Raw genomic sequence first — 56,401 nt, 5'->3', positions numbered from 1 at the left:
GGCTGTTCAGGTCGCCGTCGTAGAGGGCGACACCGACTCCCGTCGCCATGTCCGTACCCTGCTCGTTCATCAGCACGTCATCGCCGACTCCGTCCTGGGTGCCAGCGACCAGGTATCTGACCTTCACCCCACTGTCGCAATCCAGCTTGATGTTGAAGGTACGCGCCTTGCCGTCGCTCTCGGGAGTCCGCGAGCTATTGCTGAAATCGGTCTTGGCGACGGTTGGCAGGGGCACGTCGATGGAGACGGAACTGGCACCGCCGGCCAGCGCGCAGCTCGCGTTGGCGATCTGCGCGACAGTGACGGTCAATGTCGACACCTTCAGGTCGGCGTAGCTGACGCTGGACAGGCCAGTGATCGTCGAGCCGTTGGTGAGATCGATGGTCCCGGTCTTTGTCAGGAGCACCCGCCAGTTGGCGTATATGGGATGGGTATCAGCGGTTACGGTAGTGGACACGGCCCCCAGGTTGGCCACGTCGTCGGGGCAGACATAGACGTTCTGTCCTGTTGTCCTTCCACACCAGACCACCGTGATGCCGATGCCCCTGACGTTGGTCGCGTACACCGGGTAGCGATAACCCGTCAGCGACTCGTGGATGCCACCGCTGAGGCTGAGGGTGCCCGAGAGGGTGCCTGGCGTGGAGCACTTGAACGTGATTCCTCCGTACTCCTTCCAGCCGCTGTCGTAGAGGACCGTGCCGTTGCCGGCGCTGCGCAGGCTGCTCGGGATACTCAGTTGCGGCACCATCATGGTGGCCGGCACGAGGTTACTGCCCGTGTCCGGCACAAAGGTGCAGTTCGCCGCCAGCGCCGAATGCGCGCAAAGCAGAACAAGAAGCAGGATCAGGATTCGCATGACTGGGCCTCGTATGGTCAGCGGCCGGCGACCTGCTCCGGCCCGTTGGCGCGGGGCCAGCCGCACGAGGCGGCCACAGACCCAACGCACAAACCAGGGGCTGGATTAACGCCGGGGATGAGGGTTTGAGCGCCGCGTATTCTTCTGAACCCTCACACAACGAGGCATCAGACGAATCTCATAAGCCGGTTACCATGATCTGAAGCCTGCCGCGTCCGAGCCATGGTGAACGGCAGGCCTTCCGTTTGCCTGGAAAAGGCAGAGGAATCCGCGGACCTGTCAGGAAGTCGGGTGGAGGTTCGATGGTGGATTGGTGAAGCGTGATTCACCTTACTTGCTACGCTTGCATCCGACTCTACCTCTTCGTTAGGTGATCAGCTATGGACGAGGACGACCACGTGCGTGATGTGTATGCCTGCTATGGGCTGGCCATGTACTGGGCTCAGTGTGTGGAGCAGTCCATGTTCATCCACTTAATGTTTTTGGACTTCTTTCCCAAGAATGTGAAGAACTTTAAGGGCTCAGAAAAATGGGCTTCAGCTTTTGAAGCTTACGAAGAGAAAGAACTTGGCAAAACAATGGGGAAATTGCTTCAAAAGCTGAAGAATGAAGGGCAGCCTACAAATGAAGTATCGATACTACTTTCCACAGCTTTAGAGAAACGTAACTGGCTAGCGCATAGCTACTTTTCCCGGCGCTCCGTTGAGTTCATGCGCGAAGCAGGGCGAACAGAAATGATCGAAGAGTTACAAAACATGATCGATCTGTTTCGTGAGGTCACAGCCAAACTCGATACCATAACAATGCCAATTGCTCGCCGTTATGGGTACACCGAAGAAATGGAAGCGAAAGCCAGAGAGGAGTTGCTAGCGAAACTTAGCATGCAACAGTAGGGTGGGATTCGCTTTTTACTTCCACCATCGGCAGCCGTGTGGGGGCGATGGTGGATCGGTGAAGCGTGATCCACCCTACTTGCTTTAGGCTTGCCGCCGGTGACGCACCTCCGTGGCAACGACCTCCCATGACAAGCGCGCATGTTTGCGATTGCATCCTGGTGGGGCAGCGGCCACAGCGTCCATGTATGGAAATCCCAGCCCCTTAATTCGCGTGCTCGCTTTGCTGCCAAGGGCAACTATGAGTGCATGTGGCAGCACTTCAAGTTGAGGCTTCAAATAGTCCGTTGTGCATGTGCGCCAGACGATGCTCGGTACTTTCCCGCCTTCCTTTGCGGCGGAGCAAAGTACCGACTCTGTCAGCCACACCTTTCTCAGCTGCTTGTCGAAGTTGCCTCTGAGATCCGGAAAGCAGAGATCGAGGATCAGACGTACATTTCGGTGGAACTGGTCAGTGCCGTTCTTCATGCTTTGGTAGGTGTAGTCAAGGGTGGATTCGAATCCGCAGTGGGCCTCTCCGGAGTGAGGATCGCCCGGTTCGGAGAACACCAAGACTAGCTCTACCTCGGAGATCGCCCCTGTGGCACCAAGAAAACCCCGTGGAACGTGGCCTTTTTCGGGAGCCCAGCGCATGCAAGTGCACGCCCCTGAGAAATTGGGGCAGGGTGAATAGGCCGAGGTGATCGTCCGAGTGAGTTCGTCGCAAGGTTTCATTATGACCTCTCCGATTGCTGCCTGTTGTCGACTCGCGTAATTCTCTGTCTCTTTCGTTCACTGCACGGCGTGATTGATTGTCGTGGTGGTGATGGACAGGTCTATTCGTGCACAAATAAAAAAGCAGCTCTCGGGAGCTGCTTTTCGATCCTATTCCCCCTTTTTATGCTTGTGGGGTTTCAGGTCTGGATGATCCTTTTGCTTTTCGGGCGTGACTCTCTGCCTCTTGTCCGGAGTACCATCTTCGTTTGTTCTTTTAGGGCCAGGCTTGATACTCATGGTCGATTTCCTTTATCGCTTGGGTTGTTAAATCCTGCTTTGTAATTAGCCCAGCCCCTTACAACTGTCAAACAGGAAGCGGGCAAGGGTTGCGTAGTAATGGTGTAGGTATTCGGAGGTCAATATCCGACTTGGTCACGCTTCAGGAGTTAATCGGCCCTGAGATTTTAGACATCTACGAGATGTCTGCTTTTCGCTTGCTGCCGTTCGGAAGCGCCTGCTATGTGGCGGTGATGGCCACCCGCAGAGCATTAAGCAACGCATGTGTTGCACAGCAGCGAAAAACACCGTGCTTGACCGCTGCATACCTTCCTCCTAACCTCCCGTCGCCTCTGTGAAAGCGACAGGGGACGGGTTTGGCGACCCGGAACAATCATTCGCGCGACCTGCGCTGACAAGCCCTGTGCCGTAGTTCTACGGGCGCAGGGCTTTGCTATGGCGGGCCGCGCAGGGAGACCTTCGGGTCTGCCGGTTGATGATTGCCGGTTCGCCAACCTTGCGCGGCTCCGCCACCCCACCGTTTGGCGACGGTGAGGTGGCCTCCATACTCAATCATCAAGGTCTGCACTCATGGACGAGATTTACATCCCCACCGTTTTCCACCGCTACAACCGTTCCTTGCGCGGCGTTTTGATCGACAACCAGCCCTGGTTGGTCGCCCGTGAGCTGGGCTATCTGATCCGCGAGCGGGTCGAGTCTTATGTTCTGCGTCTGGACGATGATCTGTACCGCGAGGCGCGCCTGGTGACCGGCAGCGGCGAGGAGGTCGCGTTGCTGGTGAATGACTTTGGCGTTTTCCACGTGTTGCAGCGCTATCGCGATCCGGAGCATCGGGAGTTGCGCAGGTGGATCACCGGGACTGTGTTGCCGGTGTTGCGGGATCAGGCGTTGGGCAGGGCGGGCGGTCCGAGGCGGATGCAGGCGAAGGGGGAAGGGCGGCCGGTGGCGGTGCTGGATTGGCAGGGGGAGTTGTGGGTGCCGATGTGCGAGGTGCCGCGGTTGATGGTGGAGGAACGGCGCGGGCGGTGGTGGCGCAGGGAGTGATGGTGGGGGCGGTGTGAGGCGGGTTCGCGAGCAAGCTCGCTCCTACGAAGAGCACCCACGGGCAGGTCGGTGCGCGGGGTTGCCCTCACCCCAGCCCTCTCCCGGAGGGAGAGGGCTGGGGTGAGGGGATGGCGTCGGCCGGGAGGCTGGGCCGTCAGGTCAGAAGATGTAATCCGTGGTCAGGAAGCTGGAGTCGCGGTCGCGGATGATCTGGCTGATCAGTTCCTTGTTCGACTCGGTGAAGCGGGTGGCGACCAGGGTGCGGATGGAGAAGGTGCGCAGGGCGTCGTGCACGGAGAGGGTGCCTTCGGCGGAGTTCTTGCGGCCGTTGAAGGGGTAGCTGTCCGGGCCGCGCTGGCACTGGGCGTTGAGGTTGATGCGGCCGACCTGGTTGACGAAGGCGTCGACCAGCGGGCCGATCTGCGCGGGGTCGTTGCCGAACAGGCTGAGCTGCTGGCCGTAGTCGGACTGCAGCACGTAGGCGATCACCTGGTCCAGCTCGCGGTAGGGCACCACGGGCACCAGCGGGCCGAACTGTTCCTCGTGGTAGAGGCGCATGTCGGGGCTGACCGGGCTGAGCAGCGCGGGGTAGAAGAAGCTTTCGCGGCTCGCGCCGCCGCCGGGGTTGATGACCCGCGCGCCCTTGGCCAGCGCGTCCTGCAGCAGGCCGTTGAGGAAGTCGACCTTGCCCGGCTCGGGCAGCGGCGTCAGCGCCACGCCCGGTTCCCAGGGCATGCCGGGTTTGAGTTCGGCGAGCTTGGCACTGAACTTGTCGAGGAAGGGCTGCAGCACGTCTTCGTGGACGAAGAGGATTTTCAGCGCGGTGCAGCGCTGGCCGTTGAAGGAGAGGGCGCCGGTGATGGCTTCGCTGACGGCGTTGTCGAGGTCGACGCTGGGCAGGACGATGCCGGGGTTCTTGGCGTCGAGGCCGAGGGCGGCGCGCAGGCGGTGCGGGCGCGGGTGGAGCTTCTTCAGCTCGGCGGCGCCGGAGTGGGTGCCGATGAAGGCGAAGACGTCGACCTTGCCGCTGGCCATCAGTGCGCTGACGGTCTCGCGGCCGCGCCCGTAGATGACGTTGATGACGCCCGGCGGGAAGCTGTCGCGGAAGGCTTCGAGCAGCGGGCGGATCAGCAGCACGCCGAACTTGGCGGGCTTGAAGACCACGGTGTTGCCCATGATCAGCGCCGGGATCAGGGTGGTGAAGGTTTCGTTCAGCGGGTAGTTGTACGGGCCCATGCACAGCGCTACGCCCAGCGGCACGCGGCGGATCTGCCCGAGGGTGCCCTGTTCCAGCTCGAAGCGGCTGGAGCGGCGGTCCAGCGCCTTGAGCGCTTCGATGGTGTCGACGATGTAGTCGCAGGTGCGGTCGAACTCTTTTTCCGAGTCCTTGAGGTTCTTGCCGATCTCCCACATCAGCAGCTTGACCACGGCCGCGCGCTGTTCGCGCATGCGGGCGAGGAAGCGCTCGATGTGGGCGATGCGCTCGGCCACGCGCAGGTTGGGCCACAGGCCCTGGCCGTTGTCGTAGGCGGCCACGGCGGCGTCCAGCGCGGCGAGGGCGGCGTCGGCATCGAGCAGCGGCGTGCTGCCGAGGATGACCTGTTCAGCGCCCTGGTCGGTGGCGAGGAATACCGGGCTGTGCACCGGGGCGAGCGGGCCGTCCCAGCGGCGCAGTTCGCCGTTGACCAGGTATTCGCGCTGCTCGACAGGGGCGTCGGGGCGCCAGGTGTCGGGGATGTCGGTGAGGCGGGGGAACAGATGGTCGAGCTTGTTGTTGGCGGGCATGACTCATCCCTCGGGGTAGGTGGGCGGCTGATCTATGGGGCGTACCGTCTTTTGTCGTTATACGCCGGGTGTTGCGCTGTTCGGGTGAAGGTGGGCATTTGCCGGAGTGACGTGGGGCGGGGTGATGGGTATCGCTGCGCTCCACGCCATCCTGCGCTGGGCTCCGGTGGGCTGCTTTCGCAGTCAAGGGAGCTCGCAGGGTGCGAGATCAGGAGGACGGCGTGGGCTGCGGGGCCGGCGGGGGTTGCAGGAGTTCCTGCTGCTCGGCGTAGCGCGCGCGGATGTCGAAGTCGCGGGGCCAGGTGGGTTGGGCGGGGGCTTTCGGAGTTGCGGAGGAAGTCACGGGCGATACCTCGTTGCAGGAGTCCGGCGGCGAACGGCCTGGGGCGGCTCGCCGGGTGGTTTGGGGCTGGGCTTGATGGGTATCGCTGCGCTCCACCCATCCTACGAACGAAGCTCACTGGGGCTCCCGTAGGATGGCGTGGAGCACAGCGATACCCATCGCTCAATGCATCAGACGAACAGCGACAGCAGCAGGATGAAGAGCAGGCCGACCACCGAGAGGATGGTCTCCATGGCGGTCCAGGTCTTGAAGGTTTCCACCACGCTCATGTTGAAGTACTGCTTCACCAGCCAGAAGCCGGCGTCGTTGACGTGGGAGAGGATCAAGGAGCCGGCGCCGGTGGCCAGCACCAGCAGTTCGCGGTTGACCCCGGGGATCAGGTTGATCACCGGCACCACGATGCCCGCGCCGGTGATGGTGGCGACGGTGGCGGAACCGGTGGCGACGCGGATCACCGCGGCGACCAGCCAGGCCAGGAGGATCGGCGAAATCTGCGCCTGCACCGCCATGTGGCCGATCACGTCGCCCACGCCGCTGGCCACCAGCATCTGTTTGAAGCCGCCGCCGGCGCCGATGATCATCACGATGGCGGCGGTGGGCGCGAGGCTGTGGTCGAGCAGCTTGAGGATGGTCCGCGAGTCGAAGCCACGGGCATGGCCGAAGGTGTAGAGCGACAGCAGCAGGGCCAGGAGCAGGGCGGTGATCGGGTGGCCGATCATGTCCATCCAGGCGCGGATGACGTGGCCGTCGGCGAGCATGACGTCGGCGAAGGTCTTGAGCAGCATCAGGAACACCGGCAGCAGCACGGTGACCAGGGTGATGCCGAAGCTGGGCAGGTCGCTGGTCTCCGGCTCATGGGCGATCTGCGCGACCAGTTCTTCCGAGGGCTTGCCGGGAATGACCTTGGCGATCAGCGCGCCGAAGATCGGGCCGGCGATGGCGGCGGTGGGCAGGGCGACCAGCAGGCCGTAGAAGATGGTCTTGCCGATGTCCGCGCCGAACACGCCGATGGCCAGCAGCGGGCCCGGGTGCGGCGGCACCAGGCCGTGCACGGCGGAGAGGCCGGCGAGCAGCGGGATGCCGATCTTGATCAGCGACACGCCGCTGCGGCGGGCGACGATGAACACCAGCGGGATCAGCAGGATGAAGCCGATCTCGAAGAACAGCGGGATGCCCACCAGGAACGCGGCGAGCATCATCGCCCAGTGCACGCGCTCCTTGCCGAAGGCCTGGATCAGGGTGCGGGCGATCTGATCGGCGCCGCCGGACTCGGCCATCATCTTGCCGAGCATGGTGCCCAGGGCAAGGATGATGCCGACGAAGCCGAGCACGCCGCCGAAGCCGTCCTGGAAGGATTTGACGATGGTCGCCACGGGCATGCCGGAGGTCAGGCCGAGGAAGCCGGAGGCGATGATCAGGGCGACGAAGGGGTGGAGCCTGAGACGCGTGATGAGCAGAATCAGGCCGATGATGGTGACCACCGCATCCAGCAGCAGATAGGTGTCATGGGACATGCCGAGCATGGGGCTCTCCTGTTGTTGTCGTTTTGCCGGAGCGGCTTTTCTCTTGATGTAGAGAGAGGGATGGAAGTGAGATAGCGCTATCTTTGACGGGCAGACGCTATCGGCTCAGTCGTGGGAATGCTGGCGCCACCAGAGGTGCGCGGCTTCGGCCAGTTCTTCCAGCGGACGGGTGGCGTCCAGGCGCAGGGTCAGCGGCTCGCTGGTGGGTGGTTCCAGCGTGGCGAACTGGCTGTCGATCAGGCTCGCCGGCATGAAGTGGCCGGGGCGGGTGGCGACGCGCCGCGCGGCGGTTTCCGGGGTGAGTTCGAGGAACACCACGCCCAGGCCGGGCACGGCGCGGCGCAGGCGTTCGCGGTAGCTCAGCTTGAGCGCGGAGCAGGTGAGCACCGGGCGCTGGCCGGCGGCGATGGCTTTCTGCAGCTCGGCGGCGAGGGTGTCGAGCCAGCCGGCGCGGTCCTCGTCGGTCAGCGGGATGCCGGCGCTCATCTTCTGGATGTTGGCCTGCGGGTGGAAGGTGTCGCCCTCGATGGCGAACGCGCCGCTGCGCAGGCACAGGGCCTCGCTGACGCTGGACTTGCCGCATCCGGCGACACCCATGATGAGCACGGCATCGATGGAGGGAGTCATGCAGAGCCTCGGGGTTGAGACAGCGCTATCTTTGTGGGTCGAAACGAAAAGCATCGGCTGCCTCCGCTTTATTGTCATTCTAGTCGGTCTGTCTGGCGCTTACGGCAGTGGTGATCTGTCGGCGGGCGGGGACCGCTGGGGGCGGTTCCAGGCAATTGCCCTGGTCGCGAGACAGCGCTACCTTAGTGCCTCGTTTTTTGTTTGGCAAGCAGGCCGATGACCGTCCAGAAGAATGACAAGAAGAACGACAAAAACTCCCGAACCACCGGCAGACCCACTCTCGATGAAGTCGCGCGCCGCGCCGGCGTAAGCCCGATCACCGCTTCGCGGGCCCTGCGCGGGGTCAGCACGGTGGCCGAGGCGCTGGTGGAAAAGGTCCGCCAGGCCGCCGCCGAACTGGGCTACGTGGCCAACCCCGCCGCCCGCGCGCTGGCTTCCAAGCAGAGCCACAACATCGTGGTGCTGGTGCCCTCGCTGGCCAACCAGCTGTTCATCGAGACCCTCGAAGCCATCCATGCGGTGATGCACCCGCGCGGCCTGGAAGTGCTGATCGGCAACTACCACTACTCCCGCGACGAAGAAGAGAACCTGCTGCGCAACTACCTCGCCTACCAGCCGCGCGGCCTGCTGCTGACCGGCTTCGACCGCACCGAGAGCGCGCGGCGGATGATCGAGGCCAGCGGTGTGCCGGCGGTCTACATGATGGACCTGGACCCCGGCGCGGGGCTGCACTGCGTGGGCTTCTCGCAGATCCGTGCGGGCGAGGCGGCGGCCAGGCACCTGCTCGCCAGCGGGCGCAAGCGCCTGGCCTACATCGGCGCGCAGCTCGACCAGCGCACGCTGCTGCGCGGCGAGGGCTTCCGCCGCGCCTTGCAGCAGGCCGGCTGCTACGACCCGGCGCTGGAAATCCTGACGCCGCGTCCTTCCTCGGTCGGCCTGGGCGGTGAGCTGTTCCGCCAGCTGCTGGCCAGCCAGCCGCAGGTGGAAGGCATCTTCTTCGGCAACGACGACCTGGCCCAGGGCGCGCTGCTGGATGCCATGCGCCACGGCATCCGCATCCCCGAGCAGGTGGCGGTGCTGGGCTTCAACGACCTGCCCAGCTCGGAATTCATGGTGCCGCGCCTGTCGAGCATCCGCACGCCGCGCAAGGCCATCGGCTCATACGCGGCGGAGCGGTTGCTGGACCTGATCAACGACAGGCCGGTGAGTGAGCCGGTGATGGACCTGGGCTTCGAGCTGATGGCGCGGGAGAGCAGTTGAGGGCGGTGCGTCCATAACGGAGAGCGCCCTGCGGGCGCTTTTCGCGGACAAGGTCCGCTCCTACAACTCGGCTCCGCTGCGAGCTGCTTTTGTAGGAGCGGAGCTTCTCCGCGATGCTCTTGCTCTTCGTACGGTGTGTATGCGCCGCTTCGGCGTGCGCTGGGAGATTTGGTTTCGCCCCCTCGGGCGACCTACTTTGTCAAACGCCACAAAGTAGGCAAAGGTCTGTGCCCCGACATCCGGGTCTTCGCTTCGCTCAGACTGCCCTCCTTCCGGTATTGCTCCGAGGGTCGGCTTGCAAGGGCCATCCATGGCCCTTCAAGCCTCTCGCGGCATCCATGCCGCTCGCCCCTCTGCGCAATACCTCCACTCGGCCTCCTGACGGGACTCTGCGCGCGCCTGCGATTTCGGTGTGACAGGCAAAGCAGCGGCTGAAGGATTTGCACGCCATCCTACGAGGGCGCGTGCGCTTCAATGCGCCGGCAAAATCCGCCCGCGGCATTCGCCGAAGCCGATCGACGGGTAGCCGTCGCGGCGGCAGCGGGCGCGCAGGATGATTTCGTCGCCGTCTTCGAGGAAGCGGCGTTCCTCGCCGTTGCCCAGCACCAGCGCCTGTTTGCCGCCGCCGGTCAGCTCCAGCAGGCTGCCGAAGCTGTCCGGGGTTGCGCCGGAAAGGGTGCCGGAGCCGAACAGGTCGCCCGCTTGCAGGCGGCAGCCGTTGACGCTGTGGTGGGCGACCATCTGCGCCACCGTCCAGTACATGTTCAGCGTGTTGCTCAGGGCGATGCGTTCCGGGGCCTGGTGCTCGTGGCGCATGCGCGGGGTGAGCAGCAGCACTTCCAGTTCGATGTCCAGCGCGCCGTGCTGCTGGTCGGCCTCGTCGAAGAGGTAGGGCAGCGGCTGCGGGTCGCCTTCCGGGCGCTCCGGCTGGGCGGTGCGGAAGGGCTCCAGCGCCTCGGCGGTGACCACCCAGGGCGAGATGCTGGTGGCGAAGCTCTTCGACAGGAAGGGCCCAAGCGGCTGGTATTCCCAGGCCTGCACGTCGCGCGCGGACCAGTCGTTGAGCAGGCAGAAGCCGGCGATGTGGCCGGCGGCGCCGGAAATCGGGATGGCCTTGCCCTGTTCGTTGCCCTGGCCGATCCAGATGCCCAGCTCCAACTCCAGGTCCAGCCGCGCGCTGGGGCCGAACACCGGCGCGTCGAGCCCGGCCGGCAGGGTCTGGCCGTTGGGGCGGCGCACTTCGGTGCCGGAGGGCACGATGGTGGAGGCGCGGCCGTGGTAGCCGATGGGCACGTACTTGTAGTTGGGCAGCAGCGGGTTGTCCGGGCGGAACAGCTTGCCGACGTTCTGCGCGTGGTGGATGCCGACGTAGAAGTCGGTGTAGTCGCCGATCTTCGCCGGCAGGTGCAGGCGGCACGCGGCCTGGGGCTTGAGCAGGCGGGCGCCCAGGTGCTCCATGCGCTTCTGCTCGCTTGAGCCTTCGCTGAGCAGGCCGATCAGTGCGTCGCGCAGGGTGCGGCGGGCGGTGGCGCCGGCGGCGAAGAAGGCGTTGAGGCTGTCGCCGCTGGCCACCAGCGCGGCCTGGTGCGCCGCGCCGTGGAAGAGATTGGCTTCGCAGGCGGTCTTCAGGTCGAAGATGTAGTCGCCGATGGCGACGCCGCCGCGCGGCGAGTCGCCCGGCGGGCTGAACACGCCCAGGGGCAGGTTCTGCAGGGGGAAGTCCGGGTGGCCGTTGGCCGATTCGATCCAGCTTTGCGCGAGGTGGGATGCGCTCATTTCAGTGCTCCGGGGAAGGGTCGAAGGTCTTCTGCATGCCGCTCCAGCAGGCGTCGTAGTCGCGCTGCAGTTGCGGGCAGTCGAGGGCGAAGCGGCTGGGGCGCAGCACGCGGCCGGTCTCGAACATGAAGGCCATGGTGTGTTCGATCTTGTGCGGTTTCAGCTCGGCGGCGATCGCCTGGCGGGTGGTGGCGTTGTCCGGGCCGTGGGCGCTCATGCAGTTGTGCAGCGAGGCGCCGCCGGGGACGAAGCCCTCGGCCTTGGCGTCGTACACGCCCTGGATCAGGCCCATGAATTCGTTCATCAGGTTGCGGTGGAACCACGGCGGGCGGAAGGTGCTCTCGGCCACCATCCAGCGCGGCGGGAAGATCACGAAGTCCATGTTGGCCATGCCGTGGGTGTCGCTGGGCGAGGTCAGCACGGTGAAGATCGACGGGTCCGGATGGTCGTAGCTCACCGTGCCGAGGGTGTTGAAGCGGCGCAGGTCGTACTTGTAGGGCACGTTGTTGCCGTGCCAGGCGACCACGTCCAGCGGCGAGTGGTCGAGCTGGGTGGCCCAGAGTTCGCCGAGGAATTTCTGCACCAGCTGCACCGGGCCTTCGGCGTCTTCGTAGCGCGCCACCGGGGCGAGGAAGTCGCGCGGATTGGCCAGGCCGTTGCTGCCGATGGGCCCGAGGTCGGGCAGGCGCAGGGCGGCGCCGTGGTTCTCGGCGACGTAGCCGGCGGCTTCGGCTTCCTGCAGCTCGACGCGGAAACGCATGCCGCGCGGGATCACGGCGATCTCCAGCGGTTCCAGCTCCAGCACGCCCAGCTCGGTGACCAGGCGCAGGCGGCCGGCCTGGGGCACGATCAGCAGCTCGCCGTCGGCGTTGAAGAACACCCGGCGCATGGACATCGTGGCGCGGTAGGCGTAGAGGCTGATGCCGCTGGTGGCCTCGGCCTCGGCGTTGGCGGCCATGCATAGCAGGCCGTCGATGAAGTCGGTAGGCTCATCCGGCATTTCGAAGCTGTTCCAGCGCAGGCGGTTGGGCGTCACCGGGCCGAGGGCGGTGCCGGTGATCTGCCGTTCCAGCCGCTCGTAGCGCGGGTGCGCGGCGGACGGGCGGATGCGGTACAGCCAGGTGCGCCGCGCCTCGCTGCGCGGCACGGTGAAGGCGGTGCCGGAAAGCAGTTCCGCATACAGGCCGTAGGGCACTTGCTGCGGCGAGTTCTGCCCGGCGGGCAGGGCGTTGGGCAGGGCCTCGCTGGCGAATTCGTTGCCGAATCCGGACAGGTAGGCGGGGGCGCGGGAGGCGGTCATGGTGGTTTCACTCTTTTTATCGTAATTGAATTACGATTAACGTAATTTCGCGCCGGCGGGCCGTCAAGTCCGCCAGGGGGTTCCTTTAAGTTGAAGACCATGAACGAAGCCGAAGACTCCGCCCCGACGAAGGGCAAGAAGGTGCAGTCCGCCGAGGTCGGCACCGAGATCCTCAAGGCCCTGGCGGACCTGGCGCCGAGCACCTCGCTCAAGCGCCTGGGCGAGTACCTGGACATGCCGGCGGCCAAGGTCCACCGCTACCTGCAGGCGCTGATCGCCAGCGGCTTCGCCGAGCAGGACCCGCTGACCAACCACTACGGCCTGGGCCGCGAGGCGCTCTACGTCGGGCTGGCGGCGATCCGCCGGCTGGACGTGGTGAAGGTCGCCGGCCCGGCGCTGGCCGAGCTGCGCGACCGGCTGGGGCAGACCTGCTTCCTGGCCATCTGGGGCAGCCACGGGCCGACCGTGGTGCAGGTGGAGCCGGCGCAAGGGATGGTCACGCTGGTGACCCAGGTCGGTTCGGTGCTGCCGCTGCACGGGTCGTCCACCGGGCTGGTGTTCGCGGCGTTCAAGGCCGGGCTGGAGGAGGGCGCGGATCAGCCGGTGCTGGAGAGCATTCGCGCCGAAGGTTTGCACTCGATCCACGGGCTGCTGATGCCGGGGGTGAATGCGCTGTCGGTGCCGCTGTTCGCTACCGGGCGGGAGTTGGCCGGGGTGATTACCGTCGTCGGCTCGGAGGCGAGCTTTGCCGCCGAGCCGCATGGCGAGGCCGCGCGGACGTTACTGGCGGCAGCGCGGGAGATCAGTTTGCGGATGGCGGGCGAGGTTTGATTTCCCCGGGGCTGCGTTGCGTTTCGTAGGCGCGAGATGGACGTCCAGGCCTTGTTCGCGAACGGGGTTTCCCGGCTGATCCGGAGCGGGGCGGTTCGCGAGCAAGCTCGCTCCTACAGGGGCGGGAGCCACGGTCGTAGGATGGGTGGAGCGAAGCGATACCCATCCTACGCAGAGCGCCCGTGGCGTCAGGCGCGCGCGGTGTTCCGATTCACTCGGCGCTGCGGCTCTCGAACTCCAGCCCCGCGGCCAGTTCTCCGCAGCCGAGCTGGCCGAGCCAGCGCTGCGCCTTGGGGCCGGACAGGTGGGCGTCCAGCTCGGCCTGGCTGGTCCAGCGGGTCTGTATCTGCCAGCGGTCGCCGGCCAGGCTGTGCAATTGGCCTGACTGGCAGCCGGGCTGCCGGCGGACCTGATCCAGCAGCTCGCCCAGATAGGCACCCAGCGCAGTGGCCTGGCCGGGGAATGCCTGGACGCGGACGATGGCAATGGCGGACGGGGACATGGCGAGGCTCCTGCGTGCGATGAAAAGGTGCGATGGAAGGCCATTGGGCGCTGGCACCGGAGTGCCGGTAAAGGCCGGAACCGGCTTTCAAAATCGATGCTGAAAGATTAAGTGCCCCGTGCCCGCGCTTGAACCGCCAATTCCCGGGAAAAAGACAGGGCCAATCTTTCGGTGCGGCGCTGTGCTACCGGCATGCGTAGGAGCAAAAGTCCCTGCGATCCCCGTGCTGCCGGATCAGCCCAGCTGCTGCAGCAGGTCGCGCACCTTGTCCAGCGCCGGGTCGATGTCCAGGGTGTCGATGGCGCCGAAGCCCAGCAGCAGCCCGTCGCGGGCCGGTGCCTGGTCGTAAAAGGGCGCCAGGCCGTAGAGGCCGACCTCGACCTTGCGCGCCAGGTCGGTCAGCAGCGCCACGTTGGTCGGCTGGCGCAGCAGCGCGGTGAGGTGGAAGCCGGCCACCGAGGGCACCGCTTCCAGCCAGGGCGACAGGTCGCCGGCCAGCCGCGCGAGGAGGCGTTCGCGGCGCCCGGCGTAGATGCCGTGGCAGCGGCGGATGTGCTTGAGCAGGTAGCCCTCGCCGATGAACTTGGCCAGCGCCCACTGCGGCAGCGTCGAGCTGTGCCAGTCGGAAATCTGCCGGGCGCGCACCAGCGCCGGGAACAGGCTGGGCGGCGGGATCAGGTAGCCCAGGCGCAGTTCCGGCTGCAGCACCTTGGAGAAGGTGCCGACGTAGGCCACCACGCCGTGGCGGTCCAGGCTCTGCAGGGCATCGGTGGGGCGTCCTTCGTAGCGGAATTCGCTGTCGTAGTCGTCCTCGATCACCAGCGCGCCCAGTTCCACCGCCCGCGCCAGCAGCGCCTCGCGGCGCGCCGGGCTCATCGGCATGCCCAGCGGGAACTGGTGCGAGGGCGTGGCGTAGATCATCCGCGTGCCGTCGGGAATCCGCTCCACCTGCAGGCCCTCGGCATCCACCGGCACGCTCGCCACCTCGGCGCCGAGCATGCGGAACAGCTGCCGCGCCGGCGGGTAGCCGGGGTCTTCCATGGCGACCTTGTCGCCGGGGCGCAGCATCACCCGCGCCAGCAGGTCCAGCGCCTGCTGCGCGCCGTTGCAGACCAGCACGTCGTCCAGCTGGCAGTTCACCCCGCGCGCGTAGGCGATGTGCCGGGCGATGCCGTCGCGCAGCGGGGCGATGCCCTCTGGGCGGCTGTAGTGCCCGCGCGGGGTGTTCATCTGGCGCATGGCGTGGTTCACGCAGCGCCGCCATTCCTCCTGGGGGAACTGCAGCTGGGTGGTGGCGCCGCCGATGAAGTCGGCCCGCGCCGCGCCCTCGGCGCCGGGGTGGCTGAGGTGGAGGTCGAGGCCGGCCCAGCGCTCGATGCTGGCCTGGCTGGCGAAGCGGAAACTGTCCTGGCGCCGGTCGTTGCGGGGCGTGCGCGCGTTGACGAAGGTGCCGCTGCCGGTCCTGCCGACCAGCAGGCCCTCGTAGGTGAGCTGCGCGTAGGTGTCGGAGATGGTCTTGCGCGAGATGCCCAGCTGTTCGGCGAGCAGGCGGCTGGGCGGCAGCCGGGTGCCGGCGGCGAGGCGGCCGGAGTCGATGGCGTCGCGCAGTTGGCGATAGAGTTGCCCGGCCAGGTCTTTCTGGCCGTGGATGATCAGGTGAAGCTCCAAGACGGGCTCCGGCGGCGTGGCGGAACAGGAAGAGTAGCGCCGGGCGCAATGGCCGGTGAAGTTGCGCGGTGAATTTCCCGCGAATTGGCCACCGGCGGAGCGCCCGGCGCCGCGCACAATGGGCGGGCCCACCCCCGAGGAACCTGCCATGCAGCCACGCCTGGATTACTACACCGCTTCGCCCGAGGCCCTGAAGGCGGTATTGGCCCTGGAGGCCGCGACCTTCGAGTTGTCCGTCGAGCGGCCCCTGCTGGAACTGGTGCGCCTGCGCGTCTCGCAGGTCAACCACTGCGCGTTCTGCGCCGACATGCACGCGATGGAGGCCCGGCGCGCCGGGGAGACCGAGCGGCGGCTGTTCGCCGTCAGCGTCTGGCGCGAGTCGCCGTTCTTCAGCGAGCGCGAGCGCGCGGCGCTGGACTGGTGCGAGGCGGTGACGCTGCTGTCCGAGTCGAAGGTGCCGGAAGCGGTGTTCCAGCACGCGCGGGAGCAGTTCAGCGAACGCGAGCTGGTGGACCTCACGGTGGCCATCGGCGCGATCAACGTCTGGAACCGCCTGGGCGTGTCCTTCCGCCAGCTGCCGACGGCCTGAGCGGCGTCAGGCGGGACAGGTCGCACGGCGCTTCAGCGGCAGGCAGCACAGCGCGCCGATCAGCAAGGCGCCGGCGGCGGCGCCCAGGGCCGGAATGAAGCTGCCGGTCAGCCCGTGCAGGGCGCTGGCCGCCAGCGGCCCGACGATCTGCCCGACGCCGTACAGCGCCGTCATCGCCGCCAGCATGTTGAAGCGCACCTGGCCGGCCACGGCGCGCGCGGCCGGCATCGCGATGGTCACGCTGCCCATGAAGCTGCCGCCCACCAGCACCGCGCTGCCCAGATAGAGAACGGCCGATTCGCCCAGCGCCGGCAGCATCACGCCCAGCGCCTGCACCAGCAGGTTCAGCGCCAGTGCGCGGCGGCTGCCCAGTTTCAGGTGCAGGCGGTGCCAGAGGAAGCACGACGGCGCCGCCCCGAGGCCGAACGCCGCCCACACCTGCAACGGATCGATGGCACCCAGGCCGCCCTTCATCAGCAGCGGCAGGTAGGTGGCGGTGATGATGTAGCCGAACCCCGCGAGCCCGTAGACCAGCAGGATGACCGGCGCGGACAGCTCTGGCGTCAGGCTCGCGCCGTTCGCGGCGTGGTGCGTGGAAGCCGGCGCTTCGCGGCGCAGCGCGGGCACGGCCAGCAGCGACAGCACCAGCCCGGCCAGCGCCAGCACGCACCAGATCGCCGCGCTGCCCAGGCCGAAGGCGTTGCCGGCGGCGATCAGCTCCGCCGAAACAAGGATGCCCACGCCAACCCCGGCGAACATCAGCGGCGCGCCGTGGCTTTCGCCCATGCTCTGCAGCAGCCACTGCGCCGCGCCCACCAGCGCCATGGCGCTGAGCACGCCGGCCAGCAGGCGCACGCCGATGGCGAACCAGGCCGGCGCCGGAATCGCCATGGCGGCGAGGGTGACCAGCGTGCCGGCCAGGGCGATCACGCAGATGCGCGCCGCGTGCCGTTCATGGCTGCGCGCCAGGAGCAGCGCGCCGAGCAAATAGCCGGCGTAGTTGGCCGAGGCGGCCAGGGAGCCGCCGGTGACGCTGAGCAGGCCGTCGCGCACCATCAGCGGATACAGGCCGGTGAAGGCGAAGCGGCCGAAGCCCATGCCCACCGCGAGGATCAGCGCCGCCGACAGCGCGGCGGGCAGGCGCCGTGGACGCGTCACGGGCGCGCCTCCAGGGTCTCCCGCCAGCGCTGGAAGGCGCCGGTGGCGTAGCCGTCGCGCCAGATCAGCAGGGTATCGACCTCCAGCAGCGGGACGACCTGCAGGTCAGGCGTGTCCCGTTGCAGCTCCAGCACCGAGCGCGGCAGCACGCCGATGCAGGAACCGGCGTTCACGCAGGCGAGGATGCCGTGGTACGAGCCCACTTCCTGCACCGCCAGCGGCGCGCCGGCCAGCCAGCGTTCGGCCAGCAGGCGGTAGGTGCAGCCGCGGGCGAAGCCGGCGAGGGTGCGGATTCGCACGTCCTCCGGTTGCCGCACCGGCGGATGGTTGCCAGGCAGCACCAGCAGCAGCTCCTCGCGGAACACCGGTTCGGCGCGCAGGCCGCGTTCCAGCGCCGCCTCGAAACCGGGCTCGGCGCGGGGGATGTCGGGATGGGCGATCAGCGCGCAGTCGAGCTGGCGGTTCAGCACCTCATCCAGCAGCTTGCGGCTGTGGCCGGTGCTGACCCGCAATTCCACCTCGGGGCAGGCGCGGTGGAAGCGTGCCAGGGGCTCGGGCAGGCGGCTGGCGGCGGTGGCTTCCATGCTGCCCAGGCGCAGGCTGCCGCTGGCGCTGTCCGGGTGCAGCGACTGGCGCGCCTCGGCGGCCAGGGCCAGCAACTGCTCGGCGTAGACCAGGAATTCGCGGCCCTGGTCGGTCAGCGCCATGCGCTTGCCGTCACGCAGGAACAGCGCCACGCCGAGGTCGTCCTCGAGCTGGCGGATGCGCGTGGTGACGTTCGACTGCACCCGCTGCAGGCGCGCGGCGGCGCGGGTGACGCTCTGTTCCTCGGCCACGCAGCGGAAGATTTCCAGGCTGGAAAGGTCCACGATTAATCTCTAAAAGGGAATTTGTTGCGAAGAATATTCTCCATATGAGATCGTTGGTCAAGCGGCGATATCGCCGGACCGACGATGAGGACCCCATCATGCGCATCACCGAACTGCTCGGCATCCAGCACCCCATCATCCAGGCGCCCATGCTCGGCGTCTCCACGCCGGCGCTGGCGGCGGCGGTGTCCAATGCCGGCGGCCTCGGCTCCGTCGCCCTGGGCGCGAGCAATGCCGCGCAGGCCCGCGCCCTGCTGGAGCAGACCCGCGCGCTGACCGACAAGCCGCTGAACCTCAACCTGTTCTGCCACCGTCCGGCCCAGGCCGATGCCGCGCGCGAAACCGCCTGGCTGGAGCACCTGCGTCCGCTGTTCGCCGAATTCGACGCGCAACCGCCGGCGCAGATCCACGAGATCTACCGCAGCTTCCTGGCCGATCCGCAGATGCTGGAATTCCTGGTCGACGCGCGCCCGGCCGTGGTCAGCTTCCATTTCGGCCTGCCGCCGCAGGACTGGATCGACCGCCTGAAGGCTGCCGGCATCCGCCTGCTGGCCAGCGCCACCTGCCTGGAGGAAGGCCGCGCCATCGAAGCGGCGGGGCTCGACGCGATCATCGCCCAGGGCCATGAGGCGGGCGGTCATCGCGGCGTGTTCGAGCCGGAGAAGGATGCGCGCATCGGCACCTTCGCGCTGGTCCGCACGCTGGCGAAGGGCACGCGCCTGCCGCTCATCGCCGCCGGCGGGATCATGGACGGGCAGGGCATGCGCGCGGTGTTCGAGCTGGGCGCCCAGGCGGTGCAGCTGGGCACGGCCTTCATCCTCGCGCCGGAAACCTCGGCCAATGCCGCCTATCGTGCGGCGCTGCGCAGCGAACGCACGGAGCGCACCGCGGTGACCGCGGCGATTTCCGGCCGCGCGGCGCGCGGGCTGGTGAACCGGCTGTTCACCGACGTGGGCAGTGCGCAGGCACCGGCGCTGCCGGACTACTCGATCACCTACGACGCGACCAAGGCGCTGGTCGCCGCGGCCGTCGCCAAGGGCAACACCGACTTTGCCGTGCAGTGGGCCGGGCAGGGCGCGCCGCTGGCGCGGGAGATGCCGGCGGCGGAGCTGGTTGAAACCCTCATGGCCGAGTTCCGCGCGAACGTGTAGGAGCGAGCTTGCTCGCGAACAAGTTTCCCGGTGACGCCAGCGTCAAGCGGTTCGCGAGCAAGCTCGCTCCTACAAAAGCGGCGGGCATGAGCGCCTGAATCAGCGGGCGGCGACGGCGGCCGCGGGCTTTTCCCGTGGCCGCCAGAGTTCGGCCAGCAGCACCCCGGCCAGGGTCAGCGCGCCGCCGACCAGGTGGTAGGGCGTCAGCCGCTCGCCCAGCACCCCGGCGGCGATGGCGGCGGTGAGCACCGGCAGCAGGTTGAAGAACAGCGCCATGCGGCTCGGCCCCATGCGCGCCACGCCCTGCATCCAGGCCAGCGCGCCGACGATGGACGCCAGCAGCCCGGCGTAGAGCACCAGCGGCAGGTTGGCGGCGCTCAGCCCCAGGTGCGGCGAGGCCAGGTACAGCGGCAGCAGCGCGAGAATCGCCACCAGCACCTGCAGGTAGAGCATCAGCAGCGGCGGCAGTGGCAGGTTCCATTTCTTCAGCAGCACGCCATACACACCGTAGGCGAGGGTGGCGACGATCATCATGCCGTCGCCCAGGTTCACCCCGTGGCTGAGCAGCTGCCGCGGGTTGCCCTGGGCGATCACCAGCAGCACGCCGCCCAGCGAGAGCAGCGCGCCCAGCAGCGCGGCGAGGCTCATCCGGTGGCGCAGCAGGACCGACGCCAGCGCGAGGGACATCAGCGGCATCAGCGAGAGGATGATGCCCATGTTGGTCGCCGAGGTCAGCGCGGCGGCGTAGTACGCCAGGCACTGGTAGACCGCCATGCCGAGCAGGCCGAGGGTGACGATCCTGCCGAGGTTGGCGCGGATCACCGGCCAGTGCGCGCGGGTGGCGCGCAGCAGGAAGGGCGTCAGCAGCGCGCCGGCCAGCAGCCAGCGGAAGAAGCCGATCTCCGCCGGGGCGATCTGCCCCACGGCGAGCTTGTTGACGACGGTGTTGCCGGACCAGATGACCATGGCCAGCAGGGGAAACAGGTAATTCATGGCGGAACGATTCCGAGAGTGGCGGCGCCTATTGTCGGCCCGTCCGGAAGCCGGCTTATACTGAATTCCGGACAATCCACCCCGGCATTCGGACATGACCCGCGACACCGCGCTCTTTCCGCCGCCTTTCGAGGAGCTGCCCTCGGAGGTCTACTTCCGCTACGACGAATTCGACGCCGGCACCCATTCGCCCAGCCATCGCCACGCCTGGGGCCAGCTCAACTATGCGTCCCACGGCGTGATGGAGCTGGAGGTGGACGGCCAGCGCTTCCTCTCGCCGCCGCAATACGCCGTGTGGGTGCCGCCGGGGCGGGAGCACAGCTGCTACAACCGCCAGGCCATCGTCTACCGCTCGCTCTATGTGTCCGCCGAGCTGTCGCGCAAGCTGCCCGCGTCGCCCTGCACCCTGGCGATCAGCGAGATCCTCAAGGCGATCCTCTCCGACTTCGCCGCGCGCCGGGTGAGCATCCCGCAAAGCGAAGCGGACCGGCGCCTGGCCGAGGTGGTGATCGACCAGCTGCAGGCCGCCCAGCCCCACGACGACTACCTGCCGTACGCCAGCGGCGGCGCGCTGGGCGAGGTGCTGGCCGCCCTGCAGGCCGGCCCCGGCGACAACCGCACGCTCGCCCAGTGGGCCGGGCAGGTGCACAGCACCGAGCGCACCCTGGCGCGGGCCTGCCAGCGGGAGCTGGGAATGTCCTTCGGCGAATGGCGCCAGCGCCTGCGCTTCCTCGCCGCCATCGAGGCGCTGGCGTCGGGGGAAGGGGTGCAGCAGATCGCCTTCAACCTGGGCTACAGCAGCCCTTCGGCGTTCATCGCCATGTTCCGGCGTCTGTCGGGCACCACGCCGGAGCAGTACCGCTCGACCTTCCGCGCGCTGGAGCAGGGGTGAGGCTTTCTTTCCTGACGCCGGCCTTGCCGGCGGATCGCGGACAAGGTCCGTTCCTACAACTCGGCTCCGCTGCGAGCTGCTTTTGTAGGAGCGGAGCTTCTCCGCGATGCTTTTGGCTTTTGTTTGGGCTGGGATGTTTCTGCGCCGCTTCGGCGTGTGCTGGGACTTTTTTGTTTCGCCCTCCCGGGCGAGTCCCTTTTGGCGTCCCAAAAGGAACCAAAAGGACTCGTCCCGACATCCGGGTCTTCGCTTCGCTCAGACTGCCCTCGCTCCGGCATTGCTCCGAGGGTCGGCGTACAAGGGCCGTCCCTGGCCCTTTACGCCTCTCGCGGCATCCATGCCGCTCGCCCCTCTGCGCAATACCTCCACTCGGCCTCCTGACGGGACTCTGCGCGCGCCTGCGATTTCGGTGTGCCAGGCAGAGCAGCGGCTGAAGGATTTGCACGTCGTAGGATGGCGTGGAGCGAAGCGATACCCATCGCGGTGGAAAGCGCTGCGCGACGGGAAGCAAGAGCATCGCGGACGGAGTCCGCTCCTACGAAAGCCGATCCCACCGCAGCGGACTTCGTCCGCGATCAGCCCCGGTTCGCGAGCAAGCTCGCTTACGAAAAGCGGTTTCCAGTGGAATATCCGCGCGCACCGGGGCGCCCCTTCAGGAGGCCGAGTGGAATCGGAGTTTCAGGGGTCGAGCGGCATGGATGCCGCGAGAGCGTTGTCGGGCCAGGGATGGCCCGTCAACGCGGGCCCCTGAAACTTCGATGGAGCGAGGGGAGTCCCGCGAAGCGGGACCCGGATGCAGGGGCACAGACCTTTGCCTACTTTGGGGCACTTGCCAAAGTAGGTCGCCCGAGGGGGCGAAACCAAATCTCGCAACACACGCCGAAGTGGCGCAAAAACACCCAATATCCAAAACGGCAGGGCTTTTCCGCCGAGCAGGAGCGTACAAGTCTTGCTGGACAGCGGTGTATTCCGAGACCGATCAGCCCTGCACGTCCTCCAGAGCCAGCAACTCCTCCACCCGCTGCCGACGGCGAATCAGGCGGGTATCCGCGCCATCGAGCAGCACCTCGGCAATCAGCGGCCGGCTGTTGTAGTTCGACGACATCGACGCGCCATAGGCACCGGTATCCTGAATCAGCAACAGGTCGCCGACCTGGGCGCGCGGCAGGGCGCGGGGGATGACCACGCCGCCGTCGCCCTGGGTGAACACGTCACCGGACTCGCACAGCGGGCCAGCCACCACGGTGTCGATCACCTCGCGGCTGGCCACGTCGCCGGCCAGCAGGCTGATGCCGTGGTAGCTGCCGTACATGGACGGGCGCATCAGCTCGTTGAAACCGGCGTCCACCAGCACGAAGTGGTTGCGGCCGGCGTCCTTGGTGGCGCGCACCTCGCTGAGCAGGCAGCCAGCCTGGGCGACCAGGTAGCGGCCCGGCTCGATCTCCAGGTGCAGCGTGTGGCCGAGCACGTCCTCGGCGGCCTTGCGGGCGTCGTCCCAGAGCTGGAAGTAGTGCGCGGTGTCCACTTCCGGGTCGCCGTCGCGGTAGGGGATGGACAGGCCGCCACCGGCGGACAGCGCGGACAGGTCGTGGCCGGCATCCTTCACCAGGCGCACCAGGCCGAGCATGGCCTCGCCGACCTGGGCCAGGTGGCCGTAGTCCACGCCCGAGCCGATGTGCATGTGCAGGCCCACCAGGCGCAGGCCGCGCTCGCGGATCACATCCAGCGCGGCGTGCAGGTCGGCGTGCCAGATACCGTGCTTGGAGTGCTCGCCGCCGGTGTTGGTCTTGTTGCTGTGGCCGTGGCCGAAGCCGGGGTTGATGCGCAGCCAGACCGGGTGGCCGGGGGCGACGTCGCCGAGCTGGCGGAGCATGTCGATGGAGCCGGCGTTCACCGGGATGCCGTGCTCGACCACGGTTTCCAGGGTGGCGCGGTCCAGCAGGTCGGCGGTGAAGACGATCTCGGACTCATCCGCGCGGCACGAGTAGCCGGCGGCCAGGGCGCGCAGCAGTTCGCCCTGGGACACCGCGTCGACCTTGACGCCCTGTTCGCGCATCAGGCGCAGGATGTGCAGGTTCGAGCAGGCCTTCTGGGCGAAACGGATGGTGTCGAAGCGCTTCAGCCGCTCGATCTGGCCGCGGATGGTGGCGGCGTCGTAGACCCACAGCGGAGTGCCGAATTGCAGGGCGAGCTGTTCGGCGCGGGGCAGGGCGAGGAAGGGCATGAATGAGCTCCGAAGGTAGATGCAGCGAGTCTACCGGGCGTTTCGGAGGCTGGATAATGCCGCTTGTTGTTCAGTCCATTCAGATTGGATATAGAGTGCAGCCGACGCCAGCCTCGCGCAGGCGCGCGACCAGCAGCGCCGCTTCTTCCCGCAGCGCCTCGACGAAGCGCTCGCGCAGCGGCGTGGCCGGGCGGTACAGCGGCTTCACCAGGTTCACCTGGAACGGCAGCGAGAACGCCAGCGGCCGCAGCTGGATGCCCTGGCCCTGGAACATCAGCGCGGTGATCGGGTTGACCACGGCGAGGCCCAGCCCGGCGCGGACCATGCTGCACACCGAGACGGCGCTGTGGGTCTCCACCTGCATCTGCCGCTGCACCCCGGCGGCGAGGAACACCCCGTCGATCAGGTGCCGGTAGCGGTCCCCCGGCGCCAGGCTGACGAAGGCCTGGCCGGCGAAATCCGCCGCCTCCAGGCGCTGGCGGGCGAGCAGCGGATGGCCGTCCGCGAGGATGCACACCTCGTCCACCGCCAGCAGCGGCTGCAACTCGGTGCCGCGCGGCGCCTCGTCGTTCTCGGTCAGGCCGATGTCGTGGCGCTGGGCGCTGAGCTGCTCCTCCAGGCGCGGCGAGTCCAACGCCGCGACTTCCAGGCTGATCGCCGGGTTGCCCAGGCTGAAGCGCTTGCACGCCTCGGGCAGCAGCGCCTGGGTCAGCGCCGGCATGCAGCCGATGGAGAACTGCCCCTCGGCGAACTGCCCGAGGCTGCCGGCGAAGGCGACGATGCGGTCCAGCCCGGTGAACGCCCGCTCCACCTCCTCGAACAGCATCAGCGCCCGCGCCGTCGGCGCCAGCCGCCCGCGCTCGCGGCGGAACAGCTCGAAGCCGATCAACTGCTCCAGCCGCGCCAGCTCACGGCTGACGGTGGGCTGGCTGGTGTGCAGGAAGGACGCCGCGCGGGTGACGCTGCCGGTGGTCATGACCGCGCGGAAGACTTCGATGTGGCGGAGGGTGATCATGGGGCTGGCCGAAGGGGAGATAGCGGGAGGGTAAGCGGCGCGGGCGCCGTGGGCAAATTCCGGTGCCTTGAGAGCCGGCCTGACAAGATCGCCATTGCGATATAGCATTGCGCCACTATTCGGGAGGTGGACGCAGGATGCGCAGGGTATCGGTCTGGTTGTGGGGGATCTCGCTGCTGTTCGCGGCGACGCTGGCGCTGGCCGCCAATACGCCCTGTTCCGGCAGCAAGGGCGGGATCGCCCGTTGCCAGGGCGAGCTTTTCCTGTGCAACGACGGCTCCATCAGCGGTTCGAAGAAGGACTGCTCGGCCTACCTGGGCGGCGGCAGCTCCAATGCGCCATCACCGCAGCGCTTTTCTTCCGATGACGGCTCCTGCTCCTGCAGCAGCGGCACCTTCTGCACCGGCCCGCGCGGCGGGGTTTATTGCCTGACGCCCAGCGGGAAAAAGAGCTACCGACGTAAATAGCCATGCAGGGGGAAATGGTTCGCGAGCAAGCTCGCTCCTACAGAAACGCACGGCGTCAACCTGTAGGAGCGAGCTTGCTCGCGAACCGCCCAACGCAGGGGCACGCTCGCATTCGGGACGCTTCGTTCCTCCCGGCCGGACGAAACCGGCTCAGTGAAAATCCCGACTCCTCACATCCAGCCCGTCCAGCAATTCGCTCAGATCGGTCAGCCTTCCGGCGATCACATGGCGCACGCCGTCCTTGGCTTCCAGGGTGCCGTCCACCTGTAGCAGGCGGGCGCTGAGGTAGGGGCGGCGCTGGCGTTCGGCGAGGTCGCGCCAGACGATGACGTTGACCATGCCGAACTCGTCTTCCAGGGTGATGAAGGTGACGCCGCTGGCGGTGCCCGGGCGTTGCCGGCCGACGACGAGGCCGGCGATCCGCACCGGGCGGTCGGTTTCCAGCGCGGCGAGGTCCTGCGAGCTGCGGCAGCGGCGGGCCCGGAGGGCGCCGCGCAGCAGGGTCAGCGGGTGCGGGCCGAGGGTGGTGCCGAGGGTGGCGTAGTCGGTGAGCAGGTCTTCGCCGCGGCTGGGCAGCGGCAGGCTGACGGGTGCTTCCGCGGTGACCTGGCCGGCGAACAGCGGCAGCTGCGGTTCGACCCCGGCAATCGCCCAGCGCGCCTTGTGCCGGTGACCGGCGAGGCCGCGCAGGGCGCCGGCGTCGGCCAGCAGTTCGCGGGCGCGGCCGTCCAGTTGGGCGCGCAGGCAGAGGTCGGCGATGTCGGTGAAGGGCCGTTGCTCGCGTGCTTGCGCGATGGCACTGGCGACCTCTTCGCGCAGCCCGCGCACCAGGCGCAGGCCGAGGCGGATCGCCGGCTGGCGCCCGGGAATCGGCTCCAGGGTGCAGTCCCAGTGGCTGTGGCGCACGTCCACTGGGCGGGTTTCCAGGCCGTGGCGGCGGGCGTCCTGCAGCAGCTGGTCGGGGCTGTAGAAGCCCATGGGCCAGCTGTTGATCAGCGCGCAGGTGAAGGCCGCCGGCTCATGGCATTTCAGCCAGGAGCTGGCGTAGGTGAGCAGGGCGAAGCTGGCGGCGTGGGATTCGGGGAAGCCGTAGCTGCCGAAGCCCTTGATCTGTTCGAAGATGCGGGCGATGTAGTCCTGTTCGTAGCCTTTGGCGGTCATGCGCTCGAACAGCTTCTTGCGGTGGGGCTCCAGCCCGCCGTGACGTTTCCAGGCGGCCATGGAGCGGCGCAGGTGGTCGGCTTCGCCGGGCGTGTATTCGGCGGCGATGATCGCCAGTTGCATCACCTGTTCCTGGAACAGCGGCACGCCGAGGGTGCGCTCGAACACCGGCTTGAGTTCCTCGGAGGGGTAGTCGACCGGCTCCTGCTTGTTCCGCCGGCGCAGGTAGGGATGCACCATGTCGCCCTGGATCGGGCCGGGGCGGACGATGGCGACCTCGATCACCAGGTCGTAGAACTCCTTGGGTTTGAGGCGCGGCAGCATGGCCATCTGCGCGCGGGATTCGATCTGGAACACGCCGATGGTGTCGGCGCGGCTGATCATTTCGTAGGTCTTCGGGCACTCCGATGGCAGCGTGGCCAGGGTGTAGTGCGTTCCGCGATAGCGCTCTATCAGGTTGAAGCAGCGGCGCAGCGCGCTGAGCATGCCAAGGGAGAGCACATCGACCTTGAGCAGGCGGACGGCGTCGAGGTCGTCCTTGTCCCACTGGATCAGCGTGCGCTCGGGCATCGCGGCGTTTTCCACCGGGACCAGGGTTTCCAGTGGCTGCTGGGAGATCACGAAGCCGCCGGGGTGCTGCGACAGGTGGCGGGGGAAGCCGATCAGTTGCTCGGTAAGCGCCAGCACCCGGCGTAGCACCGGGCTGTCCGGGTCGAAGCCGGCTTCCACCAGCCGCTCCGTGGATGGCAGCTCGTCGCTCCAGCGGCCGCAGCAGGCGGCCAGGGCGCCCACCTGGTCGGGCGGCAGGCCGAGGGCCTTGGCGATGTCGCGTATCGCGCCGGTGCCGTGATAGGTGCTGACCACGGCGGTCAGCGCGGCGCGCGAACGGCCGTAGCGGCGGAAGATGTACTGGATGACTTCCTCGCGGCGATCGTGCTCGAAGTCGACGTCGATATCCGGCGGTTCGTTGCGTTCGCGGGAGATGAAGCGTTCGAACAGCAGATTGGCCTTGGACGGGTCCAGTTCGGTGATGCCGAGGGCGAAGCAGACCACCGAGTTGGCCGCCGAGCCGCGTCCCTGGCAGAGGATTCCTTCCTTGCGTGCAAAGGCGACGATGTCGTGGACCGTGAGGAAGTAGCTGTCGTATTCCAGCTCGGCGATCAGCTCCAGCTCGTATTCCACCTGGCGGCGCGTCTTTTCACTCGCGCCATCCGGCCAGCGCTGCCTGATGCCTTCCTCGGTCTTCTCCCGCAGCCAGGTGGTCGGCGTGTGGCCTTCGGGCACCAGCTCGCGGGGGTATTGGTAGTCCAGTTGATCGAGATCGAAGCTGCAGCGCCCGGCAATCCGCAACGTCTCCGCCAGCAACTCGGCCGGGTAGACCGACGCCAGCACCTCGCGCGGGCGCAGGTGGCGTTCGCCGTTGGGGTAGAGGTGCTGGCCGGCCTCGTGCACCGGCAGGTGCTGGCGGATGGCGGTCATGCAGTCCTGCAGGGCGCGGCGGCCGCGGGCGTGCATGTGCACGTCGCCGCAGGCCACGGCGGGGATGTCCAGGCGCGTGGCCTGTGCCCGCAGGCGGCGCAGCATGGCGGCGTCGTCCGGGCCCTTGTGCAGTTCGACGCCGAGCCACAGGCGTGCGGGGAAGCGCTCGCGCAGCCAGAGGCCGTCGGCGTCCTGGTCGTCTCGCGGCAGCCAGATCGCCAGCAGGTGGTCGAGGTTGCCGTCGAAGTCCGCGCGCACCAGGCGGTAGCTGCCTTTCTCGGCGCGACGGCGGGCATGGGTGAGCAGGCGGCAGAGGTTTTCGTAGCCGGTGAGGTTCTCCGCCAGCAGCACCAGCTTCGGGCCTTGCTCGACGCTCAGTTCGCTGCCGGTGATCAGCGGGATTTCGTGCTCCTTGGCCGCCTGCCAGGCGCGGACGATGCCGGCCAGGCTGCATTCGTCGGTGATCGCCAGCGCGCGGTAGCCGAGCTTCTTCGCCCGCTCGAACAGCTCGGCGGCGCTGGAGGCGCCGCGCTGGAAGCTGAAATTGGACAGGCAGTGCAGCTCGGCATAACCGATGCCGTCATCCGGCGCGTTCATGCGAACCAGCCGTGCAGCAGCAGCGGCCCCTCGTCGCCCACCGGGCGGAAGGCCCAGGCGCGCTGGCCGCTGCGGGTGCGCACCTGGTAGTAGTCGCGGCGGACGTCTTCGCCGTCCCACCAGCCGGATTCGATGCGCTCGGGGCCGGCCAGCAGGGTCGGGGCGAACTCGCGCAGCGGCTGCGGCTCGGTCAGCAGCCAGCCGGGGCGCGGGGCCTGGACGATGGGGAGGCGCGGGGTGGAGCTGTCCTGCCAGGCGCGCTCCGGACGGTGTTCGGCGCGGCCGCCGAGGCCGTGCACGGCGTCGTCGCCCAGCCGTGCGCGCAGGCGTTCGCGCAGCTGTTCCCAGGGCTGCGATTGCTGCGGGCGGTCGTCGAACAGCTCGCGGTGCTGCGGCACGAAGGGCGGCAGGTCGTCGGCCACCAATCGCACGCTGTGCACCGGGGCGCGCAGTTGCAGTTGCTCCAGGCGGCCGCGGCTCAGCTCGAAGAGCATCGCCGCCTCGCGCTCGGCGCTGAGCAGGCCGACCGGCATCTGCGTGTCGCTGCCTTCGTGGTGCTCCAGGTGCAGGGTGAAGCGCTGCACGCCGCTGTCGCGCCCGGCGAGGAAGGCGGCGAGGTCGGCGGTCAGGCGGCGCAGCGGGAACAGCAGCGCCTGGGTCGATTCCACGTCGAAATTCAGCTCGATGCGCGATTCGAAACGGTCCGGCGGCCGGTAGAACTCCAGGGCCAGCGGGCGCAGGCCGAGCAGGGTGTCGACCTGCCGCAGCAGCTGCGCCGGGAAGCGCCGGGCCAGGCTTTCGCGCGGCAGGGCGAGCAGTTGCTGCAGGCTGCGCAGGCCCATGCGACCCAGCGCGGTGGCGGCGTCGCGGTCCAGGCCGAGGCGTTCCAGCGGCATCCGGCCCAGGCACTGGCGCAGTTGGTCGGGGTCGTGGATCGCCAGGCCGTCGTGGCCGTTGGCGAGGATGCGCGCGGCGGCCGGGTTGGGCGCGGCGGTGATGCGGTGGCGAAAGCCCAGCCCGTTCAATTCTTCGCGCAGGCGCGCCTCGAAACGCGGCCAGGGGCCGAACAGTTGCAGGCTGGACTGCACCTCCAGCAGCAGCGCGCGCGGGTAGTGCTGGCTGACCTGCGAGCTGAAGCCGTAGGCCCAGGCGGCCAGCAGGTTCTGCCAGCGCTCCACTTCGCGCAGGTCGTACTCGGCGGTGGCGAGGTCGCGGCTCAGGGCCTGGGCGGCGGTGAGCGACTGGCCGGGCTTGAGCCCCAGCGCCCGCGCCGCCGGGTTCACCGCTTGCAGCACGCGGCGCTGCGGCGGCCCGGCGAGCAGCGCCAGGGCGGCGTCCGGCTCGGGACGGCCGCGCAGCACGCCGTCCATCGCCAGCTGCGGCAGGAGGATGCAGGCCCAGAGCATCTCGGCCTCAGTGCCAGGGCAGCGGGATGGGCCGCGCCGGCGCCAGGCCACCCCGGCACTTGAGCACGCGCAGTTGCGCAGGGCTTGCGTCCAGCGCCAGGCGCAGGGCGGCGGGCGACGGGTTCAGCGCTTCGCGCTGCGAGCGGTAGGCGATGGCCAGGGTCTGGCCGGTTTCGGCGGCCACCTGCAGACGGCGCAGGGCGCGATCGTCGGCCTGCTGCGGCCAGCACAGCACCGCGCCGCAACTGCCCGAGCGCAGGCACTGCTCGGCGGCCCAGAGCGCATCGCGGCCCGTTGCACGGACGATGGCCAGTTGCTCGAGCACAACGCCGGCGGCCTGCCAGGCGGCCGGGTAGGGCACGTGGGGCGGCGCCACCAGCACGATGCGCTCGCCCGCTGCGCTGAGCCGCGCCAGGGTCGGCCAGACCAGTTGCAGTTCGCCGGTGCCTTCGGCGGCCAGGAGGATTTCGCTGAGCGCCGCTTCCGGCCAGCCGCCGCTGGGCAGGGCGGCGTCCAGCACGGCATGGCCGGTGGGCTGCCGGCTGGGCGGCAGGCCCTGGGGCTGGCCTTTCCAGACCTGGCGCTGGTGGAACAGGGTATCGAGCGCGACCACGTTGCCCATCACGGCCTCCCGGCCGGCGAGCGGCGACGGTCATGCGCCCGGCGTGAAGGCCGGGCGAGGAAAGTGGGTAAGCGGGGCATGGAAAACTCGGATTATGCTGTATGGATATACAGTTTATCTGGTGGGATGGGGCCGTCAATGGGGGCTGGAGGGGATTCAGGCGTGGCGGAGGCGGCTCTCGTGGGAACGGACCTTCTCCGCGATTCGCCGGCAAAGCCGGCGCCGGGCGGGTTCGCGAGCAAGCTCGCTCCTACAGGGAAAACTCGGAGCGCATTTCGTAGGAGCGAGCTTGCTCGCGAACCGGGGCTGATCGCGGACGAAGTCCGCTCCTACGGCGGGATCGGCTTTCGTAAGAGCGGACTCCGTCCGCGATGCTCTTGCAGGGTGGATAACGCGCAGCGTTATCCACCTTGATGGGTATCGCTTCGCTCCACGCCATCCTACGAAGAGAGATCCTTCAGCCCTGGCTCTGTCTGTCACACCGAAATTGCAGGCGCGCGCGGGGTCCCGTCAGGAGGCCGAGTGGAGGTATTGCGCAGAGGGGCGAGCGGCATGGATGCCGCGAGAGGCGTAAAGGGCCAGGGACGGCCCTTGTACGCCGACCCTCGGAGCAATGCCGGAGCGAGGGGAGTCTGAGCGAAGCGAAGACCCGGATGTCGGGACGGGCCCTTTTGGTTCCTTTTGGGGCGCCAAAAGGGACTCGCCCGGGAGGGCGAAACCAAATCTCCCAGCGCACGCCGAAGCGGCGCAGAAACGCCGCACAAGACGGTGGATAGCGCGTGGCGTTATCTACCCTACGAAGAGCAGGAGCATCGCGGAGAAGCTCCGCTCCTACAACAGCAGGTCCCCCTGCGGTGCCTTCGCGCGTGGCGGGTCGGCGATGAATTTCAGCCGCTCCGGCTTCCACCACCCCGGCAGCAACCGCCGCACGGCGGGCTGGTTGAAGCGGTCGTCGAGCAGGTAGATCACCCCCGAATCCGTGGGCGTGCGGATCACCCGTCCAGCCGCCTGGACGACCTTCTGCAAGCCGGGAAACAGGTAGGTGTAGTCGTAGCCGTCGCCGAACATCCCCTGCATGCGCTGCTTGATCTCCTCGTTGACCGCGTTCACCTGCGGCAGTCCCAGCGTGGCGATGAAGGCGCCGATCAGCCGGTCGCCCGGCAGGTCGATGCCCTCGCCGAAGGCGCCGCCGAGCACGGCGAAGCCGATGCCGCGCGATTCCGTGGTGAAACGGTCGAGAAAGGCCTGGCGCTCCAGCTCGTTCATGCTGCGCGACTGCACCCAGCGGGGAATGTCCGGGTGCTCGGCGCTGAAACGCTCCAGCGCCTGCTGCAGGTAGGCGTAGCTGCTGAAGAAGGCCAGGTAGTTGCCGGGCCGGGCGCGGAACTGCCGGGCCATCAGGGTGCTGATCGGCGTGAGGCTGGCTTCGCGGTGCTGGTAGCGGGTGGACAGGTTGCTCAGCGCGTGGACTTCCAGCTGTTCGGCGCGGAACGGCGATTCCACCTCGCGCCAGCCGGCGTCTTCCGGCAGGCCGAGCAGGTCGGCGTAGTAGTGCGCCGGGGTCAGCGTGGCGGAGAACAGCGTGGTGCTGTGGGCCACCTTGAAGCGTTCGGCGAGGAAGGGCGCCGGCACCACGTTGCGCAGGCACAGGGTCGAAAGCACGCGCCGCGCGCTGACATCGTGGCGGGTGATGTCGAACAGCGAGTGCGGCCCGTAGGCCTCGGCCAGCCGGCAGAACAGCATGGCGTCGAGGTAGAAGCGCAGCAGCTCGGCCTCGTTGCCGGTGGGCTGGTCGGTGAGGTGGTCGGTGATGGCGCTGACGGCCTTCTGCAGCGCGGCGATGAACAGGTCGGGGATGGTCGGGTAGATCTGGTAGTCGACGTCCTGGTCCTGGTGCAGCTGGTTCCAGTGCCGGCCGACGCGCTCCAGCGCGCTTTTCAGCTTGGCCGGGGCGACCTTGCGCAGGGCGTTGAACTCGCCCTGGTCCAGCTCTGCGCTGTACATGCCGCGGCCGCGCTCGATGAGGTTGTGCGCCTCGTCCACCAGCAGGGTGACCTTCCAGTCGTTGAGGACGGTGAGGCCGTAGAGCAGGGCGGTCATGTCGAAGTAATAGTTGTAGTCGCACACCACCACGTCGGACCAGCGGCACAGTTCCTGGCTCAGGTAGTAGGGGCAGACCTGGTGCTCCAGCGCCACGCTGCGCACGGCCTCCTGGGTCAGCCAGAGGAGCTTGAGCGCGGCCTCGCGGGCGGCGGGCAGGCGGTCGTAGAAACCCTTGGCCAGCGGGCAGGATTCGCCGTGGCAGGCCTTGTCCGGGTGCTCGCAGGCCTTGTCGCGGGCGACGTGCTCCAGCACCCGCAGCGGCTGGGCGGCGTCCTGCTGGCGCAGGGTCGCCAGGGCGTCCAGGGCCAGGCGCCGGCCGGGCGTCTTGGCGGTGAGGAAGAACAAGCGGTCCAGCTGCTGGCCGGGGAAGGCCTTGAGCTGCGGGAACAGCGTGCCGAGGGTCTTGCCGATGCCGGTGGTGGCCTGGGCCATCAGCGTCTGGCCGTCGCGGGCGGCGCGGTACACCGACTCGGCGAGCATGCGCTGGCCCTGGCGGAACTCGGCGTAGGGGAAGCGCAGCGCCTCCAGGCCCTGGTCGCGTTCGATGCGGTGGGCGCTTTCCTGCTCGGCCCACTGCACGAAGCGCTGGCATTGCAGTTCGAAGAAGGCGCGCAAATCACTGGCGGCGAAGCGCTCGCGGAACTCGGTTTCCTTCTGGGTGATGACGTTGAAGTAGACGACGGCCAGATCGATGGCGTCGATCTCCAGCGTCTGGCACAGCAGCCAGCCGTACACCTTCACCTGCGCCCAGTGCAGCAGCCGGTGGTTCTGCGGGATGCGCGCGACGTCGCCGCGGTGGGTCTTGATCTCTTCCAGCAGGTTGGCGTCCGGGTCGTAGCCGTCGGCGCGGCCGCTGACCACCAGCCCCGGATATTCGCCGCGCAGCGGCAGCTCGGCGATGTAGCCCAGGCCGCGCCGGGAGACCACCGTGGCGTGCCCGGCCATGCCTTCCTGGGCGGTGGGGGCGGGGGTGAAGCGCAGGTCGAGGTCACCTTCCTTGGCGGTGAATTCGCACAGCGCGCGCACGGCGATGGCGTAGCTCATGCGGGCTCGTCCTCGCCCTGCCAGCGCACGTAGCAGACTTCCACCGGCATGCCGTGCTCGGCGCAGAAGGCCAGCCAGCGCTTCTGGTTGTCCTGCAGGCGGTCGCCGGGGCCTTTCACCTCGATCATCCGGTAGCGCGCCTCGGCGGGCCAGAACTGGATCAGGTCGGGCATGCCGGCGCGGTTGGCCTTCGGGTCGGCCAGCAGGCGCTCGAACCACAGTTTCAGGTGCGCCGCCGGCAGGCAGTGCAGGGCCTGCTCCAGCAGGGTTTCGTCGAGCAGCTCCCAGTGCACGAAGGGCGAGAGGATGCCGGACTTGGCCGCGTAGGTTTCGCGGATCGCGGCGAGATAGGCGTTGCTGTCCAGCAGCGCCAGGCGCGCGGCGAAGCTTGCCGCGCGGCGGCTGACGAAGTCGCTGCGGTTCAGGTCGCTCGGCCCGGCCTGGAAGGGGTGGAAGAAGGCGCCGGGCAGCGGGGCGAAGATCACCTCCCAGCAGAGCAGGCCGAACAGGCTGCAGATCAGCGCGTTCTCCACGTAGTGCACCGGCGCTGCGTCCTCATGGAGCGCGGCCTGCACGGCGAACTCGACGTTGACGTCCGGGCGCGGCAGTTCCAGGTCGATGCGCAGCGGCGGCGCGGGTTTGGCGGCTTTCTCCTTCGGCAGGCCGAGCTGGCGGACCAGCCGGGTCAGCGCGCGCTCGACCAGTTGCAGCTCGCCGTCGCTTTCCGGAGTGGCCAGTGCGGTCTGCGCCAGGGCGTGGGCTTCCTCGAAGCGTTGCAGGCGCTCCAGCACGCGGATCTGCCGTTGCCGCGCGCCCTCGGCGGCGGTGCGCCGGTACAGCGCCAATGCGGCGTCCAGCGCGCCTTCGCGCTCCAGCTGGTAGGCCATGCGGTACAGCAGGCGGCCGTGGCGGGCTTGCAGGTAGGGGTTGTCGCTGCGGAAGTTGCCCAGTTCGGCCAGCAGCTCGGCGACGGGTTCACCCGCTTCGAAGCGGACGGCGCCGTTCCACAGGTGGATGTAGGCCTCCAGCTCGTCGCGGCGGCGGAAGGCGCGGGAATCGGCGGTGAAGGGCACGCTTTCGTAGCGGAAGATGCCCAGGTCGGCGAGGACGAACTCGGACCAGTCCTGCTGCAGGTTGCCGAAGAACAGCAGGCGCAGGCGGTCGCACAGCGGCGTCGCCATCAGGGTGTAGAGGCGGTCGAGGTCCGGGTACCAGCCGGCGAACGGCTGCACCTGCCCGTGGTAGGCGTGCAGGTGTTCGTAGAGCTCGGCCTTCTTCAGCGCGCCGCGCGGCAGGTCATCGCGGAAGCGCGCGAGCAGTTCGTCCTTGAGCAGCAGCGGCAGCAGCTCTTCCAGCGCCAGCGGACAGGCGTCGTCCAGCCAGCCCAGTTCCAGCAGCGGCGCGGCGGCGGCAGGAATGTCGCCGATCTCCGCATAACTCAGCTTGCCGGCGCGAAAGTGCGGGCCCTTGCGCATCACCAGCCGCACCAGCAGCGCCCGCGACGGCAGCGGCAACGCGCGGAAATCGGCGATGAACCGGGCTTCCCCGGCGTCGAGCAGGTCGGCGTAGCGTTCGTCGATCCAGTCGAGGGCGCGGTGGAAGTTGGTCAGGTAATAAAGGCTGGGGTCGAGCGGCGCGGGCATCGGCAGGCACTGGTTTTACATACAGTGCCAAGGATGGCGTGGCGGTGGCCCGGCCGCAAGGGTTGCGGCGGCCTTTTATCGGGATATGGCCTGCATCGGCGAAGGAGCCCTTCTGTAGGAGCGAGCTTGCTCGCGAACGCATTTGAAGTGGTCAAGTAAAACTGGACACCGGTTTAGGTCTATCCGGTCAGCTCTTCGCGCTGTGCCGGGGTCTGGTAATCGTTGTGGCGATGTGGCCGTTGATGGTTGTAGTAATCGGTCAGGTAACGCAGCACATCGGCCTCTGCTTGAGTCTGATCGACGTAGCCGGAAGACGGCACCCACTCCGACTTGAGGCTTCTAAAGAAACGCTCCATCGGGGCGTTATCCCAGCAGTTTCCTCGACGACTCATGCTTTGCCGGATGTGGTAGCGCCAGAGCAATTGGCGGAATTCGAGGCTGGTGTAATGACAGCCCTGGTCGGAGTGAAACATCAGTTGCTGTGGTTTGCCCCTGGCTTCGTAAGCCACCCGCAAGGCACGCCCGGTGAGTTGTGAGTCTGGACGGTTGGACACGGCCCAGCCGACGATCCGGCGCGCATACAGGTCCATCACCGCCGCCAGGTAGATCCAGCGACCACCAGCCCAGAGGTATGTCACATCCCCACACCACACCTGGTTGGGGCGGTCCACATTGAAGCGACGCTCCAGTTCGTTGGGCGCGATGACGCTTTGTTCCTTGGCGACCCGGTAGCGATGTTTACGGCGCTGCGTACTGACCAGCCCGATCTCTTTCATCAGCCGGGCAGCCAGGTAACGGCCCACGGTATGACCCTCGTTGCGCAAGGCGGCCGACAGGGTTCGGGCGCCAGCTGCGCACCGGCTCTGGGCATGCAACTCCATTACGCGTCGACGCAGCACTTCCCGTCGTCTGCAGACAAGGGCCTGGCGCTGGTGGGCCGCGTAGACACTGCTGCGATTCACGCGGAATAACCGACACAGTTCTGTACGCGAATGCTGCTCGCCCAATGCCTCGACCAGTCTGATTAATCGAGAGCGTCCGACATCAAGAGAGCGGTAGCCTTTTTTAGAATCTCTTTCTCCCGCTCCAAACGGCGGACTTGCGCCTCCAGCTCCTGAATACGCCGCTGTTCCGCCGTCAGCGCCTTGCTATGCGCCGGCGTCTGACCGCCACGCTCCAGCTGCAACTGCGCCACCCAACGACGCATCGCCGTGGGCCCTACCCCCATCGCCTTGCAGGCGGCCGGTACCGAATAGCCTTGATCCACCACCAGGCGGGCGGCTTCCAGTTTGAAATCCGGACTGAATGATCTTCTGCTCATGAACACCTCTGCTGTGGGCGAAGCTTAACGCCCTATCGGGGTGTCCAGAATCATTAGGCCACTTCAATTGCACCGGATGGGCCAGTGTGAAGCGGGGTTCGCGAGCAAGCTCGCTCCTACGAAAAGCGCTTTCAGCCCAGGCGGAACACCAGCGCCTTCAGCCCGCTGTCTTCCTCGATATCGGCGAACTCCGGCGGGTTTTCCAGGCGTTCGACGAAGCGCAGCTGCGGCGCCTCGGCGGCCATGCCGCGGAGGAGGAAGTCGACTCCGACGCCTGGGTCGTTCACGCAAGCCAGCACGGTGCCGTGGCCGTCCAGCAGTTCCGGCAGGCGGCGCAGGACGCGGGCGTAGTCCTTGTCGAGGACGAAGCTGCCTTTCTGGAAGCTCGGCGGGTCGATGATGATCAGGTCGTACGGGCCGGATTTCTTCACCTTGCCCCAGGACTTGAACAGGTCGTGGTCGAGGAAGCTCACCTTCGACAGGTCGTGGCCGTTCAGGCGGTGGTTGTCGCGGCCTCGGCTGAGCGCGGCGCGGGCCATGTCGAGGTTGACCACCTTCTGCGCGCCGCCGGCTATCGCCGCCACGGAGAAGCCGCAGGTGTAGGCGAACAGGTTGAGCACCCGCAGGCCCGCGGAATTGGCCTGCACCCACCGGCGGCCGTAGCGCATGTCGAGGAACAGGCCGTTGTTCTGCTTGCGGCCCAGGTCGAGCTGGTAGCGCAGGCCGTGTTCGCTGATCTGCCAGCCGTCGAAGGCCTCGCCGGACAGCACCTCCATGGTGCTTTCCAGCGTGTAGCGGTGCTGCAGCATCAGGCTGCGGGCGCCGCTGGCGCGCCAGATGTCGCCTTGCGCCAATTCCACCAGCATCGCCCGTAGCGCGGCCAGTTCGTCCTCGGCCGGCTCGCGGAACAGCGAGACCAGCAGCACGCCTTCCAGCCAGTCGGCGGTGACCTGCTCCAGCCCCGGCCAGCGCCGGCCGCGGCCGTGGAACAGGCGGCGGGTTTCCGCGGGGGCGGGGTTCAGGGCGGTGAGCAGTTGCTCGCGCAGGGTGGCGATGGCGTCGGTGTTCATGCGGGTGGTCTTTCTATACAGGCGATTGGGGCCAATCGGGGCGGCGATTCTACGCGCTCAGGTGCCATGGCGCTGCACCTGCAGCTTTTCCTCCGGGCGCGGGGCGACGAAGTAGCGGTTGAGCGCCTCGTAGCCCGCCGGGTCCAGCGGCGCGGCCAGCGGCGCCAGGGCGTGGCGCGCCAGCAGGCGGCTGCGGCAGGTGGCCGGGTCGACGTCGAGGAAATGCAGGCAGTGCGCGGCGCCGGCCTGTTCCGCCAGGCCGATCAGCCAGCGGCGGTCGGCCAAGGTGTTGGCGGGGATGTCCAGCACCACGCTGGTGCCGGCGCGCAGCAGGCCGACCACGTGCGGGCCCATGACCTTGCGCACCCGGCGGGCGTAGAGCTGGTAGTCGTCCGGCGTGCTGATGCCCCAGGGGAACAGCTCGGCCAGCCACTCTTCCTCGGCCAGCATCACGGTGCCCGGCGCCTGCGCCAGTTCGCGGGCGAGGCAGGACTTGCCCGATGCCGCCTTGCCGCACAGCAGGTGCAGGGTGCCCGTGCTCATGTCGCGGCCTCCGGCAGGTCCGCGCCGTCGGCGGGCTGGATGAGCGCTTGCGGGAGGTGGTTTGCCGGGTCCATCGGTGTCTCCTCATCGGGAGCCTCGGACGGCGGGCATTAAAAAACCCGCCGGGAGGCGGGTTTGGTTGTCTGCGGAATGCGCTAACCCACCATCGGAGCGATGGTGGTAATAATCTGCTGGAAGGTGCGGTTGGCGGCATTCATGGGCCAGACGCTAGCAGAAACGCCTTGCGTCGCGCCAGCGCTCTTTTTTCGCCGGCGGCATGGCATGATCGCGCCGCGCCGTGGTCCAACCGCCATGCCTCTCTCCACGCCGTAGCGGAGCTCCCCCATGCCATCCCCCCTTCCAACCCGCATCCTGCGCGCCCTGGCGCTGCTCGCCGGGTTGGCCGTGTCCGTCGATGCCCTTGCCGTCAGCTGTCCCGAAGGACAACGCCAGGTCTGCCTGGACACCTGCGTCTGCCTGCCGGACCTGGGCGCGGTGCTCGGCCCGGTGATCGCCGACACCCGCAAGATGGCCGGCCAGGCGCTGGGCGTCTGGCTGCAGGAGTCCCGCGACCAGGCGGAGCAGGGCGGCACCCAGCCGATCCCGCTGGAGATCCGCGCGCAACTGCAGGCCTATTACCCCGACGAGGTGCTGATGGCGGCGCGCTATTCCACCGGCGCGCTGGACGAGTTGAACGCCGCCCAGACCATCATGCAGAACCCCGACACCGAGGCGGTCACCCTGGTCGACGTGATCGTCTTCCGCCGCCCGGAGGACGCGCAGAAGGACGTCGCCCTCTGGGCTCACGAGCTGTGGCACGTGAAGCAGTTCCAGGAGTGGGGCGTGCAGGGCTTCGCCAACCGCTACAGCGCGGACTTCGACGCCGTGGAGGCGCCGGCCTACGAGATGCAGCGGCGGGTGGCCAAGGACCTGCGCGACAGCCAGCAGACCGCCGCCGTGTCGCACTAGCGGCTGGCACGGGCCCGCGCCTCGGGCGCCGCTCAAGACTCGACAGGTCGATAGCGAGCCCAGGCTTTCGAGTTTGGATTGGTGATCTGGCTCATGTGGAAGCACTCCTTGCACCAATGCCCCTTGCGTACGTTAGACAGCAGGCTATGCCAGGAGTGGCCGCGCTGGCATATCCAATGCCATTTTGCCGAATGGCCCGGGTAGCTCAGCGTCAGGCACTGGCCACCTCGCTCGGTGGCGAGCTGATGGGCGTCGGCCAAGCTCTGCATACGTCTACGTTCATCGAAGCACAAACGACACCACGTACCTCGCACTATTCGATTGCCAGTACTGCTCCACTCATGCCCATTGCCGCAGCGGAAGTGATACTTGCCGCCGCTGCCCATGTACTTTTCACTTAGACATTGGCCACCCCGCTCCAGGGCAATGCGTTTGAGTCGGCCGATTCCATCCTTGTAGAGATAGCTTTCTGATCGTTCCAGCCAAGAGCATTCCCGGCACCAGCGGCCACGCAGGATTTCGTATCCTTCAGTTTCCCACTCGTGGCCACGTTTGCAGCGGAAGCGATAGCGGTCGTGGGTTGTGTGGAATTGGTTGGAAAGGCAGTTTCCGCCTCGTTCAGCCGCAGTGTTTTGCAGCCTTTGCAGCCCATTGACCAGGCGTCGTTTTTGGTGACCTGCATTGTCTCCGCAATGTGGGCAACTGATCCGCCGCCACAGCCGTTCGCCGTAACGTGACCATTGATGCCCATGGGGACAGCGGAATCGATGCTGTACGTCGGGGCCCAACCATTGTGGTTCGAGGCACTCCACACCCGCTTCGCGCGCCAGTTTGAAAAGCCGACGATTTCTTGAGTCCATTACGCAAATCGGGCAACCCCTGGAGCGCGGGTGAATCACCGTTGCCAGAGGGCGGGTGAACTCGTGACCATGGGTACAGCGAAAGCGATATGCCTCATGCCATCCCCGCCAGATCAGATCCAGACATTCCAGTGCGAGTCGATCCAGCATTGCTCGGGCCCGGGCGGAGCGGTCCATGATCGGGTGTGGTTCGCTCATATCGTCATACCGTTCATCACTGTTGCACCTCGCCCTTTGGATCGCTGGCGATCAGGCTGGCGCCGCAGGCGGTCTTCATGCCGTGTAGGGCAACGGCAATGCCATCGACATCCAGCAAGGCACTGCCTTCGATGATGGGAAACACGCCCTTGCACAGCGGGCATGCCACCATGTGCCCGACACCCGCCATGGGGCGGCCATTGAGGTTGGTTTGACTGAAGGCTTCCAGCACCTTGCCGCCATGGCTGGTGCTGTCACCGAGGCGAATGATGTCCATCGTTTGTTCTCGTCGTTCGATACTGTGCCGTCTTGCCGTCCGTCATAGATCGTCCATCCAGTTCTTCTTCGGCGTCAGGCTGGCGAGGAACTCCGCAATCGCATAATCATCGGATGGCTCATGGCGGAAGCTGGTGGCGGAAGGGCTTCTGGGAGAGGCGGGTGGGTTGTCGCGTGAGCCGCCGAGGTTTGGGGTTACCGGGCGCAGGCGGATGGAGTCGATGATGGTGTCCCACAAGTCCAGGGCTTCCTTGTCTGACTTGAAGGGAGGGCGTGGCAGGTTGCCGTTCGCGTCGGGGTCGCTTTCGCCCACCTCGAGCCCGGCGGAGACGTTGGGCTCTGTAATCGACTCATCTTTGCCTTGGGCTTCCCAGGCGAAGGTGTAAATGCGTTGCCCTTGATAGCTGCCCGCGACGAGGTACTCATCCGCAGGCACGGCGCCGGAGCGCTCCCGTTTTCTCAGGGTTTCGATGCCGACTATCCGTTTTGCTACCCCCATCAGGAAGCCACCCACACGATCAAGCAGGCGATCCTGTTCGGCACCGGTGCTGGAGCTGAACTCGAAGTGCGCGCCAGGGTAACCTGGAAAGGTCACGCCGATATCAAAGCGTTCGCCTTGATAACTGTTTCCTGAAATATAGGCGCGCTCTATGCAGAAGCCGGGTTCGGTGGGGATTTCGTTAGGCTCTCGGGAGCGTAGGTTTCTGGCGAGAGATTTTGCAATTTCGATTCCTCTATTCTCTCTATCTATAGAGATACCACCTCTCTGGTAATAAGTATTCCGCTTTGGGCTGGAGACCAAGTAAGTGTCTAGTTGATACATCTCCGTGCTGACATCTGAGGCCCAGGAGAGTAATCCGATCGCGCTATGGCCCAAGTCAACTCTCCGAATGAAGAGTTGACCTTTTGTATCGTGTCTGGTTCTTTTTAGCTCAAGCTCGCGCTGGTTGATCCTGTTGGTGAGTTCATCGGATGAGTCACTGATTAAGTCTATTGAATCTCCCCAAAGGTAATATCCAGCCTTGATATCTGAATCAGGTGGCAGATCAATGAGGAAACGGCCAAAGCAATGAGTAATCCAACCAGTTTTATCCATTTCGTTATTGCGTACGGGTTCGCTCGATGTGCAGGCGGCTGTCATCAATAGCGTCATCAGAGCGCATGCAGTAAGCACTCCAGTCGGGCGGATTCTGACTACCGGGTGACTGTCCCTGGACATTACAGATCGTCCATCCAGTTCTTCTTCGGCGTCAGGCTGGCGAGGAACTCCGCAATCGCATAATCATCGGATGGCTCATGGCGGAAGCTGGTGGCGGAAGGGCTTTTGGGAGAGGCGGGTGGGTTGTCGCGTGAGCCGCCGAGGTTTGGGGTTACCGGGCGCAGGCGGATGGAGTCGATGATGGTGTCCCACAGGTCCAGGGCTTCCTTGTCCGACTTGAAAGCTGGACGCGGCAGGTTGCCGTCGTGATCGCGGTTGCGCTCAAGGGCGCTCAGTTCGGCTTTGATGTGAGGTTCGGTGATTGAGTCGTCCTTGCCCTGGGACTCCCACATGAACGTATAAACACGCTGTTCTTTGTCGCTTCCTGCCACCAGGTATTCATCGGCGGGGATAGCACCTGTGCGCTCACGCTTTCTCAGGGTCTCGATACCTGCCACCATTTTTGCTGCGCCGATGAGGAAGCCACTGACGCGGTCCAATAGTCGATCCTGCTCGGCTCCCGTGCTTGCGCGGAACGAGAGGAAAGCACCCGGATGGTTAGGGAACGTCACACCCACATCAAAGTCTTCGCTTTGGTAGCTGTTTCCTGCGATATAGGCGCGCTCTATGCAGAAGCCGGGCTCGGTGGGGATTTCACCTACATCTAGAGAACGGAGACTGCGCGACAAGTTGTTGGCACTATCAAGTCCTTGAGCCTCACGATCTTTCGTCACACCCGCTGCCCAGTGATAGACGTTCCCGGCCGGTTTCGATATTACATAAGCGTCTAGCAAATAAGTTTCGGTGCTGTAGTTTGAGCGCCAGGAAAGTATTCCTGTTCCGTTGTCAAGATTGATTTTTCGTATAAATCTACTTCTTTGTGTTTTGATGTTTTTCTCATTTATTAATTCTTGCTCGCGCTTTTCTATTCTTTTTGTTAGTTCCAAGGGTGAGTCATTAAGGAGTTCTATGTTGTCGCCCCATAGGTAGTAACCTGCCTTAATGTCTGCATCAGGTGGTAGGTCAATGAGGAAACGGCCAAAACAATGGGTGATCCAACCAGTTTTATCCATGTAGGAGTTCCGTGTAGAAGAGGACGATGCGCAACCGGTGATGCAGGGCCAGCGCGATGAGTCCAAGAAGGACTAGGCGATAGTGCGGGTTCACTCCTGCCAATCCGCGAGCCCGGCAATCCTGATGAGGCCGTAGAACGTGGCCCATTGGGCGCGCTCATCGTTGTAGCTCTCTTGGTGTTCGTAGCCTTCGGTTGTGTTGTGTTGGCCCTTGCCCTTGCCGCCTTGGCGAAAGCTGGCGGAAATACCGGCCAGGCTCGGCGCCTGTCCAGAGTCCGTCGGTACCGTGCCGTCGCCGCCACTTCCCTTGCTTTCGTCTGTCATGGAGAAGCGCAAAGGACCTTCGGTCACCGCTGGTAGGCTGCGATGGAACCAGCCTTTGTAGCTGCCGTTCTCGTCGTCTTCAGGCTTGGCCCCTAATACTTCCAAGGGTGTCGTATCGCCTTGCCAGATCATATCTCGCCAACTAGGACGCCTATCGTCTGCTGCATAATGGACGTAAGTTTCTGAGTGGTAGCCTGATATAGATAATTCATCATGGAATCCGGATACATCGTCTATTCGATCATTGAATTCTTTTCTTGGGTCTTTGTTCTTGTTGTTCTGTTCGGACATGTTTAAGTATTTAGTATTTTGCTCCGGCACCAATCCATACCAAGCAGAACTTTTATAGATCTCCCCATACGGGTCTCCGTACTGCGGATAGGCACGGAGTTGTCCGTCGATGTCCTTGATGACATGCCCTTGCGCATTGCACAGGAACAACCAGGGACGGCTTCCCCGGTATTCGGCGCTGGGCGCCAACTCGAGCGCGCCCGGGGAGTTGGCCACCACGGCCGTTACCTCGCCGGCATTGGCACCGAGTACGACCTGTGCCACACCCTCATAGCCGCAGCGCATATGGTGATAGATGGCCGATGAACCGGTGGCGGGCTGGACACCGTGCACGACGCCCAGAACCCGCTGATAACCATGAATCTGCGTCAGCGCCCGGGCGACCAGGCCGCCCATGGAGTGCGTGACCAGAATGACTTTCATCCGCGCCAGTTGTTCAGGGGCGACGCCACCCTGCTTCTGATAGAAGGGCAGTACCGTGTTTTCGATGAACTCCCGGACGTCCAGGCCGGATTGACGGTTGGATTGCAGCCAGTTGTAGCCTGCGCACCAGACGTCGAACTGGTATTTGCTGGCCTTGCTCAGGTCCTCCTGGCTCAGTGCCCCTGCCTTGCCCAGTTCCTCGCCGTAATCGGCCGGCGAGTGCTGGCCTGCTTCCTTCCACCATCCCTGGGGTTCCGCCCGATGAACGATCCGGTCCAGCCGGCTTTCCATCAGCGCCATGATGGGGTTGTAGGCCGTGCGCATGACCTTGCCCCAGCCGCGCAGACGCGCGGCCTCTTCGCTGAGCTCGGAGGGGGCCGTGTCGATTGTTCCCTGATCATCCACTTCGACTTTCTCGGCTTTGAGCAACTTCTGTCGATCTTTGGGCCCGCGTCCCCACCAGACCAGCAATGCCCCAATGGCCGAAAGAATGTCGCCGGGATGTAGGCCGATGTTTGGCGGCCTCCACACGGTGTTCTTGCTTTCCTTGTCCCGAAGATTGGTTCCCATGATCCCCGGAATGAAGATCACCGGGATCGTCGCGGTTTGCCTCACCAGCAAGGTCTTCTCGCGCTGGTCTTCGGTCCGCGTCAGCAGCGTGTTGTAGACGAGGCGGCCCTGGCTGTCGCGGCTACGCGGAACGATGATTTCCTGATCGCTGTCGGGTGCAGGGCTGGTCATGCGTTGGACTCCTTGTCATCGAGGCTGGGGGTTCCCTTGGGGCGGACGTGTATCTGCACGCGATCCATCGCCAGGTCTTGCTGCTTTGGCAGCCGGCCCTGGGCATCGGTGGTGAGCACCTGGGTCGAGCCATCGCCACGAAGGAGCTCCACTGTTCGATGGGCTAGTGGCTCCAGCGTGTTTTCGTCGCGCAGGACGTAGGTATCGTCGAAGGGCACCGAGTCCCAGGTGTTGAACGTGGTGGAGGCGTGCGCAGGGCCGATCAGGCTGTGCTCGGCCGCCTTGACGATGAAGTTGCCGGGCATCCCCAGTTCGATGTTGCCGCCCTTGAGGGTGAGGTAGGCGCCGCCGCACATCAGGGTGATGTGCTCTTTTGCCGAGACCAGCACGTGCTGCTTGCTGGCGCTGACTTCCACGCTCTGGTCGGCCTGCAGGCGGATGTCGTTGTGCTGGGCCTGCATCAGCAGTTGGCCCTGGTGGGCGATGTGGCGCATCTCGCCGCTCTGGGCGAACAGGCCGAGGTCGGTGCCGGCGTTGATAACCAGCTTCTGCCCGGCGGTGAGTTGCTGGTTCTGCTGGGCGACGCTGTCGATGTGTTCGCCGGCGGCCAGGGTGATCGACAGCGGGGTGCCGGCGGCGATGCCTGCCGGGCCGCTGAGGGCGATTGCAGGTTTGCCACCCTGACCACGGCCCTGGCTGGGTTCGTCGTTGGCGCCCTGGCCGAGGCGGGTGACCGCTTCGCTCAAGGTCTTCTGCGGCTCGGCGTCGTGGCTGATGCCCTGGTGTTCGCCGGCATAGTCGCCCAGCCCCTTGGCCAGTTGCAGTGCGGCCTCCAGCACCTGCACCACCGTGCCGCGATTCAGTTGCCCGCCGTTGGCGTTCAACTGTTGTTCGGTGCTCAGCAGCAGACCTTTGGCGGCCCTCAGTGCGCCATGTTCGTCAGTGCGCAGTTCAAAGCCTTCACCGCGTGGCGCGCCGCCTTCGGGGCGTGGGTGGGTCAGGTAACCGAGGTGCAGGTGCGTGGCGCCGTGGTCGCTCATCAAGGCCGCGCTGATCTGCGCGGTGGTGTCGTCGATGCGCAGTTCGTTGGCGCGGCTGCCCCGATACTCCTTGCTCTTGATGGTGCTGAGGATCTTGTGACGGGGCAGGGCATAGGGCACCGGGTTGGTGGCCCGGTAGGTCCGGCCGGTGATGATGGGCTGGTCGCAATCGCCGTCGAGGTTGCTGACGATCACTTCCTGGCCGATGCGCGGAATGGCCATGTGGCCCCAGTTGGCGCCAGCCCAATTCTGGGCGACGCGAACCCAGCAGGAGCTGAACTCGTCATTCTGGCCGAGGCGGTCCCAGGGGAACTGGATCTTCACCCTGGACCACTCGTCCGTATGGATCTCCTCGTCTGCAGGGCCCACCACCGTGGCGATCTGCGGCCCGTCGATGCGCGGCTTGGGTAGCGGTTCGGCCCGCCATTCCACGTCCTCGGCGACCACTTCGGCGGTGTAGTCATAGGTGACGCCTTGCTCGGAGTAAGCGGCTTCGTCTTCCTGGCTGGTGTGTTGTACGCCCTTGTGGAGGATGCGTACGGGACGCCACCAGGTGTTGAAGTCATCGCGGGGATGGCCTTGCAACTGGAAGGAGTGCCCCGGCAGCAGGCGGGGATCGTCGCCCTCGATCCGTGCAACCTGCGCGTCGCGGCGGTGGCCCTGGATACGGTTGTGGGTGAAGGGCTTGCCGGCGCCTCTGACCTTGTAGCGGCCAGGGTAGTCGTAGCGCTCGTAATCCAGCCCTTGATGGTCGAGATTGTCGCCACGGGCGTTTTGCTGCTGGTCGAGCGAAGGGCGCTTGAAGGTGTAGTCGCGTTGGGTCTGTTGCGCGGTACGGACGTTTTCGGTGTAGCTGAATGAGCGAATGACCGGTTCGGGGTTGTCGCCTGCGGGTTGCGCGTTGAACTGCACGGGCCCGCCTGGAATACGTGGTTGCACGTAGAGCTTGTCGCTATGGTGCAGGAGGTGGGTGTTCTCGTCGAAGGTGTACCAGGCGACGATTCCCTCCTCGCGCAGGAGTCGTTCCAGAAAATAGAAATGGGTATCGCCGGCCTGCACGCAGTATTCACGGGGTAGGTGTTCGGTGTGCAGGTTCTGCTGGTAGTGCAGGATGCCGTGTTCGGCGAGCGTGGCCTGCACGATTTCCGGCACGCTCCTGTTCTGGTACACGCGCCAGTCCGAGCTGAGCTGAAGGCGTGCCTGTCGCGGTTCGATCACCGCCCGGTAGCGGGTGCGGACAAAGCCGGTGGCGCCTTGGGTGAAGCTGGAGACCAATCCGTGGACATGCCGCACGGCGCGGGTGCCTTGCCAGAGGGTCAGCAAGGCCGGTCTGTCGAGAATCTGGCCGAAGTCGAGGTGATTCTTGTGGCTGGCCAGTTCAACGGTCAGCCGAAAGGGCTCGCAGAGGGCTTCTTCCAGAGTGAATTCAATGACTTCGAATTCGATCGGGCTGGACTGTATGGAGAAGGTGAACCGCAAATCCCGTTGACGCATGGAACCTTCCTTGTTGAGGTTTGAGGTCCGTACGGGTACGGGCGGACCAGTAACTTCGAGAAGGTCGGATGCTATGCAGGGGCTTTAGCCCGGGCTGTCAGGTGAGGCGTTATGCGCTGTGAGAGTTTTCCCAGAAATCGGATGGGGCTCATGACGAGCAATACAGCGAAGGTGGGGTTTTGCGATCCACCTTCGTGCTTTCCAGTTCAGTTGCTGGCGGAGACCTCGGTAGCCGGCGTGCCGCCGCCGAGGGCCTTGCACAGGGCGATCAGCGTCAGGCGCAGCTGGGTGTCGCTGTCCACCACGTCGCGGCGCGCCTGCAGGTAGGCGCGCTGGGCGTCCAGTTCCACCAGGAAGTCGGTCAGGCCGCCGGCGTAGCGCGCCCGGGCCATGCCGTAGGCGATGTCGCTGCTGCGCTGCTTGTCCTGCAACTGGCGGTTGCGCTGGCGTTCGGCGCCGTAGCGGCTCAGGGCGTCGTCGACTTCCTGCCAGGCTTTCAGCACGGTCTGCTGGTAGGCCACGGCGGCTTCCTGCTGTTCCAGCGTTCGCAGGTTGACGGTGGAGCGCCGCCGGCCGTTGTCGAAGACCGGCACGGAGAGGCTCGGGCCGACGCTCCAGCTGCGGCTGCCCCAGTCGCTGATGCGGCCGTCCTCGGTGGATTCGAAACCGAAGCGCGCGCCCAGGCGGATCGCTGGATAGAGATCGGCCACCGCCACGCCGATATTGGCCGTGGCGGCATGCAGCCGGGCTTCGGCGGCGCGGATGTCCGGGCGCCGGCGGGCCAGTTCGGCGGGCAGGCCGAGGCTGAGGTCGGGCGTCTGCGGCTCGGCCTGCGCCACTGGTTTGAGCTCCTCGCGCAGGCTGCCGGGTTCGGCGCCGATCAGCACGCCGATCTGGTTGATCGCCGCGCCTTCGCTGGCCAGCAGCTGCGGTAGGCGTGAGCGCAGGTCGGCGAGCTGGCCGCGCTGGCGTTCGACGTCGAAATCGTCCACCAGCCCGCCGTCGGCGCGGGCCTGGATCAGTTGCAGCGATTCCTCGGTGGCGGCCAGGTCCTGGCGGGTCACGGCGATCTGCTGCTGCACGCCGCGCAGCTCGAAGTAGGCGCGGGACAGTTCCGCCGCGACGCCGAGGCGCACTTCCTCAAGCATCGCCGCCTGCGCCGCCACGCTGGCGTCGGCGGCCTCGATGGAGCGGCGGATGCGGCCCCACAGGTCGGGCTCCCAGGAGGCGTCGAAGCCGGCCTGGTAGAGGGTGAAGGGCTCGGCGAGGACCTTGCTGATCGCCGCGCTGTCCGCGCCGGGGCCGATGCGCTGGATCATCAGCGCGTTGGCGCCGTTCTCGCTCATGCGCTGGCGGTTGACCGCCGCCGAGGCGTTGACGTCCACGCCGCGCTGGGCCGCCACCATCTGCCGCTGCATGCGGCTCTGGGCGAAGCGCAGCACGGCAGTGTCGAGGTCCGGGCTGGCCTTGCCGGCGCGGCGTTGCAGGTTGTTCAGCACAGGGTCGTCGAACAGCGTCCACCAGTCCTCGGCGAGCGGCGTGGCGCCGGCGCAGGGTTGCAGCGCCGGGTCGCCGGAATGGGCCGCCTGCCAGCTCGCCGGACCCTGGGTTTCTGGCGCTTCATAGTCGGGGCCGACGGCGCAGCCGGCCAGCAGGAGCAGGCAGCAGGCGAGGGGAGTGAGGGAAGGTTTCATGGGGTTTCTCTCACGTCAGGCGGTGGCGGAACAGCCACGAGGCGAGCGGCAGGGTGATGGCGGCCAGCACCAGCATGGGCAACAGGTTGAGCGACACGCTGGCGAGGCTGGCGCCTTCCAGGTAGATGCGCTGGATCAGGTCGATGCCGAAGCGCAGCGGGTTGGCGTAGGTGACGATCTGCAGGAACTCCGGCATGTTGCGCACCGGCGTGGCGAGGCCGGAGAGCAGCGTCAGCGGCATGATCAGCACGAAGGTGTAGAGCATCGCCTGCTGCATGTTCAGCGACACGGCGGAAATCGACATGCCCAGCCCGACGCAGGCGATGGTGAACACCGCCAGCCCGCCGTAGAGGTCCGGCAGCGAGCCGGCCATGGGGATGCGGAACCAGAACAGCGCCAGCAGCAGCACCAGGGTCGCCTGCGTCAGGCCGATCAGGGTCGGCGGGATGGCCTTGCCGAGCATGATTTCCAGCGGCGTGTAGGGCGTCACCAGAAGCTGGTCGAAGGTGCCCTGTTCGCGCTCGCGGGCCACCGAGAGGGCGGTGAGCATCAGCGTCTGCAGCATGCTCAGGGTGGCGATCAGTGCCGGGATCAGCGGCCAGCGGGTTTCCAGGTTGGGGTTGTACCAGGCGCGGCTGACCACGCTCAGCGGCGCCGCCGCCAGCCCCCGCTCGCGGTTGAAGTCGGCGACGATGGTCGCCATCCCCGCGGCGGCGGAGCCGGCGGTGTTGGAGTTGCGCCCGTCGAGGATGAGCTGGATCGGCGACTGGTCGCCGCGCGCCAGGCGGGTCTGGAAATCCGACGGGATGTGGATCACCAGCAGCGCGGTCTGCTCGTCGATCACCGTCTGGATTTCCTCCACCCGCGTCAGGGTCGCCACCCGGTGGAAGATGCCGCTGCCGTCCAGGCGCGCGACGAGCTCGCTGGAGGCCTCGCCACGGCTGAGGTCGAGCAGCGCGTAGGGCGCGTCGTTGAGGTCGAAGGTCACCGCGTAGCCGAACAGCACGCTCTGCATCAGCACCGGCGCCACCAGCACGATGCGGTTGGCCGGGTCCTTGAGGATCACCAGCAGTTCCTTGCGCCAGAGGTTGAGGATGCGCCAGAAGAATTCGGTCATTTTCAGTCCAGCCGCTTGCGCGTCACCAGCCTTGCCAGCCCCAGCAGGGTCACGGCGTAGGCGGCGAGGATCGCGCAGTTCCTGAGGATCAGCGGCCAGAAGTCGCCGGCCAGGAACAGGGATTTCACCAGTTCCATGAAGTAGGTCGCCGGCAGCAGGTTGCCGATCACGCGGATCGCCAGCGGCACGTTGCGCAGGTCGAAGATGAAGCCCGAGAGCATCATCGCCGGCAGGAAGCTGGCGAGCAGGGCGATCTGGCTGGCGAGGAACTGGTTGCGGGTCATCGAGGAGATCAGCAGGCCGATGCCGAGGGCCACCAGCATGTAGAGCATGGAGGCGATCACCAGCACCACGAAGGAGCCGTACAGCGGCACGTCGAACAGGAAGCGTGCGGCGGTCAGGCACAGCGCCAGGCCGATCATGCCGATGGCGAAGCAGGGGATGATCTTCGCCAGGAGGATTTCCACCGGCCGCACCGGGGTGACGAACAGCGCCTCCAGCGTGCCGCGCTCCCATTCGCGGGCCATCACCAGGGCGGTGAGGAAGGCGCCGACCAGGGTCATGATCAGCACGATCAGCCCCGGCACCAGGTACCAGGTGCTGGTGTTGGCGGCGTTGAACCACATGCGCTGGACGATGGTCACCGCGCCGGCCCGCGCCGGGGACTGGCCGGCGTTGCGGTCGGCCTGCTTCTCGCCCCAGCCGGCCAGCGCCACATTGAGGTAGGTGGCGACGCTGGCGGCGCGGGTGGCGTCCGAGCCCTGCACCAGCACCTGGACCTGCGCGTTGCCGTCGCCCAGGCGGCGGGCGAAGTCGGAGGGGAACTGCACCAGGGCGTCCACCTCGCGGGCCTCCATCAGCGCCTCGGCCTCGGCGAAGGAGCGCACCGGCAGCGGCACCAGGTAGTCGCTGCGGCTGATGCTGGCGGCCACGTCGCGGGCGATGGGCGAGGGATCGTCGAGGACGATGGCGATCAGCGCGCGCTTCACGTCCAGCGACAGGCCGTAGCCGAAGATCAGGATCAGCGCGATGGGCAGGCCGATGCCGATCAGCAGGTTGCTGCGGTCGCGCACCAGCTGCCGCACTTCCTTGCGGGTCAACGAGGCGAGGCGCCGCCAGAAGCCGCCGCTCATGCCGCGCCCGCCCCGGCCTGTTCGCGGTTGCTCTCGACGATTTCGATAAAGGCCTGCTCCATGTTCAGCGTGCTGCCCTGGCCGCCGGCCTGCTCGCGTACTTCCCGCGGGGTGCCCATGGCCAGCAGCCGGCCGGCGTCCTGGATGACGATGCGGTCGCAGTATTCGGCTTCTTCCATGAAGTGGGTGGTGATGATGATGGTGGTGCCGGAGGCCGCCAGCGCCGTGATGCGCTGCCAGAAGCCGCGCCGGGCCAGCGGGTCGGCGCCGCTGGTGGGTTCGTCGAGGAAGAGGATTTCCGGTTCGTGGAGCAGGCCGACCGCCATCGCCAGCCGTTGCCTGAAACCGCCGGGCAGCTGGCCGCTGGGGGCGTCTTCCTGGCCGGTCAGGTCGAACTGCCGGGACACCGCGTCCATCCGCTGGCTCAGGCGCTTGCCGCCCAGGCCGTAGGCGCCGCCGAAGAAGCGCAGGTTCTCCGCCACCGAGAGGTTGCCGTAGAGGGAAAACCTCTGCGACACGTAGCCGACCTTGCGCCGCGCCTGGGCCCGCGCGTGGCGCAGGTTGACCCCGGCCACCTGGAGGGTGCCGCTGGTGGCCGGCAGCAGCCCGCAGAGCATGCGGAAGGTGGTGGTCTTGCCGGCGCCGTTGGGGCCGAGCAGGCCGAAGATTTCCCCGCGGCGCACGCTGAAGCTGGTGCTGGCCACGGCGGTGAAGTCGCCGAAGCGGCGCACCAGGTCCTTCACCTCGATCACCGCTTCGCCGTTCCCGGCATGGCGCTGCGTGCCGGCTTGCAGCGATTCCATGTCCACCGCCTCGGCATCGGCGCGGGCGCGCAGGAGGAACATGAAGCCGTCTTCCAGCCGCGCCGCCACCGGGCGCACCGGGGCGCCGTCGAGCAGCCGCTCCAGCGCCGGCTGGTCGGCCCCGGGCTGGCGGATGAAGCGCACCTCGCCGGACTGCGGCACGGCGTCGACGATGTTCTGCCGGTCGTCCAGCAGCCGCGCCTGCAGGGTGCGCGCGGGCTGCTCCGCTGGCGGCGTGGCGATGAAGCAGAGGCCGTCGGCGTGCTGGCGGATCGATGCCGGCTCGCCCTGGGCCATCAGCTGGCCCTGGTGCAGCAGGAACACCTCGGCGCAGCGCTCGGCCTCGTCCAGGTAGGAGGTGGCGACCAGCACGCTGAGCTGCTCCTGCTCGATCAGCTGCTGGATGATTTCCCACAGCTCGCGGCGCGACAGCGGGTCGACGCCCACCGTGGGCTCGTCGAGCAGCAGCAGGTCCGGCGAGCGCACCAGGGTACAGGCCAGGCCGAGCTTCTGCTTCATGCCGCCGGAGAGCTTGCCCGCCGGACGCTGGGTGAAGCGCGTCAGGTCGGTCATTTCCAGCAGGCGCCGGTAGCGTTCGACGCGCTGCGCGGGCGGCACGCCGTGGAGGTCGGCGTAGAGGTCGAGGTTCTCCTGCACGCTGAGGTCTTCGTAGAGGCCGAAGCGCTGCGGCATGTAGCTGATGCGGTCCTGCACCTGCTGCGGCCGGGCGTGGACGTCCAGGTCCAGCACCGTCAGGCGGCCGGCGTCGGCTTGCAGCAGTCCCGCGACCAGTCTGAGGAAGGTGGTCTTGCCGGCGCCGTCGGGGCCGACCAGCGCGGTGAGCTGGCCGCGCGGGATGTCCAGCGAGATGTCCTTGAGCGCCTGCACCGTCCTTCCCCCATGCTTGTCTGAAGAGCTCTTGACCAGGAAGTGCTTGGCCAGGGCTTCGGCGCGGATCACCGGTGAGGCGGACATCAGCGCGGCTCGTCGGCGAAACGTACCGTGGCCGGCATGCCCAGGCGCAGGCGGTTGTCGGGGTCGGCCACCAGCACCCGGACTTCGTAGACCAGGCTGGTGCGCAATTCCTCGGTCTGCACCGACTTGGGGGTGAACTCGGCGACCGAGGAGATGAAGCCGACGTGGCCTTCGACGGGCTGGTCCGGGTGGCTGTCGGTGAAGACCCGCGCCTTCATGCCCGGCTTGATCCGCCCCAGGTTGGCGGCGCTGACGTAGGCGCGCACCCATTTCGGGTCGGTCAGCGCCAGGGCGTACACCGGGCGCTGCGGCGAGGCCATGTCGCCGGGCTCCAGCAGGCGCGAGCGCACGGTGGCGTCCTGCGGCGCCCGGAGGTCGGCTTCGTCGAGGTTGTGCTGGAGCAGGGCGAGGTCGGCGCGGGCGGCGGCGAGCTGGGCGTCGGCCTGGGCGATGTCTTCCGCGCGCGGGCCGATCCGGGCCAGGCGCAGGGCCTTCTGGCGGTCTTCCAGCTGGGCCTGGGCGACTTTCTGCTGCGAGGTGGCGCTGTCGATGTCCTGCTGGCTCACGGCGCGGCCGCCGGGGCTGCTGGCGCGGATGTTGTGCAGGCGGCGCAGTTGGGTGCTGGCGAGGTCGAGCTGGGCGCGGGCGGCCTGTTCCTGGGCGCGGGCGCGGTCGATGTCCTCGGGGCGCGAGCCGTTCTTCAGGCGCAGCAGGTTCTGCTCCTGGGCGGCGATCTGCGCGCGGGCCCGGTCGATCTGCAGGCGCAGGGTGCGGGTGTCCAGGCTGGCCAGCACGTCGCCGGCCTTCACGCTGTCGCCTTCCTCGACCGCCATCAGCGCGATGCGCTCGCTGCCGGTGAAGGCCAGCGAGACCTGGCGGATATCCACGTTGCCGTAGAGCACCAGACCCTTGTCGCCGCCTTCGCGGGAGTGCAGGTACCACCACCCACCTCCGAGCAACAGCAGTAGAGCGACGACCAGCAACAGCTTCTTCGGCATGAAGGCTTTCCATGTTTGGTGACAACGCGGTGAAGGATAGCCATTTATTCATCGCCGGAGCAGCCCGGACAGGCGCGATGGCGCGTCGCAGAGGGGCTCCGGCGGGCGTTTCGTCAGCTCTGCGGCCGGGGGCGGGGATTGCCTGTTAGCGTGGAGAGGCCACCTCAACGGGAGCGCTGTCATGAATGACGAAATGGAGAATCTTCAGGCCGTCAAACAGTCCCCCTGGCAACGCCGCGCGCTGCTGATGCAGTGGTTCAGCCTGGTGATGTTCGTCCTGGCCATCGGCCTGGCCGCGCTGACGGACTTCATGGACCGGCGCGAGGGCGTCGTTACCATCGTCCTCTTCGCGGTGCTCGGGCTGCTGGCGCTGGTGCCGGCGCGGCTCATCCTCGCCGCCGGGGCGAGGAAGGGGCGGGTGTAGGGGCGAGCGTAAGGCTGGATCAGGTGCCGGGCCCATCGCGGACAAGGTCCGCTCCTACAAGAGCGGGCACCGATATTTCCCGTAGGAGCGGACCTTGTCCGCGATTCCTTCAGCCCGCAGCGGGTTTCCAGGTTCGCTGTAGAAGACGCGTCAGCGCTGGAGGACGGGCTGCACCGGCTGCGCACCGATATTGATGTCGTCGGACATCCGTGGCGTCGGCGGCGGTGGTGGGGCGTCGGGATGTTCGTTGCGGTTGGTGCAGGACGAGCCGCCGAGGGCGACGGCCAGCACGCCCGCCAGCAGCACTGCGATGAGTCTTGGCATGTCCGCGTCCTCCCGTCGGCTGTTCCCTCCGACCAGTGAACGCGCCTTTGCGCCCGCTCCCGCGCGCGCCTGACGAACGGCGCCGCCTCCCTGTCACGAAATGAAAAGCCCCTGTCGCTCGATGTGAAGCGGCCTTCCGGCCCTCTGCCTAGAGTCCGTTCCATGGGCATCCGCCCGCTGGAAAAACAAGACAGACTGGAGAATCCGGCATGGCAAAAGCGGTTCGTTTCTATGAGACCGGGGGTCCCGAAGTCCTGCGCTACGAGGACGTGGAGGTCGGCGAGCCCGGCCCCGGGCAGGTGCGCCTGCGTCACGTCGCCGTGGGGCTGAACTACGCGGACACCTACTTCCGCAACGGCACCTACGCGGTGCCGCTGCCCAGCGGCATGGGCGTGGAGGCTTCCGGGGTGGTGGTGGCGGTGGGCGAGGGCGTGAGCAACGTCGTGCCCGGCGACCGCGTCACCTACACCGGCTTCACCAACACCCTCGGCGCCTACAGCACCGAGCGCCTGGTGCCCGCCGCGCCGCTGATCCGCCTGCCGGGCAGCATCGCCTTCGAGACCGCCGCCGCGATGACCATGCGCGGCCTGACCTCGGCCTACCTGATGCGCCGCATCCACGACTTCAAGCCCGGCGACAGCATCCTGCTGCACGCGGCGGCCGGCGGCGTCGGCCTGATCGTCTCGCAGTGGGCGCGCCTGCTCGGCCTGCGGGTGATCGGCACCGTCTCCAGCGACGCCAAGGCCGAGATCGCCTTCGCCCACGGCTGCGAGCACGTCATCAACTACGGTCGGGAGGATGTCGCCCAGCGCGTGCGCGAGCTGACCGACGGCCGTGGCGTCGACGTGGTGTTCGACAGCGTCGGCAAGGACACCTTCATGTCCTCCCTGGATTCGCTCAAGCGCCGTGGCCTGATGGTCTGCGTCGGCACCGCGTCCGGGCCGATCCCGCCGTTCGATCCGGTGCTGCTGGCGATGAAGGGCTCGCTGTTCCTCACCCGCCCGGCGCTGGCCGACTACATCGCCGACCCGGCGGAGAAGGCCGCGCTGCTGGACGAGCTGTTCACCCACGTGGGCAACGGCGACATCCGCATCGAGATCAACCAGCACTACGCCCTGGAAGACGCGGTACAGGCCCACCGTGACCTGGAATCGCGCAAGACCACCGGCTCGTCGATCTTCGTCATCTGAGGTGATCCGCCATGCACGTGGAGCAACTGACTTGCAGCATCGGCGCTGAAGTTTCCGGCGTGAACCTGGGCGATGCCGCCCGTGACGATGCACTGTTCGAGGAAATGCGCAGCCTGCTGCTGAAGCACAAGGTGCTGTTCCTGCGCGACCAGGACATCAGCCGCGCCGAGCACGTCGCCTTCGCCCGCCGTTTCGGCGAGCTGGAGGACCATCCGGTGGCCGGCAGCGACCCGGAGCATCCGGGCCTGGTGCGCATCTACAAGACCCCGGACCTGCCCAACGACCGCTACGAGAACGCCTGGCACACCGACGCCACCTGGCGCGAGATACCGCCCCTGGGCTGCGTGCTGCGCTGCGTGGAGTGCCCGCCGGTGGGCGGCGACACCATGTGGGCGAACATGGCGCTGGCCTACGAGAACCTGCCGGCCGAGATCAAGAGCAGGATCGCGGAGCTGCGCGCCCGCCACAGCATCGAGGCGAGCTTCGGCGCGGCGATGCCGATCGACAAGCGCCTGGCGCTCAAGGCCATGTACCCGGACGCCGAGCACCCGGTGGTGCGCACCCACCCGGAAACCGGCGAGAAGGTGCTGTTCGTCAACGCCTTCACCACCCACTTCACCAACTTCCACACCGCGCAGAACGTGCGCTTCGGCCAGGACGCCAACCCCGGCGCCAGCGACCTGCTGCGCTACCTGATCAGCCAGGCCTACATCCCCGAATACCAGGTGCGCTGGCGCTGGAAGAAAAACAGCGTGGCGATCTGGGACAACCGCTGCACCCAGCATTACGCGGTAATGGACTACCCGCCTTGCGTGCGCCAGATGGAACGCGCCGGAATCATCGGCGACAAGCCCTTCTGACTCTCGGAAAAAAGAGCTCTACAAGAACAATTTACGGAGACTGACATGCAATTTTTCGACGATTCCCTGCACCCTGAAAACCAGGACAAGGTAGTCATCACCGTGGCGCCCTACGGCCCTGAGTGGATGCCCGAGGACTTCCCCGAAGACATCCCGGTGACCATGGAAGAGCAGGTGCGGAAGGCCGTGGACTGCTATGAAGCCGGCGCCACCGTGCTGCACCTGCACGTGCGCGAGCTGGACGGCAA

47 protein-coding genes (2 of these 47 cut by a window edge) are annotated in these 56,401 nt (G+C 66.8%); 13 read left to right on the top strand and 34 right to left on the bottom strand.

Annotation, left to right across the window (positions count from 1 at the left end; genetic code table 11):
- Positions 1 to 856 carry the 5' portion of a fimbrial protein gene (locus AC3B6A_RS14450; protein WP_488397902.1) on the bottom strand. It extends 164 nt beyond the left edge of the window, so the window shows 856 of its 1,020 coding nt (coding positions 1–856); its start codon is at positions 854 to 856; its stop codon lies off the left edge, out of view.
- 380 nt (positions 857 to 1,236) lie between these two features.
- Between AC3B6A_RS14450 and AC3B6A_RS14445 the strand changes: the two genes are divergently transcribed.
- Positions 1,237 to 1,749 carry a hypothetical protein gene (locus AC3B6A_RS14445; protein WP_488397901.1) on the top strand — a complete coding sequence of 171 codons (513 nt, stop codon included), beginning with the start codon at positions 1,237 to 1,239 and terminating at the stop codon, positions 1,747 to 1,749.
- Between the two features lie 1,563 nt (positions 1,750 to 3,312).
- The gene (locus AC3B6A_RS14440) at positions 3,313 to 3,786 is read left to right on the top strand and encodes a BRO-N domain-containing protein (RefSeq protein ID WP_488397900.1); all 474 of its coding nucleotides are present in this window, start codon (positions 3,313 to 3,315) and stop codon (positions 3,784 to 3,786) included.
- A gap of 159 nt (positions 3,787 to 3,945) precedes the next feature.
- On the opposite strand, the gene AC3B6A_RS14435 is transcribed toward AC3B6A_RS14440, so the two are convergent.
- The 4 genes from AC3B6A_RS14435 to AC3B6A_RS14420 form a co-directional block, all read right to left on the bottom strand.
- Positions 3,946 to 5,571, bottom strand: coding sequence for an NADP-dependent glyceraldehyde-3-phosphate dehydrogenase (locus AC3B6A_RS14435; protein WP_488397899.1), 1,626 nt, complete (start codon positions 5,569 to 5,571; stop codon positions 3,946 to 3,948).
- Positions 5,572 to 5,779: 208 nt separating this feature from the next.
- Complete coding sequence (locus AC3B6A_RS14430) at positions 5,780 to 5,914, bottom strand: hypothetical protein (protein WP_488397898.1); 135 nt, start codon at positions 5,912 to 5,914, stop codon at positions 5,780 to 5,782.
- 170 nt (positions 5,915 to 6,084) lie between these two features.
- On the bottom strand, positions 6,085 to 7,437 hold the full coding sequence (locus AC3B6A_RS14425; RefSeq protein ID WP_488397897.1) for a GntP family permease: 1,353 nt from the start codon (positions 7,435 to 7,437) through the stop codon (positions 6,085 to 6,087).
- 105 nt (positions 7,438 to 7,542) lie between these two features.
- Complete coding sequence (locus AC3B6A_RS14420) at positions 7,543 to 8,064, bottom strand: gluconokinase (protein ID WP_488397896.1); 522 nt, start codon at positions 8,062 to 8,064, stop codon at positions 7,543 to 7,545.
- A gap of 216 nt (positions 8,065 to 8,280) precedes the next feature.
- Here AC3B6A_RS14420 and gntR point away from each other — a divergent pair, with 216 nt between their 5' ends.
- Positions 8,281 to 9,324 (top strand): HTH-type transcriptional regulator GntR, encoded by a 1,044-nt coding sequence (gntR, locus tag AC3B6A_RS14415; protein WP_488397895.1) that lies wholly within the window; start codon positions 8,281 to 8,283, stop codon positions 9,322 to 9,324.
- A 471-nt stretch (positions 9,325 to 9,795) separates the two neighbouring features.
- Here gntR and fahA read toward each other — a convergent pair whose 3' ends face one another.
- A complete protein-coding gene (fahA, locus tag AC3B6A_RS14410; protein ID WP_488397894.1) occupies positions 9,796 to 11,100 on the bottom strand; it encodes a fumarylacetoacetase in 1,305 nt (434 codons plus the stop codon).
- Between the two features lies 1 nt (position 11,101).
- The gene (gene hmgA, locus AC3B6A_RS14405) at positions 11,102 to 12,400 is read right to left on the bottom strand and encodes a homogentisate 1,2-dioxygenase (protein ID WP_488397893.1); all 1,299 of its coding nucleotides are present in this window, start codon (positions 12,398 to 12,400) and stop codon (positions 11,102 to 11,104) included.
- A 99-nt stretch (positions 12,401 to 12,499) separates the two neighbouring features.
- Between hmgA and AC3B6A_RS14400 the strand changes: the two genes are divergently transcribed.
- Complete coding sequence (locus tag AC3B6A_RS14400; protein WP_488397892.1) at positions 12,500 to 13,231, top strand: IclR family transcriptional regulator; 732 nt, start codon at positions 12,500 to 12,502, stop codon at positions 13,229 to 13,231.
- Positions 13,232 to 13,442: 211 nt separating this feature from the next.
- On the opposite strand, the gene AC3B6A_RS14395 is transcribed toward AC3B6A_RS14400, so the two are convergent.
- Both AC3B6A_RS14395 and pdxR read right to left on the bottom strand, forming a co-directional pair.
- Positions 13,443 to 13,733: a putative quinol monooxygenase gene (locus AC3B6A_RS14395; protein WP_488397891.1), complete on the bottom strand. Its 291-nt coding sequence runs from the start codon at positions 13,731 to 13,733 to the stop codon at positions 13,443 to 13,445.
- Between the two features lie 234 nt (positions 13,734 to 13,967).
- Positions 13,968 to 15,401: a MocR-like pyridoxine biosynthesis transcription factor PdxR gene (gene pdxR, locus AC3B6A_RS14390; protein WP_488397890.1), complete on the bottom strand. Its 1,434-nt coding sequence runs from the start codon at positions 15,399 to 15,401 to the stop codon at positions 13,968 to 13,970.
- A 148-nt stretch (positions 15,402 to 15,549) separates the two neighbouring features.
- On the opposite strand from pdxR, the gene AC3B6A_RS14385 reads away from it, so the two are divergent.
- Positions 15,550 to 15,990, top strand: coding sequence for a carboxymuconolactone decarboxylase family protein (locus AC3B6A_RS14385; protein ID WP_488397889.1), 441 nt, complete (start codon positions 15,550 to 15,552; stop codon positions 15,988 to 15,990).
- A 6-nt stretch (positions 15,991 to 15,996) separates the two neighbouring features.
- Here AC3B6A_RS14385 and AC3B6A_RS14380 read toward each other — a convergent pair whose 3' ends face one another.
- Complete coding sequence (locus AC3B6A_RS14380; protein WP_488397888.1) at positions 15,997 to 17,148, bottom strand: YbfB/YjiJ family MFS transporter; 1,152 nt, start codon at positions 17,146 to 17,148, stop codon at positions 15,997 to 15,999.
- Positions 17,145 to 18,017, bottom strand: coding sequence for a LysR family transcriptional regulator (locus AC3B6A_RS14375; RefSeq protein ID WP_488397887.1), 873 nt, complete (start codon positions 18,015 to 18,017; stop codon positions 17,145 to 17,147). The genes AC3B6A_RS14380 and AC3B6A_RS14375 overlap by 4 nt, the downstream gene beginning before the upstream one ends.
- Positions 18,018 to 18,115: 98 nt before the next feature.
- Between AC3B6A_RS14375 and AC3B6A_RS14370 the strand changes: the two genes are divergently transcribed.
- Positions 18,116 to 19,168 (top strand): NAD(P)H-dependent flavin oxidoreductase, encoded by a 1,053-nt coding sequence (locus AC3B6A_RS14370; protein ID WP_488397886.1) that lies wholly within the window; start codon positions 18,116 to 18,118, stop codon positions 19,166 to 19,168.
- A 99-nt stretch (positions 19,169 to 19,267) separates the two neighbouring features.
- On the opposite strand, the gene AC3B6A_RS14365 is transcribed toward AC3B6A_RS14370, so the two are convergent.
- Positions 19,268 to 20,161, bottom strand: a complete 894-nt coding sequence (locus AC3B6A_RS14365; protein WP_488397885.1) for a DMT family transporter — start codon at positions 20,159 to 20,161, stop codon at positions 19,268 to 19,270.
- A 94-nt stretch (positions 20,162 to 20,255) separates the two neighbouring features.
- On the opposite strand from AC3B6A_RS14365, the gene AC3B6A_RS14360 reads away from it, so the two are divergent.
- Positions 20,256 to 21,053 carry an AraC family transcriptional regulator gene (locus AC3B6A_RS14360; protein WP_488397884.1) on the top strand — a complete coding sequence of 266 codons (798 nt, stop codon included), beginning with the start codon at positions 20,256 to 20,258 and terminating at the stop codon, positions 21,051 to 21,053.
- A gap of 979 nt (positions 21,054 to 22,032) precedes the next feature.
- Here AC3B6A_RS14360 and lysA read toward each other — a convergent pair.
- Both lysA and AC3B6A_RS14350 read right to left on the bottom strand, forming a co-directional pair.
- Positions 22,033 to 23,277, bottom strand: coding sequence for a diaminopimelate decarboxylase (lysA, locus tag AC3B6A_RS14355; protein WP_488397883.1), 1,245 nt, complete (start codon positions 23,275 to 23,277; stop codon positions 22,033 to 22,035).
- Between the two features lie 79 nt (positions 23,278 to 23,356).
- Positions 23,357 to 24,292: a LysR family transcriptional regulator gene (locus AC3B6A_RS14350; protein WP_488397882.1), complete on the bottom strand. Its 936-nt coding sequence runs from the start codon at positions 24,290 to 24,292 to the stop codon at positions 23,357 to 23,359.
- Between the two features lie 137 nt (positions 24,293 to 24,429).
- On the opposite strand from AC3B6A_RS14350, the gene AC3B6A_RS14345 reads away from it, so the two are divergent.
- On the top strand, positions 24,430 to 24,759 hold the full coding sequence (locus AC3B6A_RS14345; RefSeq protein ID WP_488397881.1) for a YdcA family protein: 330 nt from the start codon (positions 24,430 to 24,432) through the stop codon (positions 24,757 to 24,759).
- A gap of 150 nt (positions 24,760 to 24,909) precedes the next feature.
- Here AC3B6A_RS14345 and AC3B6A_RS14340 read toward each other — a convergent pair whose 3' ends face one another.
- The 8 genes from AC3B6A_RS14340 to AC3B6A_RS14305 all read right to left on the bottom strand — a co-directional run bounded on the left by AC3B6A_RS14340 (position 24,910) and on the right by AC3B6A_RS14305 (position 37,748).
- Positions 24,910 to 27,996: an error-prone DNA polymerase gene (locus AC3B6A_RS14340; RefSeq protein ID WP_488397880.1), complete on the bottom strand. Its 3,087-nt coding sequence runs from the start codon at positions 27,994 to 27,996 to the stop codon at positions 24,910 to 24,912.
- Positions 27,993 to 29,402 carry a Y-family DNA polymerase gene (locus tag AC3B6A_RS14335; RefSeq protein ID WP_488397879.1) on the bottom strand — a complete coding sequence of 470 codons (1,410 nt, stop codon included), beginning with the start codon at positions 29,400 to 29,402 and terminating at the stop codon, positions 27,993 to 27,995. The genes AC3B6A_RS14340 and AC3B6A_RS14335 overlap by 4 nt, the downstream gene beginning before the upstream one ends.
- Positions 29,403 to 29,409: 7 nt before the next feature.
- Entirely contained in the window at positions 29,410 to 30,024 is a 615-nt protein-coding gene (imuA, locus tag AC3B6A_RS14330; RefSeq protein WP_488397878.1) for a translesion DNA synthesis-associated protein ImuA, read from the bottom strand.
- 831 nt (positions 30,025 to 30,855) lie between these two features.
- Complete coding sequence (locus AC3B6A_RS14325) at positions 30,856 to 33,171, bottom strand: ATP-dependent DNA helicase (RefSeq protein ID WP_488397877.1); 2,316 nt, start codon at positions 33,169 to 33,171, stop codon at positions 30,856 to 30,858.
- Positions 33,168 to 34,814 (bottom strand): VRR-NUC domain-containing protein, encoded by a 1,647-nt coding sequence (locus tag AC3B6A_RS14320; RefSeq protein ID WP_488397876.1) that lies wholly within the window; start codon positions 34,812 to 34,814, stop codon positions 33,168 to 33,170. Before AC3B6A_RS14320 ends, AC3B6A_RS14325 begins: the two co-directional genes overlap by 4 nt.
- A 179-nt stretch (positions 34,815 to 34,993) precedes the next feature.
- Positions 34,994 to 36,135 (bottom strand): IS3 family transposase gene (locus tag AC3B6A_RS14315; protein WP_488397875.1). Its coding sequence is split into 2 segments (ribosomal slippage): positions 34,994 to 35,883 and positions 35,883 to 36,135, totalling 1,143 coding nucleotides; the frame shifts between segments, so codons are not numbered across the junction.
- Positions 36,136 to 36,266: 131 nt separating this feature from the next.
- Positions 36,267 to 37,205 carry a class I SAM-dependent methyltransferase gene (locus tag AC3B6A_RS14310; RefSeq protein WP_488397874.1) on the bottom strand — a complete coding sequence of 313 codons (939 nt, stop codon included), beginning with the start codon at positions 37,203 to 37,205 and terminating at the stop codon, positions 36,267 to 36,269.
- A gap of 57 nt (positions 37,206 to 37,262) precedes the next feature.
- Positions 37,263 to 37,748 carry a P-loop nucleotide/nucleoside kinase family protein gene (locus AC3B6A_RS14305; protein WP_488397873.1) on the bottom strand — a complete coding sequence of 162 codons (486 nt, stop codon included), beginning with the start codon at positions 37,746 to 37,748 and terminating at the stop codon, positions 37,263 to 37,265.
- A gap of 345 nt (positions 37,749 to 38,093) precedes the next feature.
- Between AC3B6A_RS14305 and AC3B6A_RS14300 the strand changes: the two genes are divergently transcribed.
- Complete coding sequence (locus AC3B6A_RS14300) at positions 38,094 to 38,717, top strand: eCIS core domain-containing protein (RefSeq protein ID WP_488397872.1); 624 nt, start codon at positions 38,094 to 38,096, stop codon at positions 38,715 to 38,717.
- Positions 38,718 to 38,749: 32 nt separating this feature from the next.
- Here AC3B6A_RS14300 and AC3B6A_RS14295 read toward each other — a convergent pair whose 3' ends face one another.
- From AC3B6A_RS14295 to AC3B6A_RS14245, 11 genes are all read right to left on the bottom strand, one after another.
- Complete coding sequence (locus tag AC3B6A_RS14295) at positions 38,750 to 39,775, bottom strand: hypothetical protein (protein WP_488397871.1); 1,026 nt, start codon at positions 39,773 to 39,775, stop codon at positions 38,750 to 38,752.
- A gap of 16 nt (positions 39,776 to 39,791) precedes the next feature.
- Positions 39,792 to 40,052: a PAAR domain-containing protein gene (locus tag AC3B6A_RS14290; RefSeq protein ID WP_488397870.1), complete on the bottom strand. Its 261-nt coding sequence runs from the start codon at positions 40,050 to 40,052 to the stop codon at positions 39,792 to 39,794.
- Between the two features lie 42 nt (positions 40,053 to 40,094).
- Complete coding sequence (locus AC3B6A_RS14285; protein ID WP_488397869.1) at positions 40,095 to 41,204, bottom strand: T6SS immunity protein Tli4 family protein; 1,110 nt, start codon at positions 41,202 to 41,204, stop codon at positions 40,095 to 40,097.
- A gap of 65 nt (positions 41,205 to 41,269) precedes the next feature.
- Positions 41,270 to 42,322: a T6SS immunity protein Tli4 family protein gene (locus AC3B6A_RS14280; RefSeq protein WP_488397868.1), complete on the bottom strand. Its 1,053-nt coding sequence runs from the start codon at positions 42,320 to 42,322 to the stop codon at positions 41,270 to 41,272.
- A gap of 90 nt (positions 42,323 to 42,412) precedes the next feature.
- A complete protein-coding gene (locus AC3B6A_RS14275; protein ID WP_488397867.1) occupies positions 42,413 to 44,101 on the bottom strand; it encodes a Tle4 family T6SS lipase effector in 1,689 nt (562 codons plus the stop codon).
- A complete protein-coding gene (locus AC3B6A_RS14270; RefSeq protein ID WP_488397866.1) occupies positions 44,098 to 46,635 on the bottom strand; it encodes a type VI secretion system Vgr family protein in 2,538 nt (845 codons plus the stop codon). The genes AC3B6A_RS14275 and AC3B6A_RS14270 overlap by 4 nt, the downstream gene beginning before the upstream one ends.
- A gap of 206 nt (positions 46,636 to 46,841) precedes the next feature.
- Complete coding sequence (locus AC3B6A_RS14265) at positions 46,842 to 48,329, bottom strand: efflux transporter outer membrane subunit (RefSeq protein WP_488397865.1); 1,488 nt, start codon at positions 48,327 to 48,329, stop codon at positions 46,842 to 46,844.
- Between the two features lie 10 nt (positions 48,330 to 48,339).
- Positions 48,340 to 49,446, bottom strand: coding sequence for an ABC transporter permease (locus AC3B6A_RS14260; protein ID WP_488397864.1), 1,107 nt, complete (start codon positions 49,444 to 49,446; stop codon positions 48,340 to 48,342).
- A gap of 2 nt (positions 49,447 to 49,448) precedes the next feature.
- Entirely contained in the window at positions 49,449 to 50,579 is a 1,131-nt protein-coding gene (locus AC3B6A_RS14255; RefSeq protein ID WP_488397863.1) for an ABC transporter permease, read from the bottom strand.
- Positions 50,576 to 52,357, bottom strand: coding sequence for an ATP-binding cassette domain-containing protein (locus AC3B6A_RS14250; RefSeq protein WP_488397862.1), 1,782 nt, complete (start codon positions 52,355 to 52,357; stop codon positions 50,576 to 50,578). The genes AC3B6A_RS14255 and AC3B6A_RS14250 overlap by 4 nt, the downstream gene beginning before the upstream one ends.
- On the bottom strand, positions 52,357 to 53,355 hold the full coding sequence (locus AC3B6A_RS14245; RefSeq protein WP_488397861.1) for an HlyD family secretion protein: 999 nt from the start codon (positions 53,353 to 53,355) through the stop codon (positions 52,357 to 52,359). The genes AC3B6A_RS14250 and AC3B6A_RS14245 overlap by 1 nt, the downstream gene beginning before the upstream one ends.
- 181 nt (positions 53,356 to 53,536) lie before the next feature.
- Here AC3B6A_RS14245 and AC3B6A_RS14240 point away from each other — a divergent pair, with 181 nt between their 5' ends.
- Positions 53,537 to 53,779 (top strand): hypothetical protein, encoded by a 243-nt coding sequence (locus AC3B6A_RS14240; RefSeq protein WP_488397860.1) that lies wholly within the window; start codon positions 53,537 to 53,539, stop codon positions 53,777 to 53,779.
- Between the two features lie 150 nt (positions 53,780 to 53,929).
- On the opposite strand, the gene AC3B6A_RS14235 is transcribed toward AC3B6A_RS14240, so the two are convergent.
- Positions 53,930 to 54,103: a hypothetical protein gene (locus AC3B6A_RS14235; RefSeq protein WP_488397859.1), complete on the bottom strand. Its 174-nt coding sequence runs from the start codon at positions 54,101 to 54,103 to the stop codon at positions 53,930 to 53,932.
- Between the two features lie 209 nt (positions 54,104 to 54,312).
- Here AC3B6A_RS14235 and AC3B6A_RS14230 point away from each other — a divergent pair, with 209 nt between their 5' ends.
- The 3 genes in view from AC3B6A_RS14230 to AC3B6A_RS14220 are tightly spaced (at most 45 nt apart) and all read left to right on the top strand, a layout consistent with a single transcriptional unit that may run on beyond the window.
- A complete protein-coding gene (locus AC3B6A_RS14230; RefSeq protein WP_488397858.1) occupies positions 54,313 to 55,293 on the top strand; it encodes a quinone oxidoreductase family protein in 981 nt (326 codons plus the stop codon).
- A gap of 11 nt (positions 55,294 to 55,304) precedes the next feature.
- The gene (locus AC3B6A_RS14225; protein ID WP_488397857.1) at positions 55,305 to 56,153 is read left to right on the top strand and encodes a TauD/TfdA dioxygenase family protein; all 849 of its coding nucleotides are present in this window, start codon (positions 55,305 to 55,307) and stop codon (positions 56,151 to 56,153) included.
- A gap of 45 nt (positions 56,154 to 56,198) precedes the next feature.
- Positions 56,199 to 56,401 carry the start of a beta-keto acid cleavage family enzyme gene (locus AC3B6A_RS14220; protein ID WP_488397856.1) on the top strand. 850 nt of this gene lie beyond the right edge of the window, so the window shows 203 of its 1,053 coding nt (coding positions 1–203); it begins with the start codon at positions 56,199 to 56,201; the stop codon falls past the right edge of the window.

It is taken from the genome of Pseudomonas sp. B12(2026) (assembly GCF_057767015.1).
Note: the sequence above shows the minus strand (reverse complement) of the source record. Positions and strands in the feature narration are given on the sequence as shown.

Bases quoted from the DNA above. Each gene is read 5' to 3' on its own strand.
- AC3B6A_RS14370 (WP_488397886.1), top strand. From the start codon at position 18,116: ATGCGCATCACCGAACTGCTCGGCATCCAGCACCCCATCATCCAGGCG.
- hmgA (WP_488397893.1), bottom strand. From the start codon at position 12,400: ATGACCGCCTCCCGCGCCCCCGCCTACCTGTCCGGATTCGGCAACGAA.
- AC3B6A_RS14310 (WP_488397874.1), bottom strand. From the start codon at position 37,205: ATGAACACCGACGCCATCGCCACCCTGCGCGAGCAACTGCTCACCGCC.
- AC3B6A_RS14280 (WP_488397868.1), bottom strand. From the start codon at position 42,322: ATGGATAAAACTGGTTGGATCACCCATTGTTTTGGCCGTTTCCTCATT.
- AC3B6A_RS14360 (WP_488397884.1), top strand. From the start codon at position 20,256: ATGACCCGCGACACCGCGCTCTTTCCGCCGCCTTTCGAGGAGCTGCCC.
- AC3B6A_RS14265 (WP_488397865.1), bottom strand. From the start codon at position 48,329: ATGAAACCTTCCCTCACTCCCCTCGCCTGCTGCCTGCTCCTGCTGGCC.
- AC3B6A_RS14365 (WP_488397885.1), bottom strand. From the start codon at position 20,161: ATGAATTACCTGTTTCCCCTGCTGGCCATGGTCATCTGGTCCGGCAAC.
- AC3B6A_RS14425 (WP_488397897.1), bottom strand. From the start codon at position 7,437: ATGCTCGGCATGTCCCATGACACCTATCTGCTGCTGGATGCGGTGGTC.
- AC3B6A_RS14245 (WP_488397861.1), bottom strand. From the start codon at position 53,355: ATGCCGAAGAAGCTGTTGCTGGTCGTCGCTCTACTGCTGTTGCTCGGA.
- AC3B6A_RS14340 (WP_488397880.1), bottom strand. From the start codon at position 27,996: ATGAACGCGCCGGATGACGGCATCGGTTATGCCGAGCTGCACTGCCTG.
- AC3B6A_RS14445 (WP_488397901.1), top strand. From the start codon at position 1,237: ATGGACGAGGACGACCACGTGCGTGATGTGTATGCCTGCTATGGGCTG.
- AC3B6A_RS14335 (WP_488397879.1), bottom strand. From the start codon at position 29,402: ATGCTCTGGGCCTGCATCCTCCTGCCGCAGCTGGCGATGGACGGCGTG.
- lysA (WP_488397883.1), bottom strand. From the start codon at position 23,277: ATGCCCTTCCTCGCCCTGCCCCGCGCCGAACAGCTCGCCCTGCAATTC.
- AC3B6A_RS14260 (WP_488397864.1), bottom strand. From the start codon at position 49,446: ATGACCGAATTCTTCTGGCGCATCCTCAACCTCTGGCGCAAGGAACTG.
- AC3B6A_RS14435 (WP_488397899.1), bottom strand. From the start codon at position 5,571: ATGCCCGCCAACAACAAGCTCGACCATCTGTTCCCCCGCCTCACCGAC.
- AC3B6A_RS14320 (WP_488397876.1), bottom strand. From the start codon at position 34,814: ATGCCCGCGCCGCTCGACCCCAGCCTTTATTACCTGACCAACTTCCAC.
- fahA (WP_488397894.1), bottom strand. From the start codon at position 11,100: ATGAGCGCATCCCACCTCGCGCAAAGCTGGATCGAATCGGCCAACGGC.
- AC3B6A_RS14230 (WP_488397858.1), top strand. From the start codon at position 54,313: ATGGCAAAAGCGGTTCGTTTCTATGAGACCGGGGGTCCCGAAGTCCTG.
- AC3B6A_RS14295 (WP_488397871.1), bottom strand. From the start codon at position 39,775: ATGAGCGAACCACACCCGATCATGGACCGCTCCGCCCGGGCCCGAGCA.
- AC3B6A_RS14350 (WP_488397882.1), bottom strand. From the start codon at position 24,292: ATGATCACCCTCCGCCACATCGAAGTCTTCCGCGCGGTCATGACCACC.
- AC3B6A_RS14270 (WP_488397866.1), bottom strand. From the start codon at position 46,635: ATGCGTCAACGGGATTTGCGGTTCACCTTCTCCATACAGTCCAGCCCG.
- AC3B6A_RS14290 (WP_488397870.1), bottom strand. From the start codon at position 40,052: ATGGACATCATTCGCCTCGGTGACAGCACCAGCCATGGCGGCAAGGTG.
- AC3B6A_RS14420 (WP_488397896.1), bottom strand. From the start codon at position 8,064: ATGACTCCCTCCATCGATGCCGTGCTCATCATGGGTGTCGCCGGATGC.
- AC3B6A_RS14255 (WP_488397863.1), bottom strand. From the start codon at position 50,579: ATGAGCGGCGGCTTCTGGCGGCGCCTCGCCTCGTTGACCCGCAAGGAA.
- AC3B6A_RS14235 (WP_488397859.1), bottom strand. From the start codon at position 54,103: ATGCCAAGACTCATCGCAGTGCTGCTGGCGGGCGTGCTGGCCGTCGCC.
- AC3B6A_RS14275 (WP_488397867.1), bottom strand. From the start codon at position 44,101: ATGACCAGCCCTGCACCCGACAGCGATCAGGAAATCATCGTTCCGCGT.
- AC3B6A_RS14250 (WP_488397862.1), bottom strand. From the start codon at position 52,357: ATGTCCGCCTCACCGGTGATCCGCGCCGAAGCCCTGGCCAAGCACTTC.
- AC3B6A_RS14345 (WP_488397881.1), top strand. From the start codon at position 24,430: ATGCGCAGGGTATCGGTCTGGTTGTGGGGGATCTCGCTGCTGTTCGCG.
- AC3B6A_RS14400 (WP_488397892.1), top strand. From the start codon at position 12,500: ATGAACGAAGCCGAAGACTCCGCCCCGACGAAGGGCAAGAAGGTGCAG.
- AC3B6A_RS14385 (WP_488397889.1), top strand. From the start codon at position 15,550: ATGCAGCCACGCCTGGATTACTACACCGCTTCGCCCGAGGCCCTGAAG.
- AC3B6A_RS14325 (WP_488397877.1), bottom strand. From the start codon at position 33,171: ATGAGCTACGCCATCGCCGTGCGCGCGCTGTGCGAATTCACCGCCAAG.
- imuA (WP_488397878.1), bottom strand. From the start codon at position 30,024: ATGGGCAACGTGGTCGCGCTCGATACCCTGTTCCACCAGCGCCAGGTC.
- AC3B6A_RS14240 (WP_488397860.1), top strand. From the start codon at position 53,537: ATGAATGACGAAATGGAGAATCTTCAGGCCGTCAAACAGTCCCCCTGG.
- AC3B6A_RS14305 (WP_488397873.1), bottom strand. From the start codon at position 37,748: ATGAGCACGGGCACCCTGCACCTGCTGTGCGGCAAGGCGGCATCGGGC.
- AC3B6A_RS14285 (WP_488397869.1), bottom strand. From the start codon at position 41,204: ATGACGCTATTGATGACAGCCGCCTGCACATCGAGCGAACCCGTACGC.
- AC3B6A_RS14395 (WP_488397891.1), bottom strand. From the start codon at position 13,733: ATGTCCCCGTCCGCCATTGCCATCGTCCGCGTCCAGGCATTCCCCGGC.
- AC3B6A_RS14440 (WP_488397900.1), top strand. From the start codon at position 3,313: ATGGACGAGATTTACATCCCCACCGTTTTCCACCGCTACAACCGTTCC.
- gntR (WP_488397895.1), top strand. From the start codon at position 8,281: ATGACCGTCCAGAAGAATGACAAGAAGAACGACAAAAACTCCCGAACC.
- AC3B6A_RS14225 (WP_488397857.1), top strand. From the start codon at position 55,305: ATGCACGTGGAGCAACTGACTTGCAGCATCGGCGCTGAAGTTTCCGGC.
- AC3B6A_RS14300 (WP_488397872.1), top strand. From the start codon at position 38,094: ATGCCATCCCCCCTTCCAACCCGCATCCTGCGCGCCCTGGCGCTGCTC.